Consider the following 52,165-nt stretch of genomic DNA (forward strand, 5'->3'; position numbering starts at 1 on the left):
GGCGTAATAGGAAAAACGATTGTCAAAAAAAGCTTGTCTGGCTTCTTTATCTGGCCATGCCTCTTTAGCAAGTTCAAAATTTCTATCTGCAAATTTTCCCATATCATCCCAAGAGGCAAATGTTTGGACATAGATTAGCTCCGTATTATCGGGAGTGAATTCGTGTAAATAAGTAGAAGCTCCCAAGATGTATTCATTCTTTTTGGTTACTTTATCTAAATACTCTTTTTCAACAGCTTTCCATTCGTCCATTTTAAAGTCTTCCTTGTCCATGTTCCAATGCATCGTAGTTACGGCAATGTACTCTGGCATTTTCGGGGCCTCTTCCTGTGCGGAAATAATTGAATAGTTGAACAACAATAGCATAACAGCCAATGTTGAGAATAATCGGTTGATTGTTTTCATAATCTGAAAGAATTAATAGTTATTATATTGGTTAATTAATTAAAACTTTAAGATCTGGGATAATATGTCTGGGCTATTGTAATTAGGAATTGAGAGTTCTATAAATATACAATAAAAAATTGACCCTCTTTGAATTAATTGATTTTTATTGCTTTAGGGTCTGCTGAATCTTTTTAGATAGTCCTCTTACGACCATGTTATAGGAGTGGTCTATAAGTTCTTTAATGAACTGTGGCTGAAGTTCGCCTTCATGAAGGTAAAGTGTGTTCCAATGTTTTTTGCTCATGTGGTAACCTGGGCGAATGCTCTTATATTCGGCACGAAGTTCTTGTGAATAATCAGGGTCGGCTTTTAAGTTTATGGCTGCTTCACCACGTTCCCAAGATTTTAATGATGTTAATGCAAACATTTTGCCCAAAACCTTAAAGACCAAAGTATCTTCATCAAAAGGAAAATCTTCAGTGGTTCCTTTTTTACTAAGGCAGTATTCACAAATTTGCTCGATGTTCACGATAATTACTTTAATTTTTTTGTGTTGCCTTCTTCAATCTTTAACGCAGAATAGTCCAATTTCCAACCAATAGTCTCGACAATGGTTTCAATGAGCAAAATTGCCTCTAAAGCTTCTTGCTGCGCTACCTGAATCAAACCACTTTCTGGAATTTTTTCCTGGATATGCATTTTCGCCTCATTGTGTAATCCTGTTAAATCGGCCGCTTCAAATTTGTTGAAAAAGCCATCCGATTTGTCGTAATAATTCAAATCGGTTTCAATAGACAAAACTTCTGGTTGCGGGAAATGTTCTAAAAAAATCTTTTTGTTCTCATTGTCGGCTTTCAGTTCAATCTTAGACAAATCAAACCCTACATGAGCCTTTGCATTTATAACCACTAACGCCTTTTTTTTACTGGAAATAAGTTTTAAAAAGCGTTCCTTAACATCTTCATAATGGTAAATTTCAGCAAAGTCGCCTTCCACAGTAATGAACTTGCACACCTTTTTTATCTTATCTAAAAGTATGGCAGATTGCGCTTTTACTAGCTGCTTCTTTTTAATCGACCTCAGGTAGGTTACAACACCCAAGCATACCAAAGCGCCAATTATAATGCCTAAAAATGTTTCCATTTATTCATTAATTTCAAATAAAACTGGTCTACTTGGCGATGCATCATTTTCAAAAGGTGCTACTTGTAAATTTAAAAAATACTCGCCGTCCTTTATTTTATTAGACAAATAGATAAATTCGGTGATGGTGGCATCCAACCTCAATTTCCCTTTGGTGTTCCAGAATGTATTGTGTCCTGCCAGTTCTCCATCATCTTTTTCTCTATCTATACTAGGTAAATCTATAAGCAAATGTTTAATGTTTTTTGAAACCAGATATTCCACAGCATCATTTAACAGATATGGCCAGTTTGTGTTTGAGTATTGCATGGAACATTTTTGCTTTCTAGTGTTTGGTAAAGTCCTGATTACTATAGCGTCCCGCTTTTTGTTTCCCAGAGCAAACTGAATTTGTTTTTTAGAAATTACCATATCGTCTTTTAAACGTTCGGGAGCCACCGTAATAACTTCAGCCAAAAAGAAAAACTGCTTTAAGTTTTGGTTTATGGAATGTACTTTTTCGGTAATATGGCCGGCACATTCAGTGTGTGTTCCATGAGCATGCGGATTGAAATAAATATTGTTGAAATTTATACTTGCCCCCTCTGCAACACTGGCCATCCAATCGCCATCTTTCTCAGGTTCAATCTTGGGTGGGCCAACGTACCAGGCATTTACATTGTTTTCCGAAGCTTGAAGCGGCATGGAAATATCCAAAGGTTTTGATAAATCTATTTGAAGTTTTCTGGAATTGTATTGTATGGTTGTTATCAAGATAAATTAATTTTAAAAAGGCTGGAAGCAATGCCATCACTTAAAAACTTCCCCCTTTTTGTTGTTAAAATTTTGCTATCCTCAATATACAATAAATGTTGGTTAATATAAATTTCTGATTGCCTTAAAAGATAATCTTTATAATTTTTTCCGAATTCAGTTTCTACTTTCCTAAGGGAAACACCCCAAATAGTCCGGAGGCCAGTCATGATGTATTCATTATACTTATCAGTAACCGTTAGAACTTCAGTTTCCATGGGCAAAATATACTGTTGTATGCTTTTTATATATTTTGAATTGTTTCTTATGTTCCAACTGCGGCTATCTCCATCAAATGAATGTGCTGATGGGCCAATGCCCAAATAGGGTTTTCCTTGCCAATACGCCGAATTGTTTTTGCTGAAATAATTGGGTTTTCCAAAATTGGAAAGCTCATAATTTATAAATCCTTCGGCTTCTAATTTTTGGACCAATAAATTGAACTGATCTTGCGCCAATGCATCATCTACATTTTCAACAATACCCTTTTTAATAAATGTTTCCAATGCCGTTTTTGGTTCTACGGTTAAGGCATAACAGGAAATATGCTGTATGTTGTATGACAATGCTGTTTCAATATTTTCAATCCATTCCTCATTGCTTAGCCCTGGAATGCCGTAGATTAAATCAACTGAAATATTATCAAAATACTGAGTGGCTAAAGATAAACATGTTTTGGCTTCATCGGCATTATGCGCCCGGTTCATGAGTTTTAAATCGCGTTGAAAAAAAGATTGTATGCCTATGCTTAACCTGTTTATTGGCGTATTTGTCAATGCGTTTAAGTGTTTAGGTGTTAAGTCGTCTGGGTTGGCTTCTAAAGTAATTTCTGGGTTTGTAACTACATTATAGTTTTTATAAACCCCATCAATCAATAATTCCAATTCGTCAATTGTCAACAAAGAAGGTGTTCCACCACCAAAATAAATGGTTTCAATCGTTTCGTTTCGGAGCTCATCTTTCCTTAAAACTATTTCCTTTGCTAAACATTGAATAAGTTCATCTTTCTTTTTTAAAGACGTTGAAAAATGAAAATCGCAATAATGGCAAGCTTGTTTGCAAAAAGGGATATGGATGTAGATGCCAGCCATTATTTTTTCACCCGGTCTTCATTCTGCTTCACAAACGCACTCCACCCAGAATAACTTTTACCGACGTCGATACGCCCGGAATTATAAAAATGACAAACGGCTGCTGCCAAACCATCAGTAGCATCCAGATTTTTAGGCAAGGATTTTAGTCCCAATAAATTTTGCAGCATTTTTGCCACCTGCTCTTTACTGGCATTTCCATTGCCTGTAATGGCCATCTTAATCTTTTTGGGCAAATATTCGGTAATGGGTATTTCTCTACTCAAACCTGCGGCCATAGCCACACCTTGTGCACGCCCCAACTTTAACATACTCTGCACATTTTTACCATAAAAAGGGGCTTCTATGGCTATTTCGTCTGGATTGTGGGTGTCTATCAATTCTATTGTACGCTCAAAAACATGTTTCAACTTTAAATAATGGTCATCATATTTTTTTAAGTCCAACTCATTTAATTGGATGAATTGCATGGTTTTTCCAACCACTTTTATCAGTCCAAATCCCATAATGGTTGTTCCAGGGTCAATTCCCAAAATAATGCGCTCTTTCATCAATCTCCACAATAATAACAACCACTAAGCGAAATAGATGCACCAATGGTTATGGTTAACATATCTCCGTTAAACGACCCAAAACCATCAGAAATGGGGTTAAATTCTTTTCCGAAGCCCAGAATATATGAGGTATCAAGATACACCGTTAATTTGTCTGAAACACCATAGTGCAGCTCTAGACCACCCAAAAAATTGAGGTAGGAGGTATTATTTTCGGTATAATCCCCTAAAGGTTTAAGGATTGAAAAACCAGGGCCAGCATGAAAAAACAGTCCTAGTCTATTAGAGAAATTCATAACATTTGACGCATCATAAACCAATTGCAAGTTTATTCTCGAATAATTCACTTTAAACTCTGGCGTGTTATCAACATTAGAAAACCGGTTAAAACCATAATCCAATTTAGCACCGAATTTCTGCATAAACATATATTGCAAACCTAGATTAATGCTGGGGAAGTTTATGGAATTGGCCTCGAAGTTACTCACAAATCCATTAGATGACGGATTATTCACACCCAAGGCAAACTGAGCCTTAACCGTACTAGTATCACCTTGGGACATTCCGGGAAAAGCATAGAAAAACAACATAACGGCCAGCCAAATTCGTGTATTGCCATTTAAATTTTTAATCATAAAGTATTATTGGTTTAATTTGTAGCAACTATGCTGTTCAGCCTACCATACAAAACTAAACAATTCTTTTTTGTGCTCATCAAGTTAAGCATTGTGGTTGGTGCATTTTATTTTATTTATCAAAAACTTGCCAACAACGACGAGCTTAAACTTTCCGTTTTTGTTGATTTTGTTTCAAAAAGCAAGGTTTTTTCACTGAAATCAATCGTTTTTTTGCTGATTTTAAGCATTTTTAATTGGTTTTTTGAGATTTTGAAATGGCAAACTTTGGTTGCTCCAATTAAAAAAATAAGTCTTAAAATGGCTGCAAAACAAAGTTTGGGTTCATTAACGGCATCATTAATAACCCCAAATCGAATAGGTGAATACGGTGCCAAAGCCCTTTACTTTGTTAAAGATGAGCAAAAAAAAATACTGCTCCTAAATTTTATTGGCAATATGCTACAAATGGGCGTAACTGTTTTGCTTGGCACAACTGGTTTATATTTTTTTATAAAAACCTACAATCCAGAAGTTAATTACTTAAAGCTTGGCAGATTATTACTTATTGCGCTCACCATAATTGCTTTAATTGGATTTGGATTTACGAAAAGCAGATTTACAATAAAAGGGGTTCCATTGGAAAAATTGAAATCCTTCCTATTAAAATTTCCTAAAAAAAACCTCCTAAAAGGGGGCCTTTTTTCATTTTTACGCTACGGTCTTTTCTCATTTCAGTTTTACTTTTTGCTGCAAACTTTTGCAGTTGATTTTGGTTATATTCAGGCGATGACCGTTATAACATCCATGTACCTACTGACCTCTATAATTCCTTCAATTTTTATTTTTGATGTTATCGTAAAAGGCAGTGTTGCCATTTACCTATTTTCGTTTGCCGGAGTTAATGAGGTTGTTATTTTGAGCATCACAACCATCATGTGGCTATTTAATTTTGTGCTTCCAAGTATTGTTGGAAGTTATTTTGTGCTGAATTTCAAACTTCCAAAAAAACATCAATATTCATGATCTTTGCTGCTATAATCATAACCATTACTTATTTATTTTTGATAGGAAGTTTTATCTACGGATTTGATAAAATAAAAACATTTACTTTAAAAGATGTTCCAGTAAAAACTAGATTTTCAATCATCATTCCTTTTAGAAATGAAGCTGGAAATTTGCCTCGTTTATTGCAATCGGTTGAAGCATTAAATTACCCAAAAAAATATTTTGAAATTATTTTTGTTGATGATGCCTCCGAGGATAATTCAGTTGAAATAATAAAGAGGCAACTTTTAAAGAGTAAAGTCCATTTTACCTTAATTAAAAATGAAAGAGCAACTGGTTCACCAAAAAAGGATACCATTACCTCAGGAATTAAAAAAGCAAAAAACGATTGGATTATAACTACAGATGCCGATTGCATTTTACCCAAATATTGGCTGGACAGCTTTGATGAATTCATTCAAAAAACTGATGCTTTATGTATTGTTGCTCCTGTTGCTTACATCAATGAAAACTCATTTTTAAATCGTTTCCAAATTTTGGACATGCTAAGTCTGCAAGGGGCAACCATTGGTGGTTTTGGTATTAAAAACCCGTTTTTGTGCAATGGGGCCAACTTTGCCTATAAAAAAGAAATTTTTAATTCGCTAAATGGTTTTGAAGGCAACACCAAAATAGCCAGTGGCGATGATGTATTCCTTCTTGAAAAAGTAGCCAAATCCTATCCGAAACAACTTCATTATTTAAAATGCGAGCACAGCATTGTTAGAACAAATTCACAACCAAGTTGGAAAACGCTAATCTCTCAAAGAATAAGATGGGCAGCCAAAGCAAGTGCCTACAAAAATTGGTTGGGAAAATTTACAGGGCTTACCATTTTACTGATGAATATTTTGATTATTGTTGGATTTATACTTTCAATTATTGATGTTTTCTCTTTACGGGCATGGATTTATATCATGATAATTAAATTCAATATCGACTTCTACTTAATTTATAAATCGGCCTCGTTTTTTGACCAAAAAGAAGCTTTACGAAGTTTCATTTTTGGGTTTATCATATATCCGTTTTTTAGTGTTTATGTTGCCTTTGCCTCCCTGTTTTCAAATTATACTTGGAAGGGTAGAACTTTCAAAAAATAATTACCAAATATAAAATGGGCGTCATTACGAGGGAGGAACGACCGAAGAAATTTCTCAAAAACACTACAACTCTGTCTAAGATTGCTTCACTACGTTCGCAATGACGTTGCAAATTAATGTAAGACTTAATCTCAAAACATTCTCATAAACATTATTCACCTTAAATTTTCTAGATTTACACCTATGAACCTGTTAGACAAAACCACGAACCCTGCTTTTAACAATTATTTTTTTGGAGAAAGAAATACATCCCAAAAAACAATGACGGTTACTGGCATTTTTATGAAATCGATGCTTTCCATATTGATTATGGTTATTATATCGTTCGGTGTTTGGCGGCTATATAATCAAGGTGCAGATATAAAATGGTATTCTATGGGTGGCATGTTGACGGCTATTATCATTAGCATTGTCATTTCCGTACGACAACATTGGGCACATATTTTGGTGCCACTTTATACCATTGCAAAAGGCCTTTTTCTAGGCAGTATTAGTATTTATGCACACGCACAATTTCCTGATTTACCCTATCAGGCCATCGGCATTACGGTTGTTACGTTTTTTGTTATGCTGTTACTTTACCAAACCCGAATTATTGTAGTGACTAAAAAATTACGAAACGTTATTATTACTGTTGCGGCAAGTATTTTTATAATTTACCTTATCTCATGGATTTTGGGCTTTTTCGGTATAAAAGTCTTCATTTGGGGCACGTCTTGGCCAGCCATTGTTTTTAATGTTGTGGCCTTGATTTTTGCAGCACTATCATTGCTTTTGGATTTTGATTATATAGAACGCCACAAAAACAAATCGCCCAAATACAAAGAATGGATTGCCACTTGGGGACTTTTGGTAACTCTAGTTTGGCTTTATGTCGAAATTTTAAGACTTATGCGAAAACTGGCCATAAAGTTTTAGTCGTTATTCTACATGAATTATAATGGGCAAATTAAACTCAGTTGTAACTTGCTGTCCGCGTTTTATAGCTGGAAAAATTCTCGGCAGCGAATCCAAACTTTTTTGGATCAACCCTTTTATTTCTGGAATTTCCTGTTTGGTAAGGGAATCTATATCAGCTTTCAATAAAGATAAATCCCCTTGTTTTGATATGTGAAACTGAAGGATTACCGTATCATTAATATCTTGGGTCACAACAATCTTTTCCTTTTTTAGATAATTGGTAATGTGATTGGTCAATGTGTACTGAAAACACGCTTGCTTTTCGGTTTTTGAAATGGAAGATTCACAGACTGAAAAGCTGGGATATTCATCAACATCGTTCCAATTGAAGGTTTGCAGTTCTTCGTTCAAAATGGCTTCGGGAGATGTTTTTTTCGCATTAAAATACTCGCAAGAATAGAGCATAAAAACACATATCCAAACCAAAAATATCTTCATAAATTACAACTGAAACCGAAAAGTACAATTTTATTCTAAATGTTCAATCCACATAAAGTATGAATTTGTAACATTAAGTTCAATTTTTAGTCCTATAAAATGAACATCTCAAACTCTTTTATGGACATATTTTTAATAATTATTGCACTCTTCATTATGGTTTTAGGGATAATTGGTAGCTTTTTACCTGTACTTCCTGGCCCTTTAACAAGCTGGGTTGGCCTATTGGTTGTTCATTTTACTGACTCCATCCCCATGGATAAGTCGTTCTTAATTATAACGCTTGCCATCGCATTATTTATTTGGCTGCTCGATTATATTATCCCAGCCATCGGCACCAAACGCTTTGGTGGCACGAGATATGGTATGATTGGCACCACAATTGGACTAATTGTTGGGTTAATTGCCCCTATACCGGAAGGAATAATAATTGGACCTTTTGTTGGTGCACTCCTTGGTGAACTTATAAACAAAAGTGATTCTAAAACTGCAACGAGAGCAGCATTTGGTTCATTCATTGGGTTTTTAACCTCAACCTTTATAAAATTTGTTGTGGCTGCTATTTATCTAGGCCTTTATATGGGCATTGTATGGGATTACAGAGCAACATTATTCCATTTATAAAATGAAGAAACCCTGTGGGTCTCTCACCTCCACAGGGCTTGTAAATTGCTATTATCAACAAAAAAATTGAGGGATTAATTAATTTTTATAAGTGTTGATAGCACAAAGATATTTATAACTATTCTTTTTGAACTGCGGAAAACCCGTAACGTTTTTACGGGTATGGTACAAACCCTAGAAATAGCAACGGATTTCGAAGCTTAAAAAAATACGGATTTTTTTAGGTAAATTAAATTTTAACATTTTTTGTAATACTAAGTCTACACAAATCCTTTCTTTCGTGCTTCATCAAGGAGGGTTTCATCTTGTCCATCTTGTACTTCAAAAATTTCCCTAAGCTGCTTTTTTCTTTTTTCAATGGCACTCAACGAAATATCAAGATGAGATGCCAAGTTTTTGGTTTTTACCCCTTGCGACAATAAGTGAAGAATTTTTCTGTTTTTGTCATCAATAACAATGTCGCTAGTAATTGTTTTTCTTATATGGCTATTCACTGTTCCACTATAAAAAGGCGGATTATTAAGTACAGCCTGAAATGCACTAGCAAGTTCACTGGATGTTAAATCGCTCTTAATTAAAAAACCTTCTGGATCAATGGTTTTAATAATATTATGAATTCTAAACGACTCATTGAACATCGTTAAAATAATAATCTTTGCTTTTGGTAAAATCTTTCTTGCATATTCAGACAAGTCTTCACCAGAACTCATAGAGCCGTCCTTTGAAGGGGGCAAACTTATATCTACAAACAATACGTTGTAAGGCCTTTCATTTTTAACGGACAAATCCATTAATTTTACAGCCTCATCACAATTATTGGCTATATCAATGTTTAATTCTTGAGTATCCTTTTTTGTAAAAAGTAGTGTGTTTTGATAACCTTCAATAATCATTGGGTGGTCATCAATCATTAGTATTTTTATTTTTTCAGTCATAATTTTGGCGTTAGGGTATTGGTGCCTCGATAATTACTGTAGTTCCAACCTCTTTTTCTGAAGTTATTTTAAGGGTTCCGCTTATCTCATTTATTCGCGAGTTTATGTTCTTTAAACCAATGCCAGATTTTGCTTTGTTAACATCAAACCCCGAACCATCATCGGTTATTGAGAGGCAAATTACATTATTTTTTAGTTTAAAACTAATAATAACATGATTGGCTTGGGCGTGTTTATAGATATTATGAAGCGTTTCTTGTATTATTCTATAAATATGAATCTTCTTTTTATTGGTTACAGCATCCCAGTTTATATCATCATCATGCTCTAATTTATAAGTGAGATTATATGCCAAGGTCTGCGTTTCAACCAAGGTTTTAATAATATCAATAAACCCAGAACCTGAAACAAAATCGGTGTTCAATTCGTGCGACACTTTCCTGATGTCTTCCTCTATCGTTTTTAATTCTGCAATGTATTGACCTCTGGTTTTTACCGCTTCTGTACTATTATTCATGTTCAAACTATCCAAACTCAATCGTGTGCCAAATAATCTACCCAGAACGCCATCATGCAGCTCTTCCGATATTCGTTTTTTCTCTAATGCCCTAGCCTCTTCAATGCTCTCGTTTTGCGATAGCATTAAATTGTAGATTTCTTCGTTGGTTTCTTGCTGTTGCTGAATAAATTGTAATTCCTTGTTTTTATTCCTTTGCGCAATAACCAGATATAATAATATCGAAGCTATGATGATGACAACTGAAATTATCAATAGCCACATGCGTTCTTTTGCAATTTGAATGTTCTCCTTTTCAATTTGGCTGGTTTCGAAACGAATTCTGGCAAACTTATTTCTTATGGCCCGCTCATTTTTTTGTAAACTATCGTTAAGCTTGATATAAGCTTTTAAATGGTCTGCCGCCTTTTCACCTTCATCTATTTTGGAGAGCAATAATAAGGAACTCAACAATTCATCTTTATGAAAATTCTCTGCTATATCTTTTGCTTGATAGGCATAGTGTTTTGCAGCAGTAATATCGTTTTTGTATTTGTAGTATTCAGCAAGGTGTTGGTTAATACTAATGGAATTATACCCTCCTGGATTTATACTGTCTGAAACTTTTAAGGCCTTAAAAAACAAATTAGGCAACTCGCCAAAATCCTGATTTAAAAATTTAGTGTGGGCGTAGTTATCCAAGACCAAAGCATAGAAATCTGGTCTCGTATCAATCAAATCCTGATTATTTAAAATTTGACCATAATACTCTAACGCCAAATCATAAGCACCAGATTTTTTGTAGGAAAGGGCCAAGTTATTTTTGGAGATATCTATACTTAACTTATTATCTCCTTTCATCTTTTCTTTTATGGTAAGGGCCCGTTCATAGTAGGATATAGATTCCTCATATTGCTCCAATTCACCAAAAACAATACCCAAATTATTATAAATAAATGCCTTTGTCTCAATTACCGATTCCGTTTCTTTTAAAGGTTCAAGCAAAGACATAGCTCTTACAGAAGTTAATTCACTGCCAGTAAGATCTTTTTCATTTTTTTGAACAACAGCAATACCGTATAAGGTTCTAGCTAGTTTATAATTATCATTTTTTCTTTCATAGTACTTTTGGGCCTTGTGGTAGTAATAGTAAGCACTGTCTGCAGAGAAACTAAATCTGTACAACTCTCCTAAGGCATAATAGGCATTAGCAACAGTTGTTGAGTCCTGGCTCTTTTTTAATAGTACATTTTTATGAATGGAATCTATTAAAGCTAAATTAGTTTCACTTTGAGCCATTACTGAAGTGAAACAAGAAAGGAAAAGTATTTTAAAAATTAAAAATCTCAAGAAAATAGTAAAATTGGCTATTTCTCAAATGTATTTATAATTTTTCAATTTAAATCAATAAAAAACCTCTTTACTATATTAGTAAAGAGGTTATGTAGGTAAAAACTTTTTTATTATTATTATTCATCAACCGCACCACCAGTAATAGGAGTTAAAACTTCTGGAGTAATTAAAACATCATCTTCAGTTAAATCTTGTTTTGTACAAGATACTAGTGACGCAAAAATAACGGCTACTAATACTGTAATTTTTAGGGATTTCATATAATTCGATTTTAAGGTTAAACAGTTTTTCTCTTTTCAAATAAAAATTGTTAGCCAAGACTTTAAAAAATAAAATCTGGCATGAGGGAAAAAATGGATAATTAACTTAAAATCGAAAACACAAAAATGTGCAGAACGATTCGATAAATAAATTTTGAGGGATTGACTTAAAAAGTCTGAATGGATTAAATTATAAAGCTGGACTTAGGGAAATTGGGTCGCCCGACTATATAGTGCTAAAATAAGCTAACAGTTGTTAATAACTCTAATTTTTTTCGATAAATGGGTAAATATTCGATGAAATGCACCCTTTTTTATCGACGAAATGCAATAAAGCGCGATTTTCAAAGAAAGATTTACCGTGTTGATTTGTCTTTTATCAAGCTTGTTTTAACAATTTTTGTCTTTACATCGTCTCCATTCGTCGGATTTTGTATTCTATTTATGAGCATTTGGGCGGCACTTGCTCCAATCTCTTTGGCATGCTGACGAATGGTAGTTAGTTTAGGAAGTGTATGGTTTGATTCTGACTTGCTCGCAAATGCGATTACCGATATATCTTTAGGTACTTTGTAACCGAGGTTAATGGCTGCATTAATAGTTATAACGCCAGAGGAACTGTCTGCAGCAATTATGGCATCAATACTTTTATTCTTCTTTAAAAATGATTTTATTTTCTTCTGATGGTCGTCTTTACTCTTAATTTTCAAGACCAATGGCTGCTGAGTTCTGCTTTCCAATATGGCCTTGTTATAGCCGCGCTCCCTAAGCTTGCCCACACTAAGATCATCAATATTGCTAATAAAAGCAATTTGTTTTCTGTTGTCATTCAATAAACTTCTGGTGGCATTGTAGGTTGCATCAAAATCATCAACAATCACTTTATCACACATTACATCGTGTGCTACGCGGTCAAACATGACTATAGGCAGCCCTTGTTTTATGGTGTTTTTAAAATGCTCTATTTCCTTTTTAACCTGTGTCTCGGCCGCAACAGACAAAATAAAACCATCAACGCTTCCGTTAGCCAATAATTTTAAACTTTCCTTTTCCTTCTCCAAAGACTCGTTAGAAATACATGTAATAATATTGTAACCAAGCTTATTTGCTTCACGTTCAATACCAAAAAGCACTTTTGCCAAAAATCGGTTTAGAATATTGGGAATAATAACCCCAATAGTTTTTGTTTTATTTTGCTTTAAGCTTAACGCAACTTTATTGGGCGTGTAATTATGTTGCTCGGCGAGCTCTTTTACACGTCTTATGGTGTCTTCGCCTATTTCCTCACTATTGTTCAACGCCTTAGAAACCGTTGAAATGGAAACATTCAATTCTTTCGCCAATTGTTTTAAAGTAACCATACGTTAACCTATAAAATTAAAGTTACGCAATTTACAAAATTACTTTTGCAAAAACTCTAAGTTAAAATTAGTTGCCCAAAGCACACGTGACATAAAAATTAATATTTAGCTAACATCTTAATTAGCCAAAGAATAGTACTTTTGCCCTTCAATCAAATATATGGATTTTTCAAAAGTAAAGCTTGTAGTATCAGACATGGATGGCACCTTACTGAACCGAGAAAGTGAGGTCAGCACCCGATTTTTTAATCAGTTTAACGCTTTGAAGGAAAAAAACATTCATTTTATTGCTGCAAGCGGGCGTCAATACCAAAGTATTTTAGACAAACTTCATTCTATAAAAGACGACATATCAATAATTGCAGAGAATGGGGGCATCATGAAATACAACAACGAAGAGCACATTCTGTTGAAATTAACCTCGGAAAATGTGCAAAGGTCTGTCTCATTGTTACGAATGGTTGAAGACGCCTACATTGTGTTGTGCGGAAGAAAAAGAGCCTATATTGAAACTAGTTCTGAAGATTTTATCTCAAGATTCAGCAAGTATTATAAAGAGTATGCCATAGTTGATGATTTAACCAAAGTTGATGATGACGATTTTTTAAAAATAGCCGTTTTTCATTACGAGTCTTCTGAAAAACATATTTTGCCCATAGCTAAAGCTTTAAGAACGGATTTACAGGTTATTGTTTCTGGTGAAAACTGGTTGGACATTTCGCATGCCGAAGCCAATAAAGGCTATGCTTTAAACATTCTTCAACAAAAACTTGGGGTTACAAAAGAAGAAACCATGGTTTTTGGCGATTACAACAATGATCTAGAAATGCTAGAACTCGCTTATTTTAGCTATGCCATGGAAAACGGACATGATGACGTTAAAAAAACTGCACGCTTTATAACAAAAAGTAATGCCGAAGAAGGCGTTGAAACTATTTTGGACAAATTATTGAACCACGGTTTATAAAACGGGTTTAGTAATTTGAAAAAGAAAAGGCGTATATAAGCATATACGCCTGTTAGCTATTAACCGCCTTAATTCTTATGGAGAACTAAACGTTCATAATTACAACTTAAATCTCTCCTGTTAAGTAACATTTGTTACATAAGTAAAAAAAACAGCCCTCTTTAAAACAGCTTTTTATAATATTCATCAGCCATTCTTGCTGTTGTAAATTCCGGAATTACGCCATCCATGGCATTAAATACAATGTTTTGCCATTTATCTGGATTGTCGTAATAAGTTGGAAGCACCTTATTTTCCAAAATATTATATAAATGCTCTGTATCCAATTTATCTTGGTCCCAGGTTGGCATATTATGGTCCAATTCGGGTAAAACGAAACAATTTTCTCCGTCCTTTTGAAATTCGGGTATCCAACCATCGTTTGTTGAAACATTTACCGAACCGTTCATTGCAGCAGTCATTCCGCTAGTGCCTGAGGCCTCCCGTGTAATTCGTGGTGTATTCAACCAAACATCGGAGCCACATTTTAATTTTTTTGATAAATCTATTTCATAACCAATAAGCACCGCCAAATTTGGTTCGGCTTTAGAATTATACACCAAATGGTTAAACACATCAATGGCTCCATAATCGAACGGATAAGGTTTTCCGGCCCAAATAATCTGCACGGGATATTGTTGATTGGAAATCAATCTTTTAAAACGATCAAAATCATGCAACAACAAATCGGCTCTTTTATAGGCAGCAAATCGTCTTGCCCAAACAATGGTTAAAACATTAGGGTTAAACGACTTTCCTGTTTGGTTATAAACCTCTTGAAATAGCTCATTCTTTAATTCAGTCTTTCGCCATTTATAGCCTTTTTTATCTTTATGAATCCATGCTTGCTTTACGCTTTCATCTTGCCAAAACTTTTGATTCTGGGCATTGGTAATCGGTATGATTTGGCTAACTCCGTAATAATCCTTCCACATGTCATTTGCTACCTTGGCATGCAATTTTGAAACGCCATTGGCCTTTTTACTCATTCTTAAGGCAGAAACCGTATAATTAATCATTCCGCCATTTACCATTTCCTTTTCCAATTCTTCGTTGGAAAGCGTTCTTCCAAAAAAACCACATCGGTTTAAATGTCTTGCATCGCGTTCTTCATTTCCCGCTTTTTCTGGAGTATGCGTTGTAAAAACCATTTGGTCTTTTGTAACTCCCCTATCCCTTAAATAATAAAAGGCTGGCAAAGCATGGCCTTCGTTTAAATGATAGGTTTCTGCGCCACCTAAAGCTTCAACTACTTTTGCGCCGCCAATGCCCAGCACGATACTTTGGGAAACACGAGTCACTTGATTTTGGTCGTACAAATGATTGGTGATGGTTCTCGATAAATGGTCGTTGCCCTCAACATCCGTGGTCAAAAAATACATGGGCACAGTGCCAAAAACCTCAGGTTTTAAAACAAAAGCTCGAACCTTAACATGCGGATTATCGTGCAGTTTAATTTCTACCTCAACACCTGTGTCTTCCAAAAAATCAAAATGTTTTTCGTTGAATTCCGCTTTAAGTGTTTGGTCTTCGTTTCTGGCTTGGTCGTAATAGCCATACTTCCAAAGCATGCCAATGCCAATCATATTTTGCTTGAGCTCATAACCTGAACGCATGTGCGATCCTGCCAAAAACCCCAAGCCTCCAGAATAGATGTTAAAGGATTGGTGTATGCCAAATTCCATACTAAAATAGGCTACACGTTTATTATATTCTTTAGCTGATTCATAAGGATGATACCATTTATTATATTGGGTGTCCATAAGTTTTTACAATAAAAATTTTACTGCTTAAATGTAGCAAAAACTGTTATGCGCTTGTGGAATTTCAACACTTAATTAAGCTTAAAAAAGTAATTTATAACGTATATAAATTTGCTTTAGAATACTTGTCTTAATTATTTTATGACTAAAATCAGAAGAAAACCTGAATGATCACTTTAACTTTTCGGGTTAACTTTTCATTATCCTCTTTTTTTGTATTTTTAAGATTGTAATAACGCTCTTAAACCGGTTTTTCCTAATTTAGGTGAAAAGAATTAGTTTAAAGAAAAGTTATGCTATCCTCTCTCAGTCTCGTTGAAGGCGTTCAAGTTAAAAATGAACTTAACAAGGTTATCCTATGTTCCATGTAAATAAAAATCACTATTTCCTATGGATTATTGCTTCAACGCTAATAACATTTGGCGTAGTTTCCTATTTGAGCATGGCCAGTCAAATAAAATGGAAGGAACCGGTATTAAAACACTCTTATACATTTGAAGATGGTACCGCTAAAGATGTTGTGGGTGAAGCTCATGGAACCATTAAAGGCAATAGCGAGATTACACATGGTTTATTTATTACCGATGAAGAAGGGGATTATTTAGAATTTCCAGCAGATAAAATAAAGATTAACGAATATTCCGCTATTACTTTGGAGGCCTATGTAATTGCAGGAAAAGGCAATGGCGCATTTACAATGCTTTCATACTTTGGAAATACAAGAGGTGAATATGGAGCAGATTATATATGTCAAACTTTAGTAAATAATTTAACTAGCGGTACTAGCATTTCATGCAAAAATTATGAACTTCCTTGGGAAACAGCAAGTGATATTACTGAAAAACTCTTATCGGATGATCAATTTCATCATATCGTCACAACCTTTGACAACCACGAACTTAAATTTTATCTTGATGGGAAACTAGTTAGTGAATTACCATCAGAAAACAAGGATAATATTATTAAAAACTTAAGTAACAAATTTGCTTATCTATGTAAATCAGGCTACTTGCAAGACCAAACTTGGTTAGGTGCGATTGAGACTTTTAATATCTATGAAGGCATCCTGAATGATAAAATGATAGCCAATTCTGCAAAAAAGCTTGATACTTATAAAAAAAACCTTGAAGACTATTTGACAAATAATCACGAAGCCCAAACAACCAAACCTGTACTAAAACATTCATACACCTTTGAAGATGGCACAGCTAATGACTTAATAAATAATGCAAATGGTATGCTTGTAGGTAATGGTATGATTGGGGATGGGTTATTTATTGCCGATGAAGAAGGGGAATATGTAGTTCTCCCAGCTAATAAAATTAATATCAATGAATATTCTTCAGTAACATTGGAAGCTTTTGTTTTAATACCAAAGGGAAGGTGGGGCCAAACAATTTCTTATTTTGGGTCTAATCGAGCAAGCCGCGGAATAAATTATATTAATCAATGTGTAGATAATAATAATCTCAGCTATACTGGAATTAGCTGCATCACTACTGTAAGACCTTGGGAAACAAGAACCGAGTTAATAGGCATCTCAATTCAGGATGATAAATATCATCATGTTGTGACAACCTTTGACAACGAAATATTAAAATATTATGTAGATGGTAAGTTAATGGGCACACAATTTAATCTCCGTCAAAAATCCAATAATATTAGTAATTTAAGTAACGATCAGGCTTATTTGTTTAAATCAGGGAATAGATGGGAGGAAACCTTGAAGGGCGCCATTGACACATTTAATATCTATGAAGGTGTTTTAGATGCCGAAACCATTGCCAAATCTGCCGAAGAGTATCTCAAAGAAAAAGAATTATAAATCAAAAACAATGTCCAATATTCTCTATACGGGATAATCTCGGATAGCTCAACAATAGTTGCAATGTATCTTTGAGTATAATGGTTGCAATACCCTCAATCTTCAACCTAATATTAAAATATATGAAAACAAAACGCATAATTTATCTTGCATTTATTATTTGCGCAATCGCCTTTTTAGATTGTAGTAGTGACAACTCAAATGAAGTTGAGGAACGTCAAAATACAATGTCGGCTTATATCGACGTGCAGTTAATAACTTGGAAAGTTGTGTCCTTGAGAGATAAAGGCGATAACTATGAAATATCAGGACTTGCAGCAGATAATGTGGATTCAGACCTAACACACTCTTTTAAAATATATTTTAATCCAACTAGCGGCCCAGGAGTTTATAACTTTGACGGCGTTGAAAACTATGTAGAATATTATGTGTATCGAGGAGGAATTTTTGACTCTACAATTGACTACTATTATTATTCCCCACCATTTTGCAACGATGAATATCAAAACATCGTTTCTGGCAAAATTGAACTCACTTCCTTCAACAGTGTTTTTAAAGGCACTTTTGAGTTTGTCGCAACAGAGAAATGTGAAACCAAACAAACCCAAATAACTGAAGGTAAATTTGAAATAGGACTAAGTATGTATTAATCATTTTAACCATTCGCACTCCACTTTAAATAACCATTATCAATATGAAAGCAACATTTAAATTCTTTAAAATTCTTTTCATTTGGGTTATAGTTCTTTGTTTGCAAAATGCTTTTTCGCAAAGTCAAAAATCATTTCAAGAAGGCGAATGGATTAAACTTAAAATGAGCTATAGTGGATGGCTTAAAGCCGGAGAAGCCACCTTAGAGGTAAAAAACGCAAAATATAAAGATAAACCTGTTTACCATGTTGTAGGCCATGGCAAAACAACTGGACCAATAAGTTGGTTGTTTTTTAAGGTAAGGGATAGGTATGAAAGTTATTTGGATAAAGAAACAGGATTGCCTTATAAATTTATTAGACAAATTGATGAAGGCGGGCATACCAAAGATATCGAGATTGAATTTGACCATGCCAATAAAAAGGCCCATGTTAACAACAAAAAACATAATGTTCTTGAAACATATTCCATCGAGAAAAATGTTCAGGATATGTTATCCGCATTTTACTATTTGCGCAATAATTACGATACAGAAACTATAAAAGAAGGACATATGGTGGCCTTGAATATGTTCTTTGATGAAGAAAATTTCAAATTTCAATTAAAATTTCTAGGAAGAGAGACCATAAAAACAAAATTTGGGAAAATAAAATCATTAAGGTTCCGCCCTTACGTTTCTGCTGGTAGAGTTTTTAAGGAACAAGAAAGTTTAACCCTTTGGGTAAGCGCGGATAAAAATAAAATCCCACTAAAAATAAAGGCCGATTTGGCCGTTGGTTCGTTAAGAGCGGAAATTGTTGAAAGAAAAGGATTGAAACATCCGTTTCCCATAATATTTGAGAAATAAAAACTAAAAAGATGCCTAAAAAAGTAAGATTTGCGGTATACCTAATCTACATATACCTTTTTGCTGCAACAATAGGGTTTACTTTTTTTGATGCAAACTTAGAGTTTATAGGTCTTGATTTAATATTCAGCACTGGTTTAATTAGGGTTTCTCCAATTTTAGCCTTCATAACTAAAATTTTTCTCATGGGTCTTCTGGCCTTTAAAGTTGGACAAGGAAAGAATTGGGCAAGAATTACATTATTGGTTTTGTGCATTCTAGGTATTGTTCTTAATTTCTTTTACTCTTATTTTCCTTTATTGATTGAATTAAGAGTGGTTAATGTCATGGGGTTTATTACATCTTCCGTTATGTTAATAGCTCAATCGGTCATAATCCTTTTACTCTTTAATAAAACATCCAATAATTGGTTTGATGCAAAAAAAGAAGAAACTAATTATAAAAAAATATTCACTCAAAATCAACTAAAGTTAATTACTACTATTAGTTTAGCGTGCTTGCTAATTCCGTTTTCAATATTTGGGTTATGGGTATATGATGCTTCTATTGGGACATCACAGCCAGAAGCAGTTGATATTTTCAAAAATTACTTTCCCGATTTTCTTCAAGGGAGATACGACACAACCGTACTATCTATTATATTTTATGCTTTTGCTATTATTTTAAGCGGAATAAGTCTTCATAAAATACTCGATAAATTTTGGAAGGCACTTAACATTGCTACTTTAGTTGTTAGTTGTTTTTTTCTTTATTTAAATATCTTTTCGATGATGTAAATAAATCCATTTAAATTGAAATTAATGAAAACTATAGTGATTTTTATATTATCCTTAATTACCATCCCATCAATTGGTCAAACATATCGTTTAAATAAAGATTTAATTGAAAGGGATAGGAAAGACTTTTTGGGTTGCATAGAGGAGCTGTTTGAAATTGGAGGAGAGTTCTCATTCAGTTTATCTGTAGGAGACTTGTATCCTTCTCTAGATGATATAGAACATGAGCACCCCTCAACCCCTGAATATCTGGAAACCCTGAAAGATTCCTTATCAAGAGATTCCCTGAATTTTCACCTACTTTCTAAAATTGGGAATTATTATGAGAATATTAAAGAACAAGACAATGCCAACAAGTTTTTCAATAAAGCATTAAAAAATATCGATGTTCATTTCTTTGAAAATGATTCGGCTCGTTATTTTGGCAATCGGAGTATATTAAGATTTAAATTAGGTAAAGATGGATTTATTGAAGATGCTGAAAAAGCACTCTCCTTAAATCCCAACGAAATGAATGCTTTTTCAACTTATACCCTTCATCTTTTTTCGATTGGAAACTATAATAAAGTAAAATCCATTAATATCAACTCGCTTAACGCCAATAACCCCCAGCCAGAGGTTCCAATTTTTTCCTTGATACTTGTTAACGCTGTAGAAAAAATGTTTGAATTACGGCCAAAACTAGACGACCCTATGGTTTTAACAGAATTAAAGCAAACATATTACAAAGAGTTAATTGATTGGACATCCATAAAAAGTTATTATGGGAAAATTAAGAATAAAGAGGTAGAAGAAAAAATAGATAAACTAACTAACTTTTTTAATCTCTTTCTAAAAATCTTAGTTTCTAATTATAATGAAAAAAATCCACCTGTTTTTTATTTTAACCCATCGGAAATAAAAGAAATCAAAGAATTAGAAAATTGGCTTCAACAATCATTCAAAAATGAAAGACTTAATGAATATACCTTGAACAAGTGTCTCGGTTTTATAAATTTTTGTCTAGATAAAAGAGATTTAACTATTGATTATTATAAGAAGGCCTTTGAAGTTTTTCCAGAAAATGCCCCCAAAACCATGTTTAACCCGAATGAGGTTTATTCCAATTTATTGTTCATGTATAAAATATTTGATAGAAATAGCGATTACGAGAATCTGCTTTTAGAAAGAATTAATAATCAATTGCTTAGAGAATTATCAGACTATATTAATCTTATTAAACTTTATTCTTCAAAGGACCAAATGGAAAAAGTACAATTCTATATGGAAGAAGCCGAAAAAATAAACCCGAATAATTTTGAATTGCTTCGTTTAAAAGCACATGTTAATTTTTTAAAAGGTACGGAAATTATACTCGAAGGATTTTATTTAAACAAGGCGCGTCGTTTCATGCAAAATGACAGTGATAACTATCTCCTTTTTTTGCAGAGTGCCATTTACGATATTTTCAACCATAAACCAGAAGATGCCATTAATAAACTAAACCTAATAAAAGAGAACCAACCAAAATGTGAGACCTGTGATAGACTAATAGCAACCTATTTTAACATTGAGAATAATTAAATATATAGCCATGATGAAAAATAAAATCTTACCATTATGTGAAAATTTAAAGACATTAAAATTGATTTTCCTTTTAGTATCGATAGCTTTTTTCCACAATTACAGTCAGGGACAGGAATATAAAAAGTTGGTTGGCAATGCCATAATTGGCCATGATGGCTCATGGGGCAACAATCCATCAAATCTTAAGGAAGCTGCTTTTGATGGAGACATCAACACCTATGTAGATGCGCCATCACCAATTGGTTTTGTTGGATACGACTTTGGAATAACAAGAACCGCAAAAATATATTCCATTAAATATGCCCCACGACCTGAATTTGAAACACGCATACTTGGCACTGAAATACGTGGTTCCAACGACCCTAGTTTTAGAACATATAGTGTGTTGCACACCATTTCCAATATGCCTGTAGCAGGTAAATTTTCTGAAGATTTAATAAACGCATCCGAATCCTATAGATTTATATGTTTTTATTCTTCCAATGGGTTTTGCAACATAGCAGAACTAGAATTTTATGGTTCTTTATCTGATGTTGAAATCCCTACTTTAAGTGATTTACAAATTGACAAAGGTGTTTTGAGTCCGCCTTTTGAACCCGGTCATTTTGAATATTCCATCTTGGTACCATCAGGAGTGACGACTATCAATTTAAAAGTGATTCCTGAGAAAAAATCATTTTCCGTAGTGGGAGACCAAAAAATCTCTTTGTTAGAAGACCATGCCAAAACAACTATAAATGTTACAAATGGAGCAACCACAACCACATATACCATTAAGGCAATTCCTTTTAAACTTAAACATTCATATACTTTCGACGATGGTACGGCCAATGATATTGTGGGCGAGGCTCATGGCGCTATTAGGGGAACTATACAATCTGAAGGCAAGGTTATAGATGGTTTGTTTGTTACCTATGACCAAGGACAATTTATAGAATTACCTGCCGATAAAATAAAAATAAATGAATATTCAGCCATCACTTTAGAAGCCTTTATTCTGGCTTCGAAAGGAAGTGACACCAAAATGATTTCTTTTTTTGGAAACAGCACCGGAAACTTTGGCACAGATTATATTGCCCAATGGGTGCATAATAACGAATTTAGTTGGACGGGTATCTCATGCAATAACGACATAGCCCCTTGGGAAACCATAACCCAAGTTAGTGGTAAATCGCTTCAGGATGATGCATACCACCATATAGTTACAACCTTTGACAACCAAGAAATAAAATATTATATAGATGGCACTTTGGTTGGTAAACAAACAACACTTGGGCATAAATCAAATATCATTGCCAACCTAAGTAACAATCTTGCTTATTTGTGCCGGTCTGGTTACTTAAGGGAACAAACTTGGTTGGGAGGCATTGATGAATTTAATATCTATGAAGGTATTCTTGATGCAGAAACCATTGCCAAATCGGCTAAAAAGTATTTGGAAACCTCAAAAGACAGAAATAAGACATTCTATAAAAGTCTAATAAGCCTAACCGATTTGAATGAAGGCTTTAGACCAACGAGCGACTTATCGGATGAATTCATCAAAACGCTCAAGAAATCCAAGATTGAAGTGTACCCAACCATTTTGCGCACCGTTGATTCTACAACCTGGTCTGAAACATCGGGAAAAGAGTTTGCGGCATCGTTAAAAAGTGACTTGGAGCTGGATATAGACTTTAACAGAAAAACACTAAACCCAGACGAATTAAGAGGCAAAAATCAATTTGAAATTTTCAACAATGAAATGGACTCCTTGGGAGAAAAAATTAGAAAAGAAAAAACGCCGTCAGATTACAACATAGTTCTTGAAATTCTTTTTGCACCAAAACAATCAGAAAGATTAAACGTATTTGGCATTCACGTTTATGTTTTAACAAATGATGGAAAAAATGCCTATTCATTTTTGCTCAACTCACACCATGATAGTTTTAAATATGCCCAACTTTTTGAGGACCATGTTACCAAAGAAAGCTTGGAAACGTTGAAACAAAAATGTACGTGGGTGGCACTTGAGGTGTTTAAGAAACAATTAAATAATAAAATAAGTCATGGGTCAAAACCCATCGATTACGAAGATTATCATGGCCAACTATCCCGCACAACCTTATATACCAACTTACCGACACCAACTACAGAAGATTTCAGAAACGGCGCATTACAATACCATTATCCATTAAAACCTAGTGAGCTTAAAAAAATCAAAAATTTAATCATTGGTGATTGGGTTATGGGGTTAGCAGAGTACAATTATATCGTTGCAAATAAATTAACCTTTAACGCTGATGGTAAATTCACTTCCACAAGCGAATCAAGCTCTACTTTTAAATATGAATTGAAAGGAGATTCCTTGGTGACCGAGTTGCCTAATAATTTAAACAAAAAACAAAAATTCGAAGTAGAAGGCTCTAAATTATACCTTTACGAGAATAATAATCGAAGTGAATATACCCGTACCGAAGGAGATTCGAGTTCTGGAATTCTTGGAAAATGGACTACCAAGATAGGCAATGAAGGAACAATGACATTTGAATTTACACCTTCAAATAACCTAAATATAACCACTAAAATGATTGCTGATGAAGGAACATTTGAGATTAATGCCAATTTAATTGAATTTTTTAGTGAAAAAGGCGGATATATTTTCATGACGATTTTAGCGGTAGACGACGACAATCTTTCCATAAAATCCAATGGAAATGGAAACACATTTAACTATGTTAGGCCAAAAGAGCAAGACTGAAAAATTATAATTTTAAGCCGTTAGGACATATTATGTTTGTTTCCGTTTAAAACAATGTCATTTATTTTTCCTTTCGGCCTTTTTCAATTCCCGTTCCAGTTTTTTGAAATAACCCCGGGTCAAGAAATTATGTTTTAGGGCATCCATGTTTTGGTTGAATTTATCGGTGCCTTCTTCTACATTTTGAAGGGTTTGCTCAAGCTTTCTAACAAATTCCCCATCATTTGAAAGATAGTTGATGGCACCTTCACCATCTTTTATGTTTGTGAGGGTTTCATTTAAATTATCTACCACCGTTTTTATTTCTTTGCTGGAATCTTCAAGGTTTGCAATTACAGCCTTCACTTTTTGCGCCTCGATGGAATCGTTCAACAATACGCCAGCAACACTTTCATCCACATTTAAAGAACCGATTATTGAATTTATTTCTTTCAGTGCCTTGTTGGCTTGAATGCTTGTAAATTTCAAGTTATTAATTGTTTGCTTGATGTTGTTTGAGGCCACACTATCATGGATTAGCATACCCAAAGTACCTTTACCATCCGCTATGGCATCGGCAATATCCAATAATTTAGAGGTGAGCAATGCCGCATTTTCGTTGGTGACATTTAACGTGTTCAGCATTTCACCCGTCCCGATTTTGGTATACGATTTAATAATATCTCCAGAAGAAATCATAGCGCCATTTCCTTCTCCAGGAATAATATTAACAATCATATTCCCAACCAAACCATCGGTTCCTATGGTAGCTACGGCATCTTTTTTTATGTGATTGACCATTTTTTCATCAATGACCATCTCCACATTTATAACCGAATCGTTTACCATGGTTATTCTTTTAACAGTGCCCACATTAATGCCCGAATAACGCACGTTATTTCCTTGAATTAAACCATTAACGTTATTGAAATTGGCACTTATGCTAAATGTTTTGTTGAACAGGTTTTGCCGTTCCCCAATTAAATAAATGGCCACCACAAAAAGGAGCAATCCTGAAATCACAAAAACACCGAGCCTGAATTTTTCCGTTGTTGTTTTTTTCATGGTTTCTAAATTTTATTGTTTAAAAAATGCCCTTATCTTCTCGTCTGTTGATTGGGACAATTCATTAAATGTTCCTTGTGCATAATTAACCCCATCAACCAATAAAACCATACGTTCTGAGACTACTCGCGCGCAATCCACATCATGGGTTATAATCAATGACGAGGTTTTATACTTTTTTTGGACTTCGCGCATAAGCTCAATTATTTCTTTTGATGTTATCGGATCCAATCCACTTGTAGGCTCATCGTATAAAATAATTTTTGGCCTTAATATTAGTGTTCTGGCCAAGGCTATTCGTCGCTTCATCCCCCCAGAAAGTTCCGCGGGCATTAAATCCATAGTATGCGCCAACCCAACACTATCCAAAGTTTCTAAAATGAGCTCTTCTGCATCTTCTATATCCTTAAACCGATTTTTATGCCTTCTTAAAGGAAATTCCAAATTTTCCCTAACGGTCATGGAATCGTAAAGGGCACTGCCTTGAAAGAGGAATCCAATTTCAGTTCTAAGCTCGTCCAACTCCACTTGGTTTAACTTAACTATTTCCTTACCCATAACCTCAACACATCCCGAATCGGGTTCCATTAAACCTACCAAGCATTTTATCATTACCGATTTCCCGGAGCCCGACTTACCCATAACCACAAGATTCTCTCCTTCAAAAAGTTCTAAATTAAAACCGTTTAAAACTTGATTTTCACCAAAGGATTTTCTCAAATCCTTAATTTTAATCATCGTCGCTCGATTTCCTTGAGACAGTTGAACTTGTTGTATGTTAGTTTCTTCGTTCATTTTTAAACTTCAAAAAATATGTCTGTTATAAAAACAGCGATAAAGTCAAGTACAAACAATAGTATGGAGGCAAATACCACTGCCGTGTTTGCTGCTTTACCAACGCCAACCGTTCCCTTTTTACAGTTATAGCCTTTAAAACAGCCTACCAACCCAATGGCAAAACCAAAAAAATAGGTTTTAATGGTAGCGGGAACCAGGTCCGTAAATTCCAAAGCTTTAAAAGCTTTATTAAAATACAGTTGAAAGGATACATCGCCTTTTATGTTTTCAATAATGTAAGAGCCATAAAGTGCAATAGCATCACCATAAATCACTAAAATTGGTATTACCAGTGTGGCAGCTAAAATTCTGGTCACCACTAAAAATTTAAACGGATTGGTGCCGGAAACTTCCATAGCATCAATCTGTTCTGTAACCCTCATGGAACCCAATTCTGCACCAATTCCCGAGGCTATTCGTCCTGCCACGGTTAATGCAATAATAACTGGGCCAATTTCCCTAATTATTGAAATGCTTACCATTGAAGGCATCCAAGCTTCGGCACCAAATTCCTGCAAGGTTGGCCTAGTTTGCAATGTTATAACCAACCCAATTATAAAACCCGTAAGGCCTACCAACAAAAAAGAACGGTTTCCTATGTTGTAGCACTGCCTTAATAACTCATTAAGTTCAAAAGGTTTTTTAAATACTTCTTTAAAAAACCTTCGGGTGAATATGGAAAGTTCACCTATTTCAACAAAAAAGGGTTTTATTTTATTTAAACCAAACATTATACATCATGCTACAACCCTCTAATTTAGTTAGATATGGGCATTTTTTAAATGATAAAAATCATATCCCGAAACTGATTGAAATCATTGGCAAAACATGGAATATGATATAAATTTCAAATAAAGGAATGTAAAGTCCTCAATCTTGATATTGGCAGGTTATGAATAGATTTTTTCAAAACTCATTAGTCCTAGTTTTGGCCTTTTTCGCATTTGTACAAGTGGCTTTTAAAATTGACAAAAAGCCTATTATCAAAGCGGAAGCAATAGAGATTTGTGCTCATGATTCTTCCGTTAACTATGTTATCGTAAACAGAAATATTGCCATTAACACCTATTTTGAATATTTAGATTCCATCGTTAAAAAATATGATTCAGTTACCCCTTACAAATTAACCGAGCATTTGTTGGTTCGCGCCAACCCTTGGATTATTGACACCTTGAAAAACACCGATTACTACATTATGAAAGCCCGTGGTATAAAAGTGGACAATCAAAAAGAAATGGTTATTTTAAACAAAGGAGACACCATTTTTTTACCAAATAATGATTTGGTCAACAAACTCTTAAAGGTGTTCAACACAACTCTCATAGACCTAAACATTCCGGAATACAAAATGCGCATTTTGGAAGACTCCACAGAAAAATATTCATTTCCCGTTAGAGTGGGCAGAAATGAAAAAAAATACCTTGAAACAGCAGGACGCATTATAGACTTAAAAACCAAAACCGGAAATGGAACGATTATCGGTTACAATAAAAATCCCGATTACATAAACCCTGTAAATGGGCATCGTTACTATGTTACAAAAAGAGATGATAACGAGGTGACCAAACTGCCCAGAATCCCATTTATAGAAACTGAAATTAATGGCCAAAGGTATGGGCAATTAATACATCCAACCACAAACCCCATTACTTTGGGAAAAGCTTATTCCAATGGTTGCATTGGCACAAAGGAATCTGATGCCTGGGTTATTTACTATCACGCTCCAATAAATACAAAAATAACCATCAGATATAATTTGCACATTAATGGTGAGGATGGCAACTCAATTACTTTGAAAGATATTTACAACAAAGAAAAATAGATGCCAACTGATATTAATCATTGCCCTTTTCAACAATAGTTTAGATATTTAAAGGTAACTCAAAATCCAATGATTATGAAAACTATAGATAACGCCACATTTGTAGACAAAGTTGTTGCACAACTAAGAAGGACCGCCATTGATCTTGAAGAGTTTCAGGTTAAAGCCTCATTGGGAAAAGCTGAAGCCACAGACAAATACGAAGAAATTAAAAAGAAATTCAACTTATTCATCCATGAAACCAAGAATAAGATTGAGTTAGGAAAAGAAAAAATAACAGACATGAACACGATGTTCGATGAACTGATTGTTCAACTGGCTTTGGGCAAAGCAGAATCTAAAGAAGCTTTTAAAGAGCAAAAAAAGAAACTGCTACACAAACTACATGACATTGAGGTAAAGATTAAAACAAATGAAACACTAAATAGCATTTATGCTTATGTTTTAATTGAAATTGAAATGTTTAGAGTTCAACTTGAAATCTTAGAGAAAAACTTCGAGAAGGGTAAAGACGGTGTAAAAACAGCTTTTGAGAAATCCAAAAAGGAGTTTAACGAGATGATTGAGAAAATTAAAAGCAAATATTCCGGCAAAAAAAAGGAAACCCAATGGGAACATTTTCAAAATGAGATTTCAGAGGCCTTTGGCCATTTTAGGCAAGCTTTTTCAAAAGCTTGACTTAAGAAAGAAAGCACAATTTAAAAATTGTGCTTTCTTGTTTATTTCAGACATCATAAACGTCACCAATGATGAAAATCCTTCTTCCTTATATCGCGAATAACGCTTACCCCAATAATAAAAGCGAAAAACAAACCAACAAGTCCGAATATGGATATGTCTTTCCAAAATGGAGGAATAGCCGTAACAATAAACAAAGTAGAACCAATAATTAAGGCCACCAAAATAAAGGCTGTTACAACCTGTTTTGTTACGCGGTGTATGGCATAAACCATCGCATCAATACCTTTATGGGTTAAATTAACTTTTATCTCGCCACTATTTATTTTCCGAATGGCATTTTTAAGATCGCTCGGAAATTCTTCCATATAATTTGTCATTTCATATAGCGAATTCACCACTTTCTTTCCCATCTTAAGTGGATTATAATCTTTGGTTACACTTCTTGACAAATATGGACGAACCATGTCAAATTGGTCTAAAGACGGATCCAATTTTTGGATAACACCTTCAATGGTAACCATCGATCTGGCGAAAAGATAAAAATGGGATGGCACCTTCAATCCGTGCGCGACAATAATATCTTTTAGTTCAAGCAATACTGTACTAATTTCATTTTCATGAACGTCTCTTACATAGTACTTTTCTAAAAATTCATTTATGTCAAATTCTAATTCTCTTTTATTCTCTATAACCGTTGTATTTGAGAGTTGCTGTAAAGCCTTGATAATTTTGGTTACATTTTTATTGGTAACGGCCATAAAAAGGCTGCCAAAAACTTTAATATCTCGTGGTAAAATGCTGCCCATCATTCCAAAATCCAAATAGCAAATATGACGATTGGGCAAAACCAATAGGTTACCTGGGTGTGGATCGGCATGGAAAAAGCCATATTCAAAAATTTGTTTGAAAAAACTAATGCTTAACCTTTTCGCTATAACTTCTTTATCAATGCCCTTTTTATCAAGTTCTTCTATTTTGTTGATTTTAATACCTGATATAAATTCCAAAGCAAGGATTTTTTCGGTGGTATATTTTTGATAAACTTTTGGGGCATTGGCGAATTGATCGGGACTATTATCTTGAGCAATATTGTTGTAAAATCTTTGGGCGTTGATCGATTCGTTAATAAAATCGAGTTCCTTGAGTATGGACTCTTCAAAGTTTTTCACTAACCCGATTGGGTCGAAACTTTTTAAGGAAGGAATTCGTTTTTCCAAAACTTCAGCTACGCTGTACATGACCTTGATATCCTCTAAAATAATTCTTTTAATTCCTGGCCGTTGAATCTTTAGGGCTACGCGCTTTCCTGATTTTAAAGTTACCTTATGCACCTGAGCCATTGATGCCGAAGCAAAAGGTTTTGGGTTGAACCATGCAAATAAATTATCAATGCTGTCTTTTAGTTCTGAAACCACCACTTCCTTGGCCTTTTTGTCGTCCATTGGTGGCACCTCGTCTTGAAGCTTTTCAAACTGCAATACCAAATCGAAAGGTATAAGGTCTGGCCGATTACTTAAAATTTGACCAAACTTTATAAAGGTAGGACCAAGCTCTTCACACACCAATCGCATTTTTTCCCATTTGGTAAATTGTGCGGCATGAACACGTGAAGACTTAGGCACAAAACGCAAAAAAAAGGTGTATTTGTCCTTTTCCCTAAGATATTGCACCAAATCTTCAAAGCCATATTTTAGTAATACCCTTAAAATTTGGTTATACCTAACAATTGATTTGTACTTGTACTTTATGTTTGAAAAAACATTCATATTATTCAACCATTTCTAAATGATTTAACCTAGCTTCCAATAATGCTATGGACTCGTTGGCTTTTTCAAGCTTTTCGTTTAAGGCCTTGATTTCATCTAAGTGGGCAATGTTCATTTTTTTATAGAACTTCACAATCAGCTCTTCTATTTTTTCCTCTACTTCATCTTTAACTTGGTTGGTTTTTAAAATGATTTTATCGATAAACTCAAGTTCATTGCCATCATCGTCTACGGCAGATTCTGAAGCCACTTTATTGATTTCATCTTTCCCCTTTTTGGATAGTTCATTAAATCTATCCATAAGTTGCGTGTCCTTTACGATATAATAGATACTTGAAGATAAGGTGAGCCATTCCAGTAGTGTTTTAGTTTTCATGACCTCAATTTTTAGTTACTAAATCAATATTAAATATATGCCTAAATAACTTATCCTAAAATGATTAAAATCATAGGTTGATGTATGTTATAATTTTAATTTAGTTACAGTTTTAACGTAAATACCTGTGTCATGTCATCCTCACCTGTTTCTTCAATAATGTCTAAAAATGTGGTGTGCGTTACACCGCATCAAAAACTTATAGATGTAAAACACATTTATGAGAAAAAGGAATTTCATCATCATATTCCAGTAACTGAAGATGAGCGATTAGTGGGCATGATTAGCCTAATTGACTTTATGTACAAAATAAAAGGCGCAGGCCTTGATGACAATCATTTGGTTTACAACGAATTAACCGCCAAAGACATCATGACGCCCAACCCATTTGCATTGGACGAGCATGTTAGCATTGATGAAGTAGCACATGAACTATCTAAAGGAAATTACCATGCCATACCCATTGTTGAAGGCAAAAAGGTAATAGGTATTGTATCTACTGCAGATATCATCAAATATTATCTGAACAAAAATAACACTGAATAACTAGACGTTTTTTCAGAAAGTTGAAATTAGTTGAATAAAAAAAAGGTGAACAGTGTTCACCTTTTTTGCCCCAAATCTACCATGAACTTAACCTACTTATGTTATGGTAGTCCAAACCTAAATAAGTTTGCTGTATTAAAATAAACAATTCTTCAAATTGCTTATTTAATTGTTAAAATGTGAAAATCACATTTGCTTTGTAGCTGTTTTCAAACCATAACCCTAAAGATTATGAAACTCCCGATTATCAAAGGATCTTATCTCCTAAATATCCCTTTAATTTTTGTGTCACTCTATATTAGTTGGTTCACCTTATTGTTTGGTATAGCCCATTTGGTTAGTGGCAAAAATCCAGATATCACGTTTGCCCAGCACCTTATGGGCGTAGCATTTTGTATTGCACTTTGTGTTATAGGCATTGTTTTTTTAATCGTAGCGTTAGCAGCAATTAGAGGAATTATCCATAAGCTAAAAGGAAAAAATTAACCTAAAGAAACAGTTTTAAAAACAAAAATTTAAATAAAAATCAAACCCTTGATAATCTAATTTTTGTACCTTTATTTAACTTTCCTCATTGTTTATCGTTCTTCCTACTTTTTGCAAAATGGCACAGTAATTCTAGGCAATAAACATTAAACTAAAAATCATGAGATTAAAACCAACCATCATGCCCCTATTTTTAGCGCTTTACTTCTGTTTCAATTCTGCTAACGCACAAAGTAATTTGGAAGGAAGGTGGGAATTAGTGAAACAAGTATTGACCTTACCAGACACCTCCTATACACGTACCGGTGAAGATGCTGCAAACATGGTAAAGATTATTAACCAAAAAATCTTTGTAACTGTTGCTTTGAGGGATTCTATTCAACACAGCATGTTTAATTGGGGTTATTATGAGTTGACCGATGATACCTATACTGAGAACATTGAATACTTTTCATATCCCGAAGAAATAGGTAAATCGTACACTTTTAAAAGTAAAATTGAAAATGATATTTGGACTATAGAAGGACCAATAAAAAGAGAAGGTGAAGAACTGCCTGTTTGGAAAACTTATGAAAAGTATAGAAAAGTGGAATAGGATGTTAAGCCTTTTACGTTCATCATGACATATTGGAGCAAAAGCCACTTTAATTTAAAATAAAAAAGGTGAACGAGTGTTCACCTTTTTTGCCCCAAATCTACCATGAACTTAACCTACTTATGTTATGGTAATCCAAACATAAATAAGTTTGATTTATTAAAATAAACAATTCTTCAAATTGCTTATTTAATTGTTAAAATGTGAAAATCACATTTGCTTTGTAGCTGTTTTCAAACCATAACTCTAAAGATTATGAAACTCCCGATTATCAAAGGATCCTATCTCCTAAACATCTCAATTCTTATTGTTTCACTTTACATTAGCTGGGTAACCTTGGCCATTGGTATAGCTCACCTTATTGGTGGTGAAAACACAGACACTACCTCAGCTGAAGCTTTCAATTTTCAACATATCTTAGGTGTTATTTTTATAATTTTTCTCTGTTTGATTGGCTTAGCTTTCTTAATAATAGCGTTAGCAGCAATTAGAGGAATTATCCATAAGCTTAAAGAGAAACATTAACTTTTGAGAAACATTTCTAAAAGCAAAACTTAAATAGTTATTCCCAATTTTCTATTAACTATAATAGATAGTTACAAGTTATGCCATAATCTCTTTTGGTCTATAACTAAGTGTTTGTCGCTCCGTAATCTATGTTTGACGAAAAATATTGATTCAGTAAAACCCATCTCTTTATTTTTATATCAATAAAATTCGTTAGCCATGAAAACACTTAAATCCTATTTCCCGCTTTTTATTGCAGCACTCTTGCTAAGCTCCTGCATTGTTAAATCGATGTATCCGTTCTATACCAAGGATGTGCTGTATTTCGAACCTAAATTTATCGGTAATTGGATAGATGAGGATGATGGCATTTGGAAGGTGAAGCCATTTCATGAATTTTATAAGCAGGTGGATGCACAACTCAAAGAGGAAAAGGTCAAAATGTACAGTCAATACAATAACATTAGTTACCATGTACATTATGAAAAAGACAGTGTGAAATTCGCCTTCCTGGTTGTGCCTTTTAAGGTTCAAAATCAGATATTTCTGGATTTTTTACCAATAGAGAGTAACAAAAGTTTCAAAGACATGGAATTTCTTTATTCATCGCATTTAATTGGTTCCCATACTCTGGCAAAGTTATTCATGGATTCTCAAAACAATATGAGTATTAAATGGCTTGGCTGGGATAAACTCGGAACCATTTTAAAAGACCATAAAGCCAACATTAAGCATGAAAAAATCGGAATGGACGAATTCCCTGTATTAACTGCCTCTTCAGAGAAATTAGTGAGGTCCATTAAAAAATATATCAATTCTGAAATGAAAGACAAAGGGGGAACGGACTTATTGTTGGAGCTTAAAAGAAGCTAAGCTTCCCCCTATAAAAAGTAACACCATGATTGCCATAAAAACTTATTCTTTATTATATAATCTTCTAATAATAAAACAAATGAAAAAACTAATTTTAATATTGTTCGCATTCATAATATTAGGCTGTGACCAAAATCTTAAAAAAAAGGGTGTCCTACTTGGAACTTGGGATGCAATTTCTGCAACTGATATTGAAACAGGAGAAGTCAGTTTTCCAGAAAGTGATGAATTAGCGTTTGTAGAATTTAAATCAGATTCTCTTTATCTAAGTCCTGATTTAAGTCTTGGTGATAAAGTTTTTGCTTGGCGAATTGAAGGGGATTCTATAGTTCTTTTTGATGAAGGTAATGTTTATATTAAAGAATTAACCAAAAATAAACTTGTAGTTGAATATGACTTTTTTGGTAAAACACAGTTAAACTTTAAAAAAAGAAAGTAGTTAACACTTGCAGATTTCAGGGGAAAGATAAGCCATGGCTTTCTCACAATAATGTTTTAGGCAACCCATTTAAATCCAAGTTAAAATGAAAAACATAATCTTTTTTGCAATAGCATCATTTACCATCACCTACTGCCAAGGGCAAGTCAGAGATAGAGAAAGTGGACTATCATTATTTGCTTCCACAAACGATTCAGCGGGAATTGATTTTTTCGGACGTGAGGGTAATAGCAGAATTCATTTTGGTTATTCATATCAATTTAACGGACAGAAAAATGAAATTAAAAAAAAGCAAGGCCAAACGGATGGGTTAACAGAAGATGGGAAAGGCGATTATTTCTGGGTTATTGATTTGGGTTATAGCAGGATATTTATAGATAAATTAACCGTGCATTCTGAATTGAGCATTGGAGGAAAAAAGGAGTTTACCAACTTTTTGGACGATAGATATAGTGATGATGGCTATTCATTGATAACCAGCTCAAAAGCTGTTATGGGGGTTGGTTTAAACATGGGTTACTTAATGAATAATGGCCTTGAACCTTTTATCGGAATCCATACACTAAAAAAAATAAATATTGGCGTTCGGCTTTCATGGTAATCATATTTCATCCCAAACGCAATCAAGTATCCTATCCTTTTTAGTATAAGTGGTTATAAATAATGCAAACTCTTAAGTGTTTGACTACTAAAACACCTTGTTTGACGAAAAACATTGCACTGAGACATTTAATCTCATTAAATTGTTTGAAATGCAGTGTTTTCAGATTAATCCTTAATGCACTTAATTTGAAAATTCTTGACAGATGAAAATTGAGCGGCATCTAATTCATACAGCAATCATTCTTGGATTAATGGTGAGCTCAACTTTTGCCCAGAACGATGGAAAGCCAGGATATTTTTTTGAATTGCATTTGCCTTTTCAAGAAAGCTTTGGCCGTTTTGAAGACGCTTCCAGTTTAAGGGCTATAAACGACACAACCTCACTTTACAAGAAACGTTACGCTCCTGGATATAAATCAAATAAAGGGATTGAAGTAGTAGTGGGTTATTATAAAAATAGATTAAAGTTACAAACCACTATAAATTATGCTACTAAAGATATTGCATTGAGCGAATCATTAGCCTCTTCATTTGATGGGCCGCGTTTTTTGCTCGTAGATATGCTTACATTTAAAGTTTCTGCTTTATTCCCTTGGAAAAGCACCAACTATACACCATTTGGTTTGTATTATGGTTTTTTTATCAGTTCTGCCATTCCAGTTTCGTATGACATGAATGCAGAAACAAAGTCCAATTTTGGGATTGAGGATTTCAATCCCTCAACGCAGTTCAATTGGGGTTTTGATTTAAATATTAACCTCAGGTTCACTAATTCACCATGGTATGCCACTGGAGGTTTCTCCGCTACAGGGCCTGGAGCAGTTGGACAAATAGGAAAAATAACATTGGAGCCCGATTCAAATTATGAAATTGAGCGAGACAAATTTAAAATGTATACTTTAAATATCTTTCTTGGAATTGGCATACTCTTAGACTGATATAACTTTAGAGTAAAATTTAAAACAAATAAAGTGTTTGTCTACCAAACCACCTTGTTTGCCGAAAAACCTTGAATCGGCACTGTTAAAATTCTTAAATTGAAGTCAAACAAGTTGAAGCGTTATGAAAACACGTTCTATCCTATTAAGTATTATTGTGGTGTTTACAGTTAGCTCTTGTATTATAAGGTCATTATACCCCTTTTACACCAAAGACACCATTTATTTTGAGGAACGATTTTTAGGGACCTGGGAGGGTTTCGATGGCAAGCCCAATAAATGGATAGTTGTTTCAGTAGAAGATGTTTATCATGTTCAAAATGCCCTAGATATGAGAAATTGTAAGGGACCTTTATGCAGAGAACGAATAACCACTGAAATAGAAGCTTACTTTCTTATTATAAAAGTTAAGGATGAAATAGCGATTTATTTAATGACTCCTTTTAAAATCAAAAATGACCTATTCCTTGATGTTTTTCCAATAAATAATTATTGCAGCGATGGTTCCGGAAATGGATGTGAAATGAAAGAAGATTTTAAAAGTTTTAATATTAAAACACATTCCCTCTTGAAATTAGATGTATTAAATAATGATACAGTAAAGATGCATTTGTTCGACAAATTTGAGTTAAGAAAGCTTATTGAAAACAATAAAATTAAAATCAAATACCACAAAATTGAACAATCAGACGGAACTAAGGATAATTTATACCTCTTAACTGCTTCTTCAGTGGAATTGCAAAGATTCATTGAAAAGTTTATCCGTTCTAAAGAATTTAAGGAGGACTATGATATAGATGATAGCAAATTAAATAGGATAAAAAATCGTGAAGACACATTTGAATTTATTAAAAATATAATTGCTGGCAATACACCATCAAATGGTATAAGAATACCCATTGTGGACTTGAATTAAACCAAACCGTGTTAATAAATAAAAAAGTTCCTTAGGGAAAGACAATTTTAAAATATTACAAAACACTTATAAGTATCATGAAAACGATTAAATCATTTTCTTTATTAATAGTGCTCTCTCTTATGTTGAGCTCGTGTCTTCTGTTATCCCTACATCCCTATTACACCAAAGATTTAATTCATTTTGAAGAACAACTCATTGGAAAATGGGCTGATACTTCTAATGGGAGCTGGAAGATTTTGGGCTATAAAGACTTTCTTTTGAGTGAAGCCAAAAAATCAGGTAAAAAAATAAACAGTCAAAATTTGAATAAAAATGAGTTAGAACTGTGGCACAATGCCCACTTGTTTTATGCAGTGCAATATAAAGAAGATCCCGACAGCAGAGATACCCTTTATCATTTGGCAGTACCCTTTAAAATTGATGACCAGTTATTTCTAGATATTACACCCCACCAACAAAGTTCAACCAGTAAAGTACCTGCCATAAATCTTTATAACAATCATAAAATTGATGTCCATGCCTTGGCCAAGGTAGATATCCTTTCCAATAACAACATCAGCATTACATGGCTTGGGGATGAAAAGTTCAATAAACTTTTAGCTTCCGATAAAATAAAAATAAAATATGAAACCGCTGGAGGTTTTATTACAAGTAAAGTTTTAACTGCCTCATCAGAAGAATTAGTGAAATTTCTCAAAAAATACATGAATTCCAAAGATAAAGACCAATGGTATTGGAATTCTGAAAATGCAGGAATTGAATTTACACATAACTTAAAAAGAAATTGACCATACTATAAATAATCATGAAAACTTTTAAATCATTGCTGCTGCTCCTAATGCTGGGGTTATTGTTAAACTCCTGCTTTATAACCTCCCTGCACCCTTTTTATACCGATGATGTCATACAATTTGAAAAACAATTGATTGGCCAGTGGATTGATTCAGATAATGGAGTTTGGAACGTCATGCGCTTTACAGACTTTCGAAAAAATAAAACTAATAGAGATACTACAAAACTGAATGAAAAGCAGTTTGATGCCTGGCATAGAGATAAGCAATCCTATATGATACAATATGAAAATTATGATGGCTCTAAGTTGTATAATTCAGTATCAAAGAAAACCTTCAGAATGGAGGACGTCCATCTTAAGGTTGTACCCTTTAAAATAAATGGTCAATTATTTCTTGATTTTAATCCACATCATATAGGTTGGGATGAAGGACTTGCTGGCTTCCCATTTTCTACAAGTCCTAAGATAAATACCCACTCCTTGGCCAAATTGGATATGGACTCAAAAAACCAAATAACCATTACATGGCTTACTGAGGAAAAAATAAATGCGCTTTTAGCTACACATAAAATTAAAATAAAACACGAAAGCACAGGTACGAATGGAAAAACACTGTTAACCGCCCCACCTGAAGAATTGGTAGAATTTATTGAAAAGTATATGAATGTTAAAGGTGGAGATAGATGGGATTCTAGCGATAATCAGAAACTCAAATTTCAATTGAAAAGACGATAAGCTTGGAAAGATTAAGTCCAGATATTAATTACACGGCATTTTTATATACCAAAATAAAATCTGGTATATACATATTATGCCTTGCACTCCTTATAACCTCTTGTGGCCCAAATGCCTACGATATTAGTGGCGGCCAGCATTATGAGTTTGAACTGGATTACAAATTATTGCAAGATTCCACATTTATTGAAAAAAGCATAAAAAATTCCACTAAGTATATCCCCATTTCCAATAGCTCCATTAATCAGTCGCATCTACTTTACAATGCCTTTTTAATGCTCAATAAAACACAAAGAAAAAAGCTCAAAAACTACTTGGAAGAACAAAAGGACACCACAAGTTGTGACTATAAATTGGCATTGATGTATTATAATGTAGCAAAACACGAATTTCAAAATGCCAATAACTTGTATTCCAATCTTTGCAAAGAATCTATAAGGTTTAGCGAGGAACTTATTTATGCCGACCTTCAATTTGAATTGGCTTTGTACCAAGGTAATTTAAACTATAATCAGCAATTGGCACTCTATCAAGATTTGATAGATAAACATATACATGATGAACTGGCAAAAACAATTATTAAATCGAGGGCGAGAAGATTGCGCTATATCAACAGGAATTTCTAATTTCATCAATGTTGTTATTAGACTATTGCTAACCATATCTTTAGGTTTGGTGGCCGCATCCTGTTTTAGCAGTAAAGAAGTTAAGGCATCGTTTACCTTAAATCCCGAATCTTTAAGATACTTGTACGATTCGAATCCAATTGACTGCAATCGAGATAAAGTGGTTTATTTTGAGTTGTTCGACAGCATTCCACTAAACAATTATACGCCTTTTAACAAAAAGGGTTGGGGGGCGATTCCTTTAGTGGCCTTTAACCTTTTTTGGCAAAACTATGAAGTGGTTATGGGGCAAGATATGGCATTCCCCAATTATCATCAATTCTTTTCAGAATCAATCATTACAGAGAGCCAAAGAACAGGCTGTTTTACCCTAAAAGAAAAACAATCAGAGCACGATACATATATCTTAAAGTTGATGATAGACAAATGTGAAACCAAATCAAAATTAACGTCAACATTTGGTTTTATGGTGGGTGGATATACTGCTAGTTCAGGTGATGGGCACACAGGCAAACCCTCAAATACCGAGTTGATTGTTAATGCAGAACTGCTGCAAAACGGCGTGACAATTTTTGAAAAGGAATATAACCTAATACACCACCAACCCTTTTTATCTAAAACATATCAAGCGCCAAATGCCCGAAATACAGATATAGATTTAAAACACAATATGGTAGAATCACTTTCTTTTGCCACCAAAAATATTATTGAAAACATTATACTGGATATTAATAATACCCTAACCTCTCTCTAGTCTTCAGCTACAAAAATGATTATTAAATAATAGCGCATGTTCATTACAGGCACTACCCTTTAAGTGTTTGTCCCCCCAACCGCCTTGTTTGACGAAATTCAACATTTCCTATATTCCTTTTAATTACTTTTAGATAGACAATTTATGATTTTAAAAAATAGCATGAATCGTTTATTCTTAATCATATTACTACCTCTTCTTTGCAATGCCCAAAAAAATTGGAAGGAATACCATGGCGAAATAAATTTTAAAGAAATCGTTGAAATTAATGGCCTCATTTATCGCAATGCCGATACGGCATTAGTGTCAGGAAAAGTCATAAAATTCAATAAGAAAAACATAGCAAAAAAATACTTGCTTGTATCAAAAGGCAAGCCAGATAATATAGGATGGATACCCTTTAAGGATAATATCCAAATGCCCGAAGAATTAGGCTTGGGGTTATTATTATCAATCCCAGCCCATGCTTTAGGCAATAATATCCACTACCCTAATGAAGATCCATTTAGTATTAATAGAACTGAAGATTATCTTTCAAAGCAAAAGGAAAATACTTCGAGAGCATATCATGATATGATGGAAAGGAATGACATGAATGCGCAATATAATGCGGACAAGAAAAAAGCAGATGGTTCCTTTGTGGAATATTACACCAATGGCCTACCAAAAATTAAAGGGAGCTACAAACACGGCAAACTGGAGGGTGCATGGGAGGAATACTACAACAATGGACAATTAAAAACTAAAGGCAACTATAAAAACGGCAACACGATAGGTGAATGGATGGACTTCAATGAAAACGGTGAACTCCTGAGGAAAAGGCGTTGGAAAGACGGTAAATGGATTGAGCATGATTAAAAAGAATATGACCTAAAACACCACCAACCTTTTTATCTAAAATATATCAAGCTCCAAATGTCCGAAATACAGATATAGATTTAAAACACATTATGGTAGAATCACTTTCTTTTGCTACCAAAAATATTATTGAAAACCTTATACTGGATATTAATAATGTCCTATCCTCTCTCTAGTCCTCGGCTACAAAAATGATTATTAAAGAATAGCGCATGTTCATTACAGGCACAACCCTTTAAGTGTTTGACCCCCCAACGGCCTTGTTTGTCGAAATTAAATATTTCGTATGTACATTAATCATAAATTCACTTTAATAAATAATCATTTAAACCACTAACTTAAAATTAATTAACCATGAAAAAAATTATTCTTACCACAGTCATTCTAACCTGTATCATTACTGCAAATGCTCAAAATTTTGGTTTAAGGGCCGGTGCTGATTTTGCAACTGCCGAGGCAGAAGTCGAGGGATTAAGCGTAAGCGACAACGAAACTGGTTTTTATGTTGGGCTTTTTGCAAAACTAAAAATCATAGAGAATTTTAAAATTAGGTCTGAAGCTAATTACATTAACATAAAAGACCTAGAACAAATCCAAATTCCAGTATTGGCGGAAGTGGGCATATCAGATAAATTTAATGCTTTAGCCGGACCAAGTTTTGGCTTTTTATTGGATACCGAGGACGAAGGAAGATCCTTTAATTTTGGTATTGACTTTGGACTATCCTATGACATTACCGAAAAGTTTTTGGTAGAAGCCAGGTATTCGCTCGGGCTATCTAATTTAGTTGATGATAATATTTATGATATCGCTCTTAAATTACATGGATTATTTATTGGTGTTGGTTACCTGTTTTAATACCCAACAGGTATTATAAAAATAACGCACAGTATTTCAAGTGTTAATTGTAAAAGGCCCCTCTGGAATATATGATCAATTGTTATAATCATGAAAGCAATAACTTTTTTTATATCCATGAAGGGCCTTACTTCTATTAAATTGATTACTGGCCTAATCATAGTAAATCTATGCTTTGGGTGCGCTTGTTTTCCAAAAAAACAAGAGACCACTCAGTACCTCAACAAAGGCAACATTAATGCGCTAAATGGAACCTATGGTATTAAGCCCATATACGCAAGTCAAACGGTAGACTCTACTTCCATGTGGTATTCAGAAAGAAATTTAACCTCGTATTCAACCTTGTTTAAAGAACTGGATAGCCGCATTATTCAAAAAGAAATTGATATCGAAGAAGGGAAAATGTATGGCATGGGTTTAGAAATATTAAACGAAAAAATAATCAAATTAAAATTCATAAAAGAAGATAGCATTGTCAAACAAAAACGGATTGGGTATCGGTTAAAAGATGATGGGTATCTCTATTTAAAAAATAATAACTTCAAAATGCGTGGTATTCCATATCTACTCGGAGACTTCAATAAAAAAAGAAGCCGAATAACGCTCAATAAAGAGAATAATTTACTTTTTGAAACTTCCGAATTTAGTAGCGGAGGCCTGTTCTTTCTCAAGGTCTATCCTATCGCCAAAATGAAATATGAAAAAGTATTTGAACGTATAGAATAGCATTGCTGATCTAGCAAATAATTAAAAAAATGAATAAAGGCAATTACAAAATCTTATTAAGTTGCACCATCCTTTTAAATTTGGTAATGAGCTGTGCCTGTTTTCCTAAAAAACAGTTCCCTGAAACTTCTCATATCAACGCCAACAATATTAACTTATTGGAAGGAACTTATGCCATGAAAAATTGTTTCCCTGAAGACTCCGATGGCATTATTGATATGGGCCTTGACAATGACGAATCAAACCAATATCCTACCTTTTTTCATGAAGTCCATAATGGTTTGTTAGTAAAACCTTTAAAGATAAATTCCAAAAAAAATTATACGTTTTCCTTAAAAATTTCAAGTCCCAAACGCATTGAAATTGAATATCTTGAAGACGACCTTATAGTCAGAAAAAAAAACATTCGATATACATTAAAGGAAGACGGTTTTGTTTATATAAAACATAGAAACTTTAAAATAATTGGCATCCCCTATGTATTGGGAGGATTTAATAAAAAAAGAAGCCGTTTAGCACTAAATGAGGATAATTATTTGCTTTTTGAAACATCTGAATTTACATCTGGAGGTGTGTTTTACGCAGGGTTTATAGCACCGGTAATTAATTTTGCCTCCAAGTCAAAATATAAAAAAATATATCAGCGCATTCATTAGATAAAAAACAATGGCCAAAAGGCATTGATAATGATATTTTACCTAAAATTGTTCTGAGCTTGCCACGATTGCCAATAAGTGTTTGCCCTCCGAACCGCCATGTTTGACGAAATAATTATAAAGATGAAAACCATTAATTTATTTTCGATTCAGAATTTTAAAATCTGGAAATCATGAAAACACGTCACCTCTTTATTTTCGCTATCGCGATGCTTATCCTCCATTCCTGTATCATAAAGTCTTTACACCCATTTTACACCAAAGATACCCTGTCATTTGATAAACGATTTTTAGGAACATGGAAGGACGACAAGGACCCCAATAATGAATGGATTATTACTTCGGTAAAAGATTGTTACCAAGAAGAAAGAAAACACGACACCGTACCGCCTTCTTCTAAACAAATAGAAGACTATAATAAAATAAAGGAAGGCTATTACGTTATATTTAAAGAAAAAGATGAAATAGGCATTTTTTTTGCCATGCCCTTTAAAATAAAAAATCAACTTTTTTTAGACTTTACTACTTTTACTTCAAGTTGTACTTGTATTGATCTTTACAGTTATCATAAAGTCACTACACATTCTCTGGTAAAGTTTGATATTTTAGATGATAATAGGGTCTCCATCAAGTGGTTTTCATCTGACAAAATGAAAAGTTTGTTCGAAAACCATAAAATCAACATCAAGCACGAAAAATACGATTCAAATTATCTGCTAACGGCTTCTCCTGAAGAATTGCAGAAATTTATAGCCAAATATATGGTTTCCAACGAAACAGATAAATGGAAAACCGATGTAGCCTATAATTTAGAGAGAACTGAAAGCAGTGAAAAATCATTTCAATACATTAAAAAACTGATTAGTGGTGAAGAGAAATTGAAAGGAATTGATTTAAATTAAAAAATTAAATAGCCATGCCACCCATTAACACATCAAAAATAGACAACCATAAGCCCATTCTTTTTAATTTGGTTTTATGGGCCATCTCCTTTGCTATTCTTTTGTATTCCTTTTCTGGAGAGGGTGTGCCCCAACAAATTGATTATATCTATACGGGCTGTTTTTTGGCCACCATTATTGTGCCCGTACTTATCAATCTCTATGTATTGATACCCCAATTTTTAAAACAGGAAAAGTATTTGGTGTACTGTCTCCTTTTTATTGCCAACCTCCTGTTATTTACCCAGTTAAATATTTGGTTTTTTACCTATCTTATTGATTACCTGTTTCCTGATTATTATTTTATTTCCTACCATTCTGGCACCAAGCTCATTACGCTTTTCAGCATCTTTTTGGTGGGCACCACTTTAATCAAGCTATCGGTGGATTGGATATATTACAACCAAAATGAAAACAGATTGTTAAAGCTCAGGAACCAACAGATTGAAACCCAATTGGCCTTATTGCGCTCGCAAATCAACCCGCATTTTTTGTTTAACTCTCTAAACGTGATATATTCATTAGCTATTGAAAACAAAGCTGAAACCCAGCATGCCATTGTGCAACTATCGGATATTTTACGCTATGTTATTTACGATTCTGGCACCGAACGTGTGGCATTAAAAGAGGAAGTCACATTGTTGAAAAACTATATAGAATTCCATCAGTTCCGTCACCAAAATACCGACAATATAAAATTCCATTGCTCCATTGACGACGAGCAATATCAAATTTACCCCATGCTTATGCTGCCCTTATTGGAAAACAGTTTTAAATATGGGCTAAAGAGCGATATTGAAAACCCTTACATCCATATCGATTTAACCCTAAAGAATAAAAACTTTATCTTTAGTATTGAGAACAACTATTCCGAAATCCATTTGGAAAACATCAACCATTCTGGTGTAGGCATAGAGAATATTAAGAAAAACTTGGGCATTGTGTATCCAAAAGAGCATCAATTTGAAATTGATAAAACCGATGACACGTTCAGGGTCACCTTAAAATTAGTACATCATGAAAATTAATTGCTTGATCATAGACGATGAGCCTTCCTCACAAGTGGTCCTTAAAAAATTTGTGGGCGATGTTGATTTTTTGGAGCTCGTTAAGGTTTGCAACAACGCCATTGATGCACTGCAGGTATTAAAGCAAGACCAAAGCATCGATTTACTTTTTCTTGATGTCAATATGCCAAAAATATCAGGGCTCACCTTTTACAAATCCCTGCAAAACCCACCAGAGGTCATTTTTACTACAGCCTACCCTCAATATGCCGTTGATGGTTTTGAGGTTAATGCCATAGATTATCTGTTAAAGCCCTTTTCTTTTGAGCGGTTTTTTATGGCCGCTAATAAAGTATTTGAAAAAAAATACAATAATGGCAACCAAACAGGTATTGACCAATTTATCTTTATTAAGTCCAATAAGACCCTTCACAAAATAAATTTCGAGAACATTTTATACATAGAAGCCTATGGCGATTATGTTAAAGTGCATTTAGCAAATGAATTCATTCTTACCAATGCCACGTTTACCTCTCTCCTTGAATCCTTACCTGAGCATTTATTCATTAGGACGCACAAATCGTTTGCCATCAATTTTAAACAATTGAACAGCATCAGTGGCAACCAAATCACTATAAAACATCATAAAATCCCCATTGGGCAAACTTATAAAACGGAATTTTTAAATTTTATAAATAATACCAATACCAAATGAAATGGACATCCTAAAATTACTCTTAAAAGAACACCCCAACCCCAACCGAAACCATAGAAAAGTTTTGATTGCCGATTCTTAAGTGCTCATAGCCACCCGTGAATTTGTACCTATCCACATGGTAATTTAGCAATCCGTTAAATTTATTGATGGTCTCAGTGTTAATGAAAGTTTGGTTAAAATTAATCTCCAAACTCAAGGGTTTGGAAAAAAACAATTCAGAACCCAATCCATAAGCAAATCCAAACTGATTGACATTACCTGCAACATAGGATGTTCCAACACCCCATTTTACATCAAATTTTTGTGTGCGCACACGATGGTATTGTGCCAGTAAACTAAAAATGGCCAAGTTATCTTTTCCAAAATTGGGATTGTCTTCCCATAGTTGCATATAGTCTACTTCTACACCCAAACGTTTAAGAAAGCGCATATCCAAATTTAAATGCATCCCCTTTAAATTATTATTTTCGGAGATGTAGCGACTTGAAATACCTGCCCTAAAAAAACTTGTTTCTTCGGTTTCCAAGTCATAAGTATAATTGCCTTTATTCGCGCTGTAATAGGGGTATTTTGTAAGCCCAGCCAAACTAGAATTACTTTCAAATTCAGAAGGAGATTCAATAAGTGTGTAATAACTGACTGCCAAAACCGCTTCCGCGACATAATAGGCAATAGCTGCAACAAAAGGATTGTCGTCATCATCAAAACTACTGCTGTTATGTTCAGAGGATGTGCCTCCACGATCCCTCTTTTCGTTTAAGCTATCTTCCGCCCTACCAAGCTTGGATTGGGCAAAACCAATTTGAGCCGTCAAAAACATAAATACAATGCAGAGCATTAACGATTTTGTAGGATTGAAGATTATATTGCGATTCATGATAACGGCTTTTAAGTTCTGATACAAAATTATTAAGATAGCAATAATATTCTGTCCTAAATAATCCATGGAATAATTATTCGGACATAAAAGGAATCAAACTACTATTAGTTGCTAAAAAAGCCCTAATCTCCTAGGGCTTTTTGCCATTTCGCATTACGAAATAAATTTCCAACTAATAACCGTTTTCTGTAAAAGGAATATATATTTACCTTTTAATATTTTATAAACTTAAAAGTTGCTTTTTTATCATCGGCTTTAATGATGACAATATAAATTCCATCGGCGTCGTTGTTTATGTTCAATTTAAATTTTTGCGATTTTCTAAACGATTCTTGTTGAACCAGTCTGCCCAAATTGTCGAATATCTTTACCTCAATTAAACCGTAACTTTCACCCAAATCAAAATTGACCTCACTTTTTGTGGGATTTGGATAAGCCGTGATAAATTTTTCAAACGTGTTATCCATAACGCTAAGACTTGTTAACGCAAATTCATCTGATGTGACCACACTCCATTGATTTGACGAATCTTTAAACTGAAAATGAATGGTGTAATCTCCAAGTGCAAGACCGGGAAAATCAATATCCTCACTTAAATTCAACAATTTGGTTGGATTATCTACGGAAACATAAATCGCACTATTAAAATCATCATTTAACCAATAGCGGTATCCGGTAATTCCATTATCGACTACATGGTTGGATTTATAAAAATATTGATTCACCGGCACACTCCAACTGCCTTTATCATCCTTAAACCTAATGCTAAAAATATGCAAGCCTTCTTCGATATCCTCAATAGGAATCATTTCGGTTAAGTGCATATGCTGTATTGGTGTAGTTGAGACCAACGTATTGGTATCAATATCATTATCAAACCAATATTGATAGGCCAAAATGTTGCTATCGGTTAACTCATGATAATAAAAATATTGATTCTGCGGAACGCTCCAAATACCTTTATCATCTTTAAAACGAATGCTAAAAAGATGCAGTCCATCTGATATAGTTGAAAGTGAAATCGACGTGTTTAACAGCAATTGTCCACTCGGTGAAACGATTTCGGTAGTTTGATTACTATAATCATTATCAAACCAATATTGATAGCTATCAATATTATTTGTAGTTAATTCGGTGAAATAGAAAAAATCAATTGAGGGAATACTCCACCGATTTTGGTCATCCCTAAACCGAATATTAAAGCTATGTAAGCCATTGGCTAAAGTTTCAAGAGGAATTGGAGTATTCAATCCCAATTTATCTGTTGGAGAAACCGATGTATGGATGTTCGAATCATAGGCACTGTCAAACCAATATTGATAACTATTAATATTATTGGATGTTAAATCATTGTAGTAGAAAAAATCACTAGAGGTGATGCTCCAACGATTATCCGTATCTTTAAAACGAATATGAAATACATGAAGTCCGTCTGTTATAGTTTCGAGAGATATAGCGGAATTTAACTCAAAGTTTTCCGTCGGAGAAACCAATGTATGGGTATTTGCTCCGTAGTCATTATCAAACCAATATTGATAACTCGTAATACTGTTTTGGGCTATACCATAAAAGCCTACAAAAAGGTAGTTTGTAAAAAATAATAACCCAATTTTTAGTAACCGTTTCATAACTAATTTTGTTGTGCTTCTACTTTAAAAGAAACATTTAAGAATCCATTACTATCGGTTGTAGTTTGTATGGATTTATATGAAATATGAGGATTTACAGGTACTGCTCCTTCTTTAAATGGCAATAAGCCTCCGTAAAGTCCCACCTCGGTGCCATCATCTCCCAAATATGTTGAGGACGCATCTGGTAATAAATGAAAATCGGACGCTGCCTTATCTACAAAAACAGTTGCCAAGTCAATCCCTTTATAATTGTTTAAATCTGTATTCCCTGTTCCAAGTGAAGGAGATGCATTAGCAAAAATGTTATATTGAAAATTATTATAACTACAAGCACCATCTGAAATGAGGCTATTTGAGTTAAAAATATTATTCGTAAATGTATTTGAATCACAATTCTGTAAAGTTCCAAAGCCATTTTGATCTGTTATTACATTATTCTTAAAGACATTGGAATCGGAGTTTTGTATTCTACCCCTCAAAATACAGTTAGAGACAACAGAATAAGACACCCCTTGAATATTAGTATCGCCTGCAATTTCACATTGAATTATAGAGGCATTTGTTGGTGTTGCTCCGGTATTGGAAAAAATTAAATCATTAATTTTTAACCTAATTAAAGTAAAACCAGTAATAGAAGCATCTGTTTTAAATAAACCTCCTTGAAAATGCATGCCTTCCATATATAAGTTTGAGGCATTACTTCCTATTTCAATTCTACCGGAATTGACTGTGGAATCATAGATATAGGTTTTTCCTGTTACTGCAGTAGAATCCGTATCAAACCCCGCGCCGATAATAACCAGTCCTTTATCAATGGTAGTTGGAGATACAAAATTACCTCCTGAAACATACAAGGTATCACCGGTAGCCGCTGCGTCGTAGGCCTCCGTTAAAGGAGTATCACCACCAAAAATAGTTGTGGTTCCGTTGCTGTGTAATGCAACTGACTTCTGCGCTGTTGAATAACCAACAACGACAAAAAGCAAAACGATTGAAAGTAAAAATTCTCTTTTCATGATAATTTATGTGTTAATAATAGTTGACCTTAATTTAGCATATGTTGAAAAGACCCAAAATGATATCCATCAGTCAGGTTTGAATAGTTGAATTCAAAAAAAGTAATGAGATAAAAGTGACTCAAAATCCTCTCAAAATCTTCTTTGAGCCATTTAGACAATTTGTTGGACTTTACAGGACACCCCCTCCCTTATTATAGCCTTTACTTTGTACCATCAATAACAAATAAAACTTAATTATCATGAGTACAAAGAAATTAGTAGTATTAATTAGTAAAGGTATGGATGACGAAAGAGCATCGGTAGCTTGGAGCATTGCCAATGGAGGCATAAAATCTGGATTGGAAGTAAGTATATTTTTGGTCAGTTCGGGAGTGGATTGGGTAAGAAAAGGAGCTTATAATCATGCCCATTTAAACCCAAAGGACCCTACAATGAAGGATATGATTGAGACCGTATTGCAAAATAATTGCAGAATTATGGTTTGCCCGCCTTGTTCGGCTGTTAGAGGATATGTACCTGAAGACCTTATTGACCAAATAGAATTGGTAGGATCTGCTGCCTTGCATCAACTTATTCTTGAAGGTGCAGAAACAATATCAATTTAAATTGTATAACCTTAAAAGATTTAAAATCATGAAAGCTAAATTTTCAAAAGAACTTATCGAACAGATCACAGTCAATCAGCTCGATGAAATTATTGCAAAAAAAGAATTTACAATTATTGATGTTAGAACGCCGCAAGGCATAGAAAATCAAGGTGAAATTCCAACGGCAATCAATATCCCCTTGGAAGAACTGAAATTGGAAATTGAACAAAGAAATCCAAACTCGTTGTTCCATAGTGATGGCCCTTACCTTTTCTGTTGCACAGGTGGTGTCATGTCTTACATGGCGGCAATTCATGCACAAGAGCATGGGGTTAAAAATGTTTTTAATCTTGAAGGCGGACATTCCGCATGGGCCAAATTAAAAACAGCTCAAACTGCATAAAGATGTAAATTATGATAACAAGAATAATAACGCAAGCTCTAAAAATGGGTCAAATAAATGGTTCTGAGAGCTTGCATGTTATCTTCTTCGTAAAATTAGAAAATTATGACATTATTAGTTTCAATATTAATTGTTTACGGAATTTCAGCTATTATCGCATTAGGCAAAATATTTGAACCTTTAAGAGACCTAGCCGAAAAACACAGCCCGAATTTTTGGAAACATTTAACCAGCTGTATGCAATGCCTCCCCTTTTGGGTTGGTGTATTCGTGGCTATGGTATATGGAACACCTATTAAAATTACCAACACAACTCTTCCGGATTTTTTAAATGGCTTTTTCACCTATTTGTTTTCGGGAGCTTTATATAGTGGAACAACGATGCTTATACATACATTGTTTGTTCACCTAAAAGGCAGTGAATGGAACAAACTTCAAGAAAAAGAAGAGTTGAGGAAAATAAAAAAAGGCATTGTTTCCCAAACTAAAGATTAACAGAAATTATGCGCTTGGTATTTTATTTTGTCTCCAATTATTTGGTGTAATGCCATACTCAGATTTAAAACTTTTATTAAAGTGGGAATCACTTTCAAAACCACAATCATAACATATTTGCTGTATTGTAAAATCTGTTGAAATCATGAGCTGTTTTGCAAGTTTAAGTCTTTTGGTTAAAAGCCATTTAGCCGGACTAGTACCATAAGCCTGCTTAAAATAACGCTTAAAAGTAGACAAACTTTTGCCACAAAGCCTGGCAAACTCTTCTACTTTTAAATTATAGAAATATTGCTCTTCCATAATATTTTCAATGGTATATCCAGATTGCAGTGACAGTGTATAAAGAACATTTTTTATTTCCCTATTGCCAGAATCCAAACAAATATTCAAAAGCATTTCCCTGAATTTTAATTCAATGATTTTTTGAGGTGTCTTACTGGGTTGCTTCAAATAAGAGAAGAAAGAATGATATAAATCCAATAAACTTTCATTTGTTTTAATACGGTAAACAAAATCTGGATGGTCTACCTTTTGAAATACGTCAATTTCCTTACCCACATCGCTTTCCATACAGCGTTTGATAAAATCGTCTTTCATAAAAAACATCAAAACACAAAAGCTCTCTTCAAAATATTGCTGGTTTTTAAACGCTCCTTTCCTAACAAAAATGGATTGGTTTTCCTTGACCAAGAAATCTGCTGAGGGTGTAATCCATTTTTTCTGACCGTTTAGCACATAAACAATGCTGTGGCATTCGGACCAAGCATCAAAAAGTTCTTCCTTAATTGGGCATTTAAACTCTACAATTAAGTAATCATCACCAATAATTTTGTGGTATCCCGGAGTTTCTAAAAAGTGCTTGTATGAATCAAACATGAATTTATTGTTCGTAATCAGCGTAATAAAATTAACCAATTAAGTTGAACTATTAAAATTCAACCCATTCTAAAACAAAAAAAGCATCCCATTCTAATATAGAATAAAAAGTTGGTAAGTTAACTTTAATAAAAAAATTATACTTTTATACTGACACATATTCTCTGACCATTTACTCCTCTCTCCCAGAACTACCTATTTAAAAATTGATTAAAATGGAGCATAGCAAAACAGCTGACATTTTAAGATGGATAGCTGATATATACGGAGGAATAATGATTTTATTCACCACAATACTTTTATTGGAGTATGCTTTTATGAAACTAGAGAAATAGACATAACATATCCAATTATTGCCATGAAAGTTTTAAAAAAAATACTGAAAAGTTTTCTAGTCTTTATAGTTATCGCTTGTTTAATAATAGGATTATTCTTTAGACAAGAAGCCTATCGTTTATACAAAGTAATGACTTTCTTTGAACCTGAAAATATCTCAGAAAACTTTAGGAATACTACACATATATTTCCAACGAGGGTAGTTCCAAAATCAACTCATCCCTATCGATTCGCTTATTCTAAAATGAAGTTTAGCTTACCTGTCTCTTTTAAGTTTAAAGATTCCGTTGTTAATACCAAATCTTACCTTGATTACACTTTGACAGACGCCTTGTTGATTATTCAACATGACTCAATAAAATATGAATACTACAATAATGGATTTCATGCAAATGACAAACACATATCTTTTTCAATGTCAAAATCCGTTATTTCAGCGCTTATTGGAATTGCGATTGAAGAAGGATATATAAAGAGTATAGAAAATACAGTAACTGATTAT

At 33.9% G+C, this 52,165-nt stretch carries 58 protein-coding genes and 1 pseudogene (1 of these 59 running past the window's edge); 37 read left to right on the forward strand and 22 right to left on the reverse strand.

Going from position 1 to position 52,165, the window contains the following annotated elements:
* The 7 genes from ACB104_RS11920 to ACB104_RS11950 all read right to left on the reverse strand — a co-directional run.
* A protein-coding gene (locus ACB104_RS11920; protein ID WP_370478973.1) for a hypothetical protein crosses the window boundary here: on the reverse strand, positions 1–405 show its start. Its footprint begins 426 nt before the window's first position; only the first 405 of its 831 coding nucleotides appear in the window; the start codon lies at positions 403–405; its stop codon lies beyond the left edge, outside the window.
* A gap of 145 nt (positions 406–550) precedes the next feature.
* Positions 551–916 (reverse strand): MmcQ/YjbR family DNA-binding protein, encoded by a 366-nt coding sequence (locus ACB104_RS11925; protein ID WP_370478974.1) that lies wholly within the window; start codon positions 914–916, stop codon positions 551–553.
* 5 nt (positions 917–921) lie between these two features.
* Positions 922–1,530: a DUF4230 domain-containing protein gene (locus ACB104_RS11930; protein ID WP_370478976.1), complete on the reverse strand. Its 609-nt coding sequence runs from the start codon at positions 1,528–1,530 to the stop codon at positions 922–924.
* Positions 1,531–2,283, reverse strand: coding sequence for a cyclase family protein (locus tag ACB104_RS11935; protein ID WP_370478978.1), 753 nt, complete (start codon positions 2,281–2,283; stop codon positions 1,531–1,533). It lies immediately after the preceding gene.
* On the reverse strand, positions 2,280–3,413 hold the full coding sequence (gene hemW, locus ACB104_RS11940) for a radical SAM family heme chaperone HemW (RefSeq protein ID WP_370478979.1): 1,134 nt from the start codon (positions 3,411–3,413) through the stop codon (positions 2,280–2,282). The genes ACB104_RS11935 and hemW overlap by 4 nt, the downstream gene beginning before the upstream one ends.
* Positions 3,413–3,967 carry a crossover junction endodeoxyribonuclease RuvC gene (ruvC, locus tag ACB104_RS11945; protein ID WP_370478981.1) on the reverse strand — a complete coding sequence of 185 codons (555 nt, stop codon included), beginning with the start codon at positions 3,965–3,967 and terminating at the stop codon, positions 3,413–3,415. The genes hemW and ruvC overlap by 1 nt, the downstream gene beginning before the upstream one ends.
* Positions 3,964–4,602, reverse strand: a complete 639-nt coding sequence (locus tag ACB104_RS11950) for an outer membrane beta-barrel protein (protein WP_370478983.1) — start codon at positions 4,600–4,602, stop codon at positions 3,964–3,966. The genes ruvC and ACB104_RS11950 overlap by 4 nt, the downstream gene beginning before the upstream one ends.
* A 30-nt stretch (positions 4,603–4,632) precedes the next feature.
* Between ACB104_RS11950 and ACB104_RS11955 the strand changes: the two genes are divergently transcribed.
* From ACB104_RS11955 to ACB104_RS11965, 3 genes are all read left to right on the forward strand, one after another.
* Positions 4,633–5,607: a lysylphosphatidylglycerol synthase domain-containing protein gene (locus ACB104_RS11955; protein WP_370478985.1), complete on the forward strand. Its 975-nt coding sequence runs from the start codon at positions 4,633–4,635 to the stop codon at positions 5,605–5,607.
* Positions 5,604–6,728, forward strand: coding sequence for a glycosyltransferase family 2 protein (locus ACB104_RS11960; protein ID WP_370478986.1), 1,125 nt, complete (start codon positions 5,604–5,606; stop codon positions 6,726–6,728). Before ACB104_RS11955 ends, ACB104_RS11960 begins: the two co-directional genes overlap by 4 nt.
* A gap of 183 nt (positions 6,729–6,911) precedes the next feature.
* On the forward strand, positions 6,912–7,646 hold the full coding sequence (locus ACB104_RS11965) for a Bax inhibitor-1/YccA family protein (RefSeq protein ID WP_370478988.1): 735 nt from the start codon (positions 6,912–6,914) through the stop codon (positions 7,644–7,646).
* 3 nt (positions 7,647–7,649) lie between these two features.
* Here the strand turns inward: ACB104_RS11965 and ACB104_RS11970 are convergent, their stop codons facing one another.
* Positions 7,650–8,126 (reverse strand): energy transducer TonB, encoded by a 477-nt coding sequence (locus ACB104_RS11970; RefSeq protein WP_370478990.1) that lies wholly within the window; start codon positions 8,124–8,126, stop codon positions 7,650–7,652.
* A gap of 120 nt (positions 8,127–8,246) precedes the next feature.
* On the opposite strand from ACB104_RS11970, the gene ACB104_RS11975 reads away from it, so the two are divergent.
* Entirely contained in the window at positions 8,247–8,750 is a 504-nt protein-coding gene (locus ACB104_RS11975; protein WP_370478991.1) for a DUF456 domain-containing protein, read from the forward strand.
* A 260-nt stretch (positions 8,751–9,010) separates the two neighbouring features.
* On the opposite strand, the gene ACB104_RS11980 is transcribed toward ACB104_RS11975, so the two are convergent.
* The 4 genes from ACB104_RS11980 to ACB104_RS11995 form a co-directional block, all read right to left on the reverse strand.
* Positions 9,011–9,685: a response regulator gene (locus ACB104_RS11980; RefSeq protein WP_370478993.1), complete on the reverse strand. Its 675-nt coding sequence runs from the start codon at positions 9,683–9,685 to the stop codon at positions 9,011–9,013.
* Between the two features lie 10 nt (positions 9,686–9,695).
* On the reverse strand, positions 9,696–11,480 hold the full coding sequence (locus ACB104_RS11985) for a tetratricopeptide repeat-containing sensor histidine kinase (RefSeq protein ID WP_370478995.1): 1,785 nt from the start codon (positions 11,478–11,480) through the stop codon (positions 9,696–9,698).
* 170 nt (positions 11,481–11,650) lie between these two features.
* Positions 11,651–11,794, reverse strand: a complete 144-nt coding sequence (locus ACB104_RS11990; RefSeq protein WP_370478996.1) for a hypothetical protein — start codon at positions 11,792–11,794, stop codon at positions 11,651–11,653.
* 356 nt (positions 11,795–12,150) lie between these two features.
* A complete protein-coding gene (locus ACB104_RS11995; protein ID WP_370478998.1) occupies positions 12,151–13,155 on the reverse strand; it encodes a LacI family DNA-binding transcriptional regulator in 1,005 nt (334 codons plus the stop codon).
* 160 nt (positions 13,156–13,315) lie between these two features.
* Between ACB104_RS11995 and ACB104_RS12000 the strand changes: the two genes are divergently transcribed.
* Complete coding sequence (locus tag ACB104_RS12000) at positions 13,316–14,122, forward strand: HAD family hydrolase (RefSeq protein ID WP_370479000.1); 807 nt, start codon at positions 13,316–13,318, stop codon at positions 14,120–14,122.
* A gap of 161 nt (positions 14,123–14,283) precedes the next feature.
* Here the strand turns inward: ACB104_RS12000 and glgP are convergent, their stop codons facing one another.
* The gene (gene glgP, locus ACB104_RS12005) at positions 14,284–15,924 is read right to left on the reverse strand and encodes an alpha-glucan family phosphorylase (protein ID WP_370479001.1); all 1,641 of its coding nucleotides are present in this window, start codon (positions 15,922–15,924) and stop codon (positions 14,284–14,286) included.
* A 358-nt stretch (positions 15,925–16,282) separates the two neighbouring features.
* Between glgP and ACB104_RS12010 the strand changes: the two genes are divergently transcribed.
* From ACB104_RS12010 to ACB104_RS12035, 6 genes are all read left to right on the forward strand, one after another.
* Positions 16,283–17,749: a LamG-like jellyroll fold domain-containing protein gene (locus ACB104_RS12010; RefSeq protein WP_370479003.1), complete on the forward strand. Its 1,467-nt coding sequence runs from the start codon at positions 16,283–16,285 to the stop codon at positions 17,747–17,749.
* Positions 17,750–17,871: 122 nt separating this feature from the next.
* Positions 17,872–18,399, forward strand: coding sequence for a hypothetical protein (locus ACB104_RS12015; protein WP_370479004.1), 528 nt, complete (start codon positions 17,872–17,874; stop codon positions 18,397–18,399).
* A 44-nt stretch (positions 18,400–18,443) separates the two neighbouring features.
* Positions 18,444–19,247: a DUF3108 domain-containing protein gene (locus tag ACB104_RS12020; protein ID WP_370479006.1), complete on the forward strand. Its 804-nt coding sequence runs from the start codon at positions 18,444–18,446 to the stop codon at positions 19,245–19,247.
* 11 nt (positions 19,248–19,258) lie between these two features.
* Positions 19,259–20,023, forward strand: a complete 765-nt coding sequence (locus ACB104_RS12025; RefSeq protein WP_370479007.1) for an LTA synthase family protein — start codon at positions 19,259–19,261, stop codon at positions 20,021–20,023.
* Positions 20,024–20,047: 24 nt separating this feature from the next.
* Positions 20,048–21,586, forward strand: coding sequence for a tetratricopeptide repeat protein (locus ACB104_RS12030; RefSeq protein ID WP_370479009.1), 1,539 nt, complete (start codon positions 20,048–20,050; stop codon positions 21,584–21,586).
* A 10-nt stretch (positions 21,587–21,596) separates the two neighbouring features.
* Entirely contained in the window at positions 21,597–24,329 is a 2,733-nt protein-coding gene (locus ACB104_RS12035) for a LamG domain-containing protein (RefSeq protein WP_370479011.1), read from the forward strand.
* Positions 24,330–24,386: 57 nt separating this feature from the next.
* Here the strand turns inward: ACB104_RS12035 and ACB104_RS12040 are convergent, their stop codons facing one another.
* Genes ACB104_RS12040 through ACB104_RS12050 form a run of 3 tightly spaced genes read right to left on the reverse strand, consistent with a single transcriptional unit; the run spans position 24,387 to position 26,941 of the window.
* Positions 24,387–25,373, reverse strand: coding sequence for an MlaD family protein (locus ACB104_RS12040; RefSeq protein WP_370479013.1), 987 nt, complete (start codon positions 25,371–25,373; stop codon positions 24,387–24,389).
* Positions 25,374–25,385: 12 nt separating this feature from the next.
* Positions 25,386–26,168, reverse strand: a complete 783-nt coding sequence (locus tag ACB104_RS12045; protein WP_370479014.1) for an ABC transporter ATP-binding protein — start codon at positions 26,166–26,168, stop codon at positions 25,386–25,388.
* Positions 26,169–26,170: 2 nt separating this feature from the next.
* A complete protein-coding gene (locus tag ACB104_RS12050) occupies positions 26,171–26,941 on the reverse strand; it encodes an MlaE family ABC transporter permease (RefSeq protein WP_370479016.1) in 771 nt (256 codons plus the stop codon).
* 161 nt (positions 26,942–27,102) lie between these two features.
* Here ACB104_RS12050 and ACB104_RS12055 point away from each other — a divergent pair, with 161 nt between their 5' ends.
* Both ACB104_RS12055 and ACB104_RS12060 read left to right on the forward strand, forming a co-directional pair.
* On the forward strand, positions 27,103–28,032 hold the full coding sequence (locus ACB104_RS12055) for a L,D-transpeptidase (protein WP_370479018.1): 930 nt from the start codon (positions 27,103–27,105) through the stop codon (positions 28,030–28,032).
* A gap of 75 nt (positions 28,033–28,107) precedes the next feature.
* Positions 28,108–28,710 (forward strand): hypothetical protein, encoded by a 603-nt coding sequence (locus ACB104_RS12060; protein ID WP_370479020.1) that lies wholly within the window; start codon positions 28,108–28,110, stop codon positions 28,708–28,710.
* Positions 28,711–28,772: 62 nt separating this feature from the next.
* On the opposite strand, the gene ACB104_RS12065 is transcribed toward ACB104_RS12060, so the two are convergent.
* Together ACB104_RS12065 and ACB104_RS12070 are read right to left on the reverse strand one after the other, a co-directional pair.
* Positions 28,773–30,479 carry an ABC1 kinase family protein gene (locus ACB104_RS12065; RefSeq protein WP_370479022.1) on the reverse strand — a complete coding sequence of 569 codons (1,707 nt, stop codon included), beginning with the start codon at positions 30,477–30,479 and terminating at the stop codon, positions 28,773–28,775.
* 1 nt (position 30,480) lies between these two features.
* On the reverse strand, positions 30,481–30,855 hold the full coding sequence (locus tag ACB104_RS12070) for a hypothetical protein (RefSeq protein ID WP_370479024.1): 375 nt from the start codon (positions 30,853–30,855) through the stop codon (positions 30,481–30,483).
* Between the two features lie 132 nt (positions 30,856–30,987).
* Here ACB104_RS12070 and ACB104_RS12075 point away from each other — a divergent pair, with 132 nt between their 5' ends.
* The 20 genes from ACB104_RS12075 to ACB104_RS12170 all read left to right on the forward strand — a co-directional run bounded on the left by ACB104_RS12075 (position 30,988) and on the right by ACB104_RS12170 (position 45,430).
* Complete coding sequence (locus ACB104_RS12075) at positions 30,988–31,401, forward strand: CBS domain-containing protein (RefSeq protein WP_370479026.1); 414 nt, start codon at positions 30,988–30,990, stop codon at positions 31,399–31,401.
* Positions 31,402–31,632: 231 nt separating this feature from the next.
* Complete coding sequence (locus tag ACB104_RS12080) at positions 31,633–31,887, forward strand: hypothetical protein (protein ID WP_370479028.1); 255 nt, start codon at positions 31,633–31,635, stop codon at positions 31,885–31,887.
* A gap of 160 nt (positions 31,888–32,047) precedes the next feature.
* Positions 32,048–32,482 (forward strand): hypothetical protein, encoded by a 435-nt coding sequence (locus ACB104_RS12085; protein ID WP_370479030.1) that lies wholly within the window; start codon positions 32,048–32,050, stop codon positions 32,480–32,482.
* A 255-nt stretch (positions 32,483–32,737) separates the two neighbouring features.
* Complete coding sequence (locus ACB104_RS12090) at positions 32,738–33,007, forward strand: hypothetical protein (protein ID WP_370479032.1); 270 nt, start codon at positions 32,738–32,740, stop codon at positions 33,005–33,007.
* 201 nt (positions 33,008–33,208) lie between these two features.
* The gene (locus tag ACB104_RS12095) at positions 33,209–33,862 is read left to right on the forward strand and encodes a hypothetical protein (RefSeq protein WP_370479033.1); all 654 of its coding nucleotides are present in this window, start codon (positions 33,209–33,211) and stop codon (positions 33,860–33,862) included.
* A 79-nt stretch (positions 33,863–33,941) separates the two neighbouring features.
* Positions 33,942–34,301 (forward strand): hypothetical protein, encoded by a 360-nt coding sequence (locus tag ACB104_RS12100; protein ID WP_370479035.1) that lies wholly within the window; start codon positions 33,942–33,944, stop codon positions 34,299–34,301.
* Between the two features lie 85 nt (positions 34,302–34,386).
* Positions 34,387–34,902 (forward strand): hypothetical protein, encoded by a 516-nt coding sequence (locus ACB104_RS12105; RefSeq protein ID WP_370479037.1) that lies wholly within the window; start codon positions 34,387–34,389, stop codon positions 34,900–34,902.
* A gap of 205 nt (positions 34,903–35,107) precedes the next feature.
* On the forward strand, positions 35,108–35,842 hold the full coding sequence (locus tag ACB104_RS12110) for a hypothetical protein (protein WP_370479039.1): 735 nt from the start codon (positions 35,108–35,110) through the stop codon (positions 35,840–35,842).
* Positions 35,843–35,966: 124 nt separating this feature from the next.
* Positions 35,967–36,758 (forward strand): hypothetical protein, encoded by a 792-nt coding sequence (locus tag ACB104_RS12115; RefSeq protein WP_370479041.1) that lies wholly within the window; start codon positions 35,967–35,969, stop codon positions 36,756–36,758.
* A 77-nt stretch (positions 36,759–36,835) separates the two neighbouring features.
* Positions 36,836–37,549, forward strand: coding sequence for a hypothetical protein (locus tag ACB104_RS12120; protein ID WP_370479043.1), 714 nt, complete (start codon positions 36,836–36,838; stop codon positions 37,547–37,549).
* A gap of 17 nt (positions 37,550–37,566) precedes the next feature.
* The gene (locus ACB104_RS12125) at positions 37,567–38,289 is read left to right on the forward strand and encodes a hypothetical protein (RefSeq protein ID WP_370479045.1); all 723 of its coding nucleotides are present in this window, start codon (positions 37,567–37,569) and stop codon (positions 38,287–38,289) included.
* 2 nt (positions 38,290–38,291) lie between these two features.
* Positions 38,292–38,915, forward strand: a complete 624-nt coding sequence (locus tag ACB104_RS12130; RefSeq protein WP_370479047.1) for a hypothetical protein — start codon at positions 38,292–38,294, stop codon at positions 38,913–38,915.
* Complete coding sequence (locus tag ACB104_RS12135; protein ID WP_370479049.1) at positions 38,848–39,669, forward strand: hypothetical protein; 822 nt, start codon at positions 38,848–38,850, stop codon at positions 39,667–39,669. Before ACB104_RS12130 ends, ACB104_RS12135 begins: the two co-directional genes overlap by 68 nt.
* Positions 39,670–39,831: 162 nt before the next feature.
* Complete coding sequence (locus tag ACB104_RS12140) at positions 39,832–40,527, forward strand: toxin-antitoxin system YwqK family antitoxin (RefSeq protein ID WP_370479051.1); 696 nt, start codon at positions 39,832–39,834, stop codon at positions 40,525–40,527.
* A gap of 354 nt (positions 40,528–40,881) precedes the next feature.
* Complete coding sequence (locus ACB104_RS12145) at positions 40,882–41,385, forward strand: porin family protein (protein WP_370479053.1); 504 nt, start codon at positions 40,882–40,884, stop codon at positions 41,383–41,385.
* A 90-nt stretch (positions 41,386–41,475) separates the two neighbouring features.
* Positions 41,476–42,111, forward strand: a complete 636-nt coding sequence (locus tag ACB104_RS12150) for a hypothetical protein (protein ID WP_370479055.1) — start codon at positions 41,476–41,478, stop codon at positions 42,109–42,111.
* Positions 42,112–42,140: 29 nt separating this feature from the next.
* Positions 42,141–42,767: a hypothetical protein gene (locus ACB104_RS12155; RefSeq protein WP_370479056.1), complete on the forward strand. Its 627-nt coding sequence runs from the start codon at positions 42,141–42,143 to the stop codon at positions 42,765–42,767.
* Positions 42,768–42,940: 173 nt separating this feature from the next.
* Positions 42,941–43,669: a hypothetical protein gene (locus ACB104_RS12160; RefSeq protein WP_370479058.1), complete on the forward strand. Its 729-nt coding sequence runs from the start codon at positions 42,941–42,943 to the stop codon at positions 43,667–43,669.
* A gap of 14 nt (positions 43,670–43,683) precedes the next feature.
* Positions 43,684–44,736, forward strand: a complete 1,053-nt coding sequence (locus ACB104_RS12165) for a sensor histidine kinase (protein WP_370479059.1) — start codon at positions 43,684–43,686, stop codon at positions 44,734–44,736.
* Positions 44,726–45,430 carry a LytR/AlgR family response regulator transcription factor gene (locus ACB104_RS12170; protein WP_370479061.1) on the forward strand — a complete coding sequence of 235 codons (705 nt, stop codon included), beginning with the start codon at positions 44,726–44,728 and terminating at the stop codon, positions 45,428–45,430. Before ACB104_RS12165 ends, ACB104_RS12170 begins: the two co-directional genes overlap by 11 nt.
* Positions 45,431–45,452: 22 nt before the next feature.
* Here the strand turns inward: ACB104_RS12170 and ACB104_RS12175 are convergent, their stop codons facing one another.
* The 3 genes from ACB104_RS12175 to ACB104_RS12185 all read right to left on the reverse strand — a co-directional run bounded on the left by ACB104_RS12175 (position 45,453) and on the right by ACB104_RS12185 (position 48,960).
* Positions 45,453–46,310: a hypothetical protein gene (locus ACB104_RS12175; RefSeq protein ID WP_370479063.1), complete on the reverse strand. Its 858-nt coding sequence runs from the start codon at positions 46,308–46,310 to the stop codon at positions 45,453–45,455.
* A gap of 215 nt (positions 46,311–46,525) precedes the next feature.
* A complete protein-coding gene (locus ACB104_RS12180) occupies positions 46,526–47,941 on the reverse strand; it encodes a T9SS type A sorting domain-containing protein (RefSeq protein WP_370479065.1) in 1,416 nt (471 codons plus the stop codon).
* A gap of 2 nt (positions 47,942–47,943) precedes the next feature.
* A complete protein-coding gene (locus tag ACB104_RS12185; RefSeq protein ID WP_370479067.1) occupies positions 47,944–48,960 on the reverse strand; it encodes a right-handed parallel beta-helix repeat-containing protein in 1,017 nt (338 codons plus the stop codon).
* 242 nt (positions 48,961–49,202) lie between these two features.
* Between ACB104_RS12185 and ACB104_RS12190 the strand changes: the two genes are divergently transcribed.
* The 3 genes from ACB104_RS12190 (at position 49,203) to ACB104_RS12200 (ending at position 50,448) form a co-directional block, all read left to right on the forward strand.
* Positions 49,203–49,568 carry a DsrE family protein gene (locus tag ACB104_RS12190; protein WP_370479069.1) on the forward strand — a complete coding sequence of 122 codons (366 nt, stop codon included), beginning with the start codon at positions 49,203–49,205 and terminating at the stop codon, positions 49,566–49,568.
* Between the two features lie 28 nt (positions 49,569–49,596).
* Positions 49,597–49,953: a rhodanese-like domain-containing protein gene (locus tag ACB104_RS12195; protein WP_370479070.1), complete on the forward strand. Its 357-nt coding sequence runs from the start codon at positions 49,597–49,599 to the stop codon at positions 49,951–49,953.
* A gap of 105 nt (positions 49,954–50,058) precedes the next feature.
* Positions 50,059–50,448: a hypothetical protein gene (locus ACB104_RS12200; RefSeq protein WP_370479072.1), complete on the forward strand. Its 390-nt coding sequence runs from the start codon at positions 50,059–50,061 to the stop codon at positions 50,446–50,448.
* A 6-nt stretch (positions 50,449–50,454) separates the two neighbouring features.
* Here ACB104_RS12200 and ACB104_RS12205 read toward each other — a convergent pair whose 3' ends face one another.
* Positions 50,455–51,327, reverse strand: coding sequence for a helix-turn-helix domain-containing protein (locus tag ACB104_RS12205; protein ID WP_370479074.1), 873 nt, complete (start codon positions 51,325–51,327; stop codon positions 50,455–50,457).
* A 358-nt stretch (positions 51,328–51,685) separates the two neighbouring features.
* Between ACB104_RS12205 and ACB104_RS12210 the strand changes: the two are divergent.
* A pseudogene (locus ACB104_RS12210) lies at positions 51,686–52,165 on the forward strand (hypothetical protein); the annotation flags it as partial.

This window comes from Tamlana flava (assembly GCF_041287255.1).
GTDB classification, from domain to species: Bacteria; Bacteroidota; Bacteroidia; order Flavobacteriales; family Flavobacteriaceae; genus Tamlana; species Tamlana flava.

What these genes read in the sequence shown, in the direction of transcription:
- ACB104_RS11980 (WP_370478993.1), bottom strand. Translation starts at nt 9,685, where the DNA reads ATGACTGAAAAAATAAAAATACTAATGATTGATGACCACCCAATGATT.
- ACB104_RS12120 (WP_370479043.1), top strand. Translation starts at nt 36,836, where the DNA reads ATGAAAACGATTAAATCATTTTCTTTATTAATAGTGCTCTCTCTTATG.
- ACB104_RS12065 (WP_370479022.1), bottom strand. Translation starts at nt 30,479, where the DNA reads ATGAATGTTTTTTCAAACATAAAGTACAAGTACAAATCAATTGTTAGG.
- ACB104_RS12050 (WP_370479016.1), bottom strand. Translation starts at nt 26,941, where the DNA reads ATGTTTGGTTTAAATAAAATAAAACCCTTTTTTGTTGAAATAGGTGAA.
- ACB104_RS12000 (WP_370479000.1), top strand. Translation starts at nt 13,316, where the DNA reads ATGGATTTTTCAAAAGTAAAGCTTGTAGTATCAGACATGGATGGCACC.
- ACB104_RS12200 (WP_370479072.1), top strand. Translation starts at nt 50,059, where the DNA reads ATGACATTATTAGTTTCAATATTAATTGTTTACGGAATTTCAGCTATT.
- ACB104_RS12125 (WP_370479045.1), top strand. Translation starts at nt 37,567, where the DNA reads ATGAAAACTTTTAAATCATTGCTGCTGCTCCTAATGCTGGGGTTATTG.
- ACB104_RS12025 (WP_370479007.1), top strand. Translation starts at nt 19,259, where the DNA reads ATGCCTAAAAAAGTAAGATTTGCGGTATACCTAATCTACATATACCTT.
- ACB104_RS12110 (WP_370479039.1), top strand. Translation starts at nt 35,108, where the DNA reads ATGAAAATTGAGCGGCATCTAATTCATACAGCAATCATTCTTGGATTA.
- ACB104_RS11955 (WP_370478985.1), top strand. Translation starts at nt 4,633, where the DNA reads ATGCTGTTCAGCCTACCATACAAAACTAAACAATTCTTTTTTGTGCTC.
- ACB104_RS12035 (WP_370479011.1), top strand. Translation starts at nt 21,597, where the DNA reads ATGATGAAAAATAAAATCTTACCATTATGTGAAAATTTAAAGACATTA.
- ACB104_RS12170 (WP_370479061.1), top strand. Translation starts at nt 44,726, where the DNA reads ATGAAAATTAATTGCTTGATCATAGACGATGAGCCTTCCTCACAAGTG.
- ACB104_RS12140 (WP_370479051.1), top strand. Translation starts at nt 39,832, where the DNA reads ATGAATCGTTTATTCTTAATCATATTACTACCTCTTCTTTGCAATGCC.
- ACB104_RS11995 (WP_370478998.1), bottom strand. Translation starts at nt 13,155, where the DNA reads ATGGTTACTTTAAAACAATTGGCGAAAGAATTGAATGTTTCCATTTCA.
- ACB104_RS12090 (WP_370479032.1), top strand. Translation starts at nt 32,738, where the DNA reads ATGAAACTCCCGATTATCAAAGGATCCTATCTCCTAAACATCTCAATT.
- glgP (WP_370479001.1), bottom strand. Translation starts at nt 15,924, where the DNA reads ATGGACACCCAATATAATAAATGGTATCATCCTTATGAATCAGCTAAA.
- ACB104_RS12075 (WP_370479026.1), top strand. Translation starts at nt 30,988, where the DNA reads ATGTCATCCTCACCTGTTTCTTCAATAATGTCTAAAAATGTGGTGTGC.
- ACB104_RS11970 (WP_370478990.1), bottom strand. Translation starts at nt 8,126, where the DNA reads ATGAAGATATTTTTGGTTTGGATATGTGTTTTTATGCTCTATTCTTGC.
- ACB104_RS12055 (WP_370479018.1), top strand. Translation starts at nt 27,103, where the DNA reads ATGAATAGATTTTTTCAAAACTCATTAGTCCTAGTTTTGGCCTTTTTC.
- ACB104_RS12020 (WP_370479006.1), top strand. Translation starts at nt 18,444, where the DNA reads ATGAAAGCAACATTTAAATTCTTTAAAATTCTTTTCATTTGGGTTATA.
- ACB104_RS12150 (WP_370479055.1), top strand. Translation starts at nt 41,476, where the DNA reads ATGAAAGCAATAACTTTTTTTATATCCATGAAGGGCCTTACTTCTATT.
- ACB104_RS12010 (WP_370479003.1), top strand. Translation starts at nt 16,283, where the DNA reads ATGTTCCATGTAAATAAAAATCACTATTTCCTATGGATTATTGCTTCA.
- ACB104_RS12080 (WP_370479028.1), top strand. Translation starts at nt 31,633, where the DNA reads ATGAAACTCCCGATTATCAAAGGATCTTATCTCCTAAATATCCCTTTA.
- ACB104_RS12160 (WP_370479058.1), top strand. Translation starts at nt 42,941, where the DNA reads ATGAAAACACGTCACCTCTTTATTTTCGCTATCGCGATGCTTATCCTC.
- ACB104_RS11990 (WP_370478996.1), bottom strand. Translation starts at nt 11,794, where the DNA reads ATGAAATCCCTAAAAATTACAGTATTAGTAGCCGTTATTTTTGCGTCA.
- ACB104_RS11975 (WP_370478991.1), top strand. Translation starts at nt 8,247, where the DNA reads ATGGACATATTTTTAATAATTATTGCACTCTTCATTATGGTTTTAGGG.
- ACB104_RS12105 (WP_370479037.1), top strand. Translation starts at nt 34,387, where the DNA reads ATGAAAAACATAATCTTTTTTGCAATAGCATCATTTACCATCACCTAC.
- ACB104_RS12175 (WP_370479063.1), bottom strand. Translation starts at nt 46,310, where the DNA reads ATGAATCGCAATATAATCTTCAATCCTACAAAATCGTTAATGCTCTGC.
- ACB104_RS12040 (WP_370479013.1), bottom strand. Translation starts at nt 25,373, where the DNA reads ATGAAAAAAACAACAACGGAAAAATTCAGGCTCGGTGTTTTTGTGATT.
- ACB104_RS12155 (WP_370479056.1), top strand. Translation starts at nt 42,141, where the DNA reads ATGAATAAAGGCAATTACAAAATCTTATTAAGTTGCACCATCCTTTTA.
- ACB104_RS11930 (WP_370478976.1), bottom strand. Translation starts at nt 1,530, where the DNA reads ATGGAAACATTTTTAGGCATTATAATTGGCGCTTTGGTATGCTTGGGT.
- ACB104_RS12115 (WP_370479041.1), top strand. Translation starts at nt 35,967, where the DNA reads ATGAAAACACGTTCTATCCTATTAAGTATTATTGTGGTGTTTACAGTT.
- hemW (WP_370478979.1), bottom strand. Translation starts at nt 3,413, where the DNA reads ATGGCTGGCATCTACATCCATATCCCTTTTTGCAAACAAGCTTGCCAT.
- ACB104_RS12085 (WP_370479030.1), top strand. Translation starts at nt 32,048, where the DNA reads ATGAGATTAAAACCAACCATCATGCCCCTATTTTTAGCGCTTTACTTC.
- ACB104_RS12145 (WP_370479053.1), top strand. Translation starts at nt 40,882, where the DNA reads ATGAAAAAAATTATTCTTACCACAGTCATTCTAACCTGTATCATTACT.
- ACB104_RS12060 (WP_370479020.1), top strand. Translation starts at nt 28,108, where the DNA reads ATGAAAACTATAGATAACGCCACATTTGTAGACAAAGTTGTTGCACAA.
- ACB104_RS11965 (WP_370478988.1), top strand. Translation starts at nt 6,912, where the DNA reads ATGAACCTGTTAGACAAAACCACGAACCCTGCTTTTAACAATTATTTT.
- ACB104_RS11985 (WP_370478995.1), bottom strand. Translation starts at nt 11,480, where the DNA reads ATGGCTCAAAGTGAAACTAATTTAGCTTTAATAGATTCCATTCATAAA.
- ACB104_RS12190 (WP_370479069.1), top strand. Translation starts at nt 49,203, where the DNA reads ATGAGTACAAAGAAATTAGTAGTATTAATTAGTAAAGGTATGGATGAC.
- ACB104_RS12015 (WP_370479004.1), top strand. Translation starts at nt 17,872, where the DNA reads ATGAAAACAAAACGCATAATTTATCTTGCATTTATTATTTGCGCAATC.
- ACB104_RS11960 (WP_370478986.1), top strand. Translation starts at nt 5,604, where the DNA reads ATGATCTTTGCTGCTATAATCATAACCATTACTTATTTATTTTTGATA.
- ACB104_RS12070 (WP_370479024.1), bottom strand. Translation starts at nt 30,855, where the DNA reads ATGAAAACTAAAACACTACTGGAATGGCTCACCTTATCTTCAAGTATC.
- ACB104_RS12165 (WP_370479059.1), top strand. Translation starts at nt 43,684, where the DNA reads ATGCCACCCATTAACACATCAAAAATAGACAACCATAAGCCCATTCTT.
- ACB104_RS12045 (WP_370479014.1), bottom strand. Translation starts at nt 26,168, where the DNA reads ATGAACGAAGAAACTAACATACAACAAGTTCAACTGTCTCAAGGAAAT.
- ACB104_RS12095 (WP_370479033.1), top strand. Translation starts at nt 33,209, where the DNA reads ATGAAAACACTTAAATCCTATTTCCCGCTTTTTATTGCAGCACTCTTG.
- ACB104_RS11950 (WP_370478983.1), bottom strand. Translation starts at nt 4,602, where the DNA reads ATGATTAAAAATTTAAATGGCAATACACGAATTTGGCTGGCCGTTATG.
- ACB104_RS12205 (WP_370479074.1), bottom strand. Translation starts at nt 51,327, where the DNA reads ATGTTTGATTCATACAAGCACTTTTTAGAAACTCCGGGATACCACAAA.
- ACB104_RS12135 (WP_370479049.1), top strand. Translation starts at nt 38,848, where the DNA reads ATGAACTGGCAAAAACAATTATTAAATCGAGGGCGAGAAGATTGCGCT.
- ACB104_RS12030 (WP_370479009.1), top strand. Translation starts at nt 20,048, where the DNA reads ATGAAAACTATAGTGATTTTTATATTATCCTTAATTACCATCCCATCA.
- ACB104_RS12180 (WP_370479065.1), bottom strand. Translation starts at nt 47,941, where the DNA reads ATGAAACGGTTACTAAAAATTGGGTTATTATTTTTTACAAACTACCTT.
- ACB104_RS12100 (WP_370479035.1), top strand. Translation starts at nt 33,942, where the DNA reads ATGAAAAAACTAATTTTAATATTGTTCGCATTCATAATATTAGGCTGT.
- ACB104_RS12185 (WP_370479067.1), bottom strand. Translation starts at nt 48,960, where the DNA reads ATGAAAAGAGAATTTTTACTTTCAATCGTTTTGCTTTTTGTCGTTGTT.
- ACB104_RS12195 (WP_370479070.1), top strand. Translation starts at nt 49,597, where the DNA reads ATGAAAGCTAAATTTTCAAAAGAACTTATCGAACAGATCACAGTCAAT.